Genomic DNA, 57,047 nt, shown 5'->3' on the forward strand with positions numbered 1-57,047 from the left:
CGTATTCGTTGACGATGGTGAGCGAGCTGTCGTGGTCTTCGGCGGTGATGACCGCGTACTGGGTACCGACGGCGACCACCATGGTGGCGACCATCAGCGTCCGGGCGAGGCTGAGAGCGGATTTGCGGGCGATCCAGATGTCGTTGAACATGTCCGAGGCTCCTGTGAAGCCGGCGGGGTGCATCCCCGCTCGACAGGCGCCCGACAGGACGGGGAGGGGCCGCGATCACTTTCTTGCTGGTCAAGCAAGAAAGCCGTAGCGAAGCGCCCGGACCCCTTGTGGGTTGATCGAACAAGGCCACGAGCCGGCCCAAGGATTGCGCCTCCAAGAGCGGGGTGGAGCACGCCGGCAGGGTGCCTCCTGGGCAGCGCTGGACCGCCCGTGCCGCCCTCCAGCACGGACCAGTCGGCCGCTCCCGTCGCCGTTCGCGCACTCGGCGCCCGCCATCGCACGGTTCCTCGCGCAGCGTCTCTGCGCCACGCGGTGCACGCCGCGCGGAAAGAGACTGCCGGATTTCGGAAACATGTTTCCGCGCGCCAGATCCCGTCAGTCGATCGTCACCCGCATGGGCCGAGACCTGCCAAGGGCTCGGCGGAGCGTTAAGCGGAGTAGAGCGACGGTCCCGGCCTCGGCCGGGAGACGTCCCACCCCGACCCTCCTGTCCGAACTCGATCAACGGCATCGGGGTATCGGCTGTTTGCCGCCCCATTTGGATGATGCTAGGATCTAGCCCGACGAGAGCTTCCGGGGCGAACCTCTTGCCGTACCCGCCTCATCACGCTATATGGCTTGGGTCACGGGTCGCCACACGTCCTTTCGGGGAGTGCAAAAGGGCGGCCCTTCGCGTTTTCGGATGACGCTACCTCCTTACACCAAGCCGCACGCAACGGCCGCCCAGCGCGTGGCGCACCTGCGCAGCCGGGGCCTGATCGTCGCGCGACCCAATGTCGCTGCCCGCAAGATCGACCTGGTCGGATACGAACGGCTCCGCATCTACTTCCTCAGCCGGCGCCAGTTAGGGGTGCCGAACCGACCGTTCCAACCGGGAACGACGTACCAGCAGATCCTGCGCCTCTACGAGTGCGACGGCATGCTGCGGGAGGCTTGCTTTGCCGCAGTGGGGCAGTTCGAACTGCTGCTGCGCAACGCCATGTCGGAGACGCTCAGCGACCGACACGGCAGCCACCCTTATTTCGAGCCTACCGCCTTCAAGGATGCCACCGCCAACCTTGAAGCACTGCAGAGCTTCACCGCCGCTTACACCCAGACCAAGGACCAGCGCGCGCTGCACTATCGACAAACCTACGGGACCCCGATCCTGCCGCCGATCTGGACGATGAAGGAGTTTCTCACTTTCGGCCGGGCGGTGCGCATCTTCAAGAACCTCGAGGGCTCGCTGCGCACCAGCATCTCGGCCCAGTTCGGGGTGCCGAGCGACCAGCTGTTCACGAGCTGGCTCGAGTGCCTGGTCGACGTCCGCAACATCTGCGCGCACCACGACCGGCTGTTCAACCGCAGCTTTCCGAAACAGCCACAGGGTCTCAGGCGCGCTGGCGTCCCGACCGCCCCGAGAAACAAGCTCAAGGCGATCCTCGAGTGCCTGGACTATCTGCTCGCCCAGCGCGGCGCCCCCGTCGGCATCGTCGTCGAGGTGGGCCGCATCATCGCCCGTTTTCCCGAGGTGCAGCCTGGCGAGGTCGGTTACTGACGCGAGAAGAGGCCCGGGAGCCGAAGCTCCCGGACCTGCCCGAGACGGTCAGAACGGGATGTCGTCATCCTCGTTGTCCTGGGCGCCGCCCTGCTGCTGGCGGGACTTGCCGTAGGAGAGGAACGTCACCTCATCGGCGATGATCTCGACGCCGAAGCGCTCGATATCCTGCTGGTCGGTCCAGCGGGTGTAGTGGATGCGGCCCGTGACCATCACCTTCTGGCCCTTTTCGACATTCTCAGCGACCGACTTGGCGACACCGTTGAAGCAGGTGATCCGGTGCCACTCGGTGTCCTCGACCCGGCGACCGCTCTCCTTGATGATCTTGCCCTCGCTGTCGCGCTTCGGGCGCGAGGTCGCGAGACTGAAGCTGGTGATCTTGGTGCCGCCCTGGGTGGTGCGGGTCTCGGGAGCGTTGCCGACGTTGCCGGCGAGGATGACGAGGTTCTTCATGACGAGGTTCCTTCTGTTCTGCCTGAGGGTTCGTCCCCTCGGCTGAACACCGTCAAAGACGGCCAGGACGGCGGCTCCACCGGAGCGGCGCAAGACGCGAAGGGGAACCCCGGTCGGAGGAGTGGTGCGGGCAGCCGCGAAGCGGCAACTCGGTCCGAACGACAAGCGGGTTGGGGCCGTTGGACGGCCGGCTTAGGTCGTTCATGAAAGAGAGGGGAGGGGCCCACGGGCGATCAGCGATGGACCTGAGTTGAGGATCCTCGCACTCGACGCTGCGATGCCCTGCAACCCTGACGCTCCTCCCTCCAGCGGCATCGCCGCCGAGTCAAACGCGATCGGCCAATCGGCGCCGGCGAGGTCTGTCCATGGAGGTGTCGCCGGGCCTGGACCTGTGGCTAGGTCGATCCTGTCGCGGTGTCGTGTGGTCGCGCGTCGATTGGGCGAAGCGGTCACGATCGCCCACCCCGCAGGAAAGGCCGGAAGGCCGGTGCCTGGCGCGATCAGCCGCAGGTGTTTCCGCCCCGGCTGGACCGTGGCTGGCGGGGCGGCGCTCGACATAAGACGGGGCTGTCTTCGCGACGAACGAAGGGGCGGCCGTGAGCCGGCGCCGGGCCTCACGCCGGCGCTCCTCCGCGCCCATCGATGTCGGGTGCGGAAGCATCCTCGTCGAGCGATCGTGACCCGAACGGTCCGTGCCCCGCCAGGGGCTCAGCAACGGGCAAGCAGATCGAGCGGCGGTCCCGGCTTACCGGGCAGGGCTCATTACGTCTGGACGCCTTCGTGCCACCTCTCGGTGAGATACCTCATCTCGGCGTCATAAAAGACGCTGTTGACGTGGACGGCGCAAGGTCGCTGCGCGACATACGCGAGGATGGTCAGCATGTCGGTGGAGACCGCCCGATCGACGTTCCACCGACGCTGATTGAAAGGTGGCAGAGGTCGGCCGCTCGACGAGAACAATGCGGAGGGCTGCCCGGACGGCGGGGCTGAGCTGGCGAGGCGGCCCCACTCTGGCCAGCGCCAGCATGGGGTGCGCACCGTAACGCGCCGGCAACCTCCAGAACGGGATCGTGCCGTCGGGTCGATGGATGTCCGGTCGATCGCAATGCGCGGCGCCAGTAGCGATCGCCGCCATTTGGTTCCTCGGGCAAGGAGAAGGCCGCCGGCGTGCCGGCGGCCGATGCCGGCAGCTCAGGCGACCTTGCGGTCGCGCTGAGCGTTCTGAGCGGCGGGCGGGGTGCCAAGCGGGCCGCGGCGGTCCACGACGCGGATGCCGGCCGCCTTCGCGTCGATCACGAGGCGCTCGGTCACGCCGTTGCCCTGGAAGGCGATGACGTAGCGGGGCTTCAGCGAAAGCATCTGCTCGTTGCGGCGGAAGCCGGCGCGATCGCCGAGCTTGCGGTCCAGCCCGAACCGAACCTGCTGGACGCCGTGCTGCTCCGCCCAGGAGGCGGCGATGCGCTCGATCCCCTTCATGTCGCCGCCATGCACGAGATACATGTCCCCGATGCGCTCGCGGACGGCATTGAGGGTGCGCAGGAGATTGTCCCCGAACGTCTTCATGTCGTTGTCCGACTGGAAGGTCAGCCTTCCACCGGCGAACACGATCGCGGTGCCCTGCGCGGTGTTCGCGTCCCGGACCCTCTCGCGGCGGGCGCGGAGGAACGCCTGTCCGTCGACGATCGCCGAGGTGACGCCCAGCGAGATACGGTTGCCCGTCGCAGGGATCCAGGAGCGGCCCGTCTCGCGAAGGTAGTGAGCGGCCGCGGTGTCGCGCATGTGTTCATAGCAGCCGGCGGCTTCCTCGATCTTCTTGGCGAGCTCGATCTTCTCCTCGAGGTTCGTGCTGTTGATCTCCGATCCGTCCTGCTCGGCGATCAGGAGCCTGATCTCGTCGGTCAGGCGATCGATGGTCGCGTGCTTCTTGCTCGCGGCCCGGTGGAAGAGGTTCACCAAGCCCCAGCCCAATTCCTCGATGTCGCGCTCGAGCGACGTGTTGAAGAGGGTGGCGAACAGGTCGCTCCAGATGGCGGTGGTGGTCTGGTCGAGCGCCTCGATCGGAGGAGGCGCCATGCCGCTCAGGTCTTCGTTGCGGGGTTCGAGATGGCCGAGCTCGAGGGCGGCGAGCGCCGCGGCGAGGGAAGTGGTCATGGGCGAGCCTTTCACTCAGGTGTGCCGGCGGCCTATCCGCCGGATGCGCACCTCCTGGGCCGCCGATCGAGAGGCGGCCGCACCGAGGCAAAGCCGAGGGGAACCTGCGAAAACCGGGGTGGAGCGGGCAGCCGCGCAGCGGCAACACGGCCCGGTCTTCGCAGGTTGCGGACGGCTCGCGGCGGCCCATGTGCCGCATCCCTCTGGCGGAAGGCTTAGCCGGCTACCGGTGATGCAATGGCGGTCGCTGCTCCACCCTCGCCACGGCGCGTCGCCTCGGGCGGTAGCCCGAACGCTTCGATGTCCTCCAGAATGGTGCGTCCGGTGGCGCACAGGCGGACCAGCGCCTTGGGGTCGATCCTCAACCGCCCGTCATCACCGATCGCGTCGAGCATGATGCGGAGCTGGAGAACCAGGTCCTCGCTCCGGGTCGCGGCATAACCCGCCACCCGCGCCGTGTCCGTGAACAGGCCCGGGACGGGCAGGACGGAGGCGTCTGCTCCCTCGGGAGTATCGCGCCAGGGATCGACGTCGACGCCGGGTGCGAGCGCGACGACGTAGGACGGGGTAGGCCCGCAGTGACTCCGCCAATCGCTCGAACCGTTGGCGAGCTCGATGGCGGCTCGGCACGCCGCGATCGGGTCCTCCGCCTCGACCGTGGTCTCGAAGCGATGGTGCGCAGAGTATTCGCATTGGACGGTGAAGGGCTTCATCGGATCGACTCCTGAGAGGGGTGGCAACGGGAGCGCCCACGTCCGTCACTCGTAGCGGGGGCGTTCGGCAGGGAAGGCGACCGGGGGCCAGCCATCGTTGACCTGGGCGACATAGCGGCCGGCGCTGAGGGCGCTGCTGAGCGGGCGGGCATGATCGGCGACGTTCCAGTCGCGATCGAGGTGACCCTGGATCTCCGCCGCCATCCCGACGCCACGATCCTCTTGGCCGATTGGAAACGTTGTGCCCAAGGCCGTCAGCTCCGGAGCGGTGCAGAGTTCCCCCGCGTCTTAGTACCAGCCGTCTTCTTCGCGTTCGTCATAGAGGTAGACGGCGACTCTGTGCATGGTGCGCCCCTTCGCTGAGTGAGCAGCAGACTCACCGCATCGAAAGGCCCCCGCTTCAGGGGGTGCTCATCGCGTTTGCGAGGTCATGGGCCTTCTTGTGGCGGAGCGCATCGGCGCCGCGATTGAAGTCATCGAGCCAGCGCCCCATCGGGGTGCGGGCGTCGGCGGGGAGGGCGGCTTGGGCCGCTTGGAACGCGAGCAGCTCGGTCGGCGCCCGGGCGATGATGCGGTCGATCTCCTCCGGAGGGAGGAGGCCGCGTTCGCGGATGAACTCGGTGATGCTGCCGGGGCGCGGGGTCGCGCCGCGGCGGCCGAGGACCGGACGTCGCCAGAGGCCGTCCACATTGCGCAGCCGGGGTTTCGCCCGGGCCTCCATGAGGACGATGATGCGCAGTTCGTCGGCCGATAGCTCCTCCACCTCGTCGGGCTTGATGCTCCCGCAGAAGAAGCAGCTCGACTTGGGTGGGACCGGAAGCCCGGCGGCGGCGATGCGCCGCTCGCATCGCGCGCGATCCCATCCCCATTCCCGCAAGGGGTAGCGGTACGCGTAGCGGGGATCCTCGCACCCGAGCGCGTGGTGATAACGCTGGGTATCACGCGCGGAGGCGTCGTAGCCGATCAGCTTCACGACGCGGTTCCCGGCGTCCCAGCAGCGGCGCGCCGGCTCCCAGTCTGCCGTCCAAGCGTCCTGGGCGCTGGCCTTCCATTTCTGCGAGCATGACCCCCGATTGAACACCACCGAAGGCAGGGTGGCATTGGTGAGCATGTTCTCCGCGATCGTCGCGTAAGGTGGCCAGTGCTTGAAATTGCGGGGGTGGTAGCGGCAAATCTCGGAGGGGATGCCCCGGTGGGCCATCCAGGCACGGAAGATGGGCAGGAACGCATAGGTGCCGGCCTTTTCCGAGCCGGGGTCGGCGAACAGCACCATGTCGATCGGCTCGCCGCGCTCCGCCATCTCGACGATCATGGCGGTCGAATCCACGCCGGCACCCCATGCCGCGACGACGGGCGGGCGGCTCACGGCCGCCCCCCGGTGGCGAGAGGAGCGGGCATAGCCAGCCACTCGGGCTCGTCGTCGGCGATCGGCACGTCCAGCGTGCCAGCCTCGGCCTCGCTGAAGACGGTGGCGTTGAAGAGCGGCCCGAACCCGTAGTCGTTGCTCCAGAAGCTCAAGCCGTGAGTGCGGTCGCGGGTGCCGAGAACGAAGCCGTAAGCACCCTCGGCAGCGCTGTCCGACGCCGCGGTCACGATGCCACCTGGGGGACGGTGACGGCCGGGTTGATAAGCCGGTAGGCGCGCTTCTTGACGGACGGGATCTGGCAGATCTGGCGCGAGGAGGGGTCGCGATAGCGCAGCCCCTTCCCGTTGGGACCGGCGATGACCTCGAAGCGGGTGCGCTCGATGCCGTCGTTGAAGCGGAGCGGATCGTCGAAGACGATCGTCTGTCCAGGTCGGGGGGTCGGCTTGGCGTCGAGCAGGCGGCGTTTCGCCAGGTTGGCGCGGCAGCGCGCGCGCCAGTTGTTCGGCCATTCGCCTTCGATGGGCGTGAGCAGGTCGAGGATCGACGCGGGGCACTCGCTCTCGTGAGGCCCCATGTGCTCCGTCATGTCCTTGTAGCCGAAGGTCTGGCCGTCGCGCGCGTTCGGGCGCGAGAAGGTAAGGCAGATGATGGCGAATACGGTCGGAGCCTTGTCGGCGGTCTCGACCCGCTCGGCCGCGGCGTAGTAGGTGCTGCCGACCATCGACGACTTCAGGACCGTCAGGCGGTGATCGTCGCGGGTGTAGGTGAACTGATCGTCGAGGTAGGCGCGCGCGTTCGCGAAGCGCCCGGTGTCGCGCATGGTAAGCCAGCCCATGATGGGGGTCCTTTCAGGTTGGGGTCAGGCAGCGAGGCGCAGCGCGCCGAGCGTGCCGATCGTCGCGGCGAGGCGGCGCGCGAACGCGGCCGGGTCGAGCAGCTCGGCGATCGGCGCGAGGTGAACCTTGCCGGCGGGCTCGCCACCCATGCAGCGGTTGAAGCTGATCTCGCTGTCGGGGAGGAAGCTGCGCGGAACGACGCGGATGCCGATATCGGCATGGCGGAGCTCGCTGGTGCCGTCGTTCCGGTCGGTGCCGAGCGTGCTGTTCACCCGGGCCGTGTCTGGATCGAGGCCGATGGCCTCGGCGAGCCGCGTGAGGGCGCGGCGCGCCTGATAGTGGAACGTCCGCTTGGCGGCGTGGTCGCCAGCGACGCTGTGCCCCGCGATGTCGAGCAGTGCGGGAGCGGCGATGACGGCGGCACGATCGGCGGCGCAGCGGAGGCGCAGGTCGGCGACGCTGGGAGCGGATCGCTCGGCGACGTCGGCCAGATTGCGGACGAGGAGGATGACCGCCGCATCGCGAGCGATCGACTTGCCGGCGCGCCGGCAGTCGTCGACCGCGGCGTTGAGGGCGTGAAGCGCCGCGGGGAGCGTTTCCGAACCGTCGGGCGCCAGCGCCTGGTTGTGCCGGTACAAGGTATCGTAGAACATGGAACCAACCTCCTTCATGAGCGCAGGGGCGCTCAGAAGGCCGAAGGCTCCCTCTCCTCCGTCTCGAGGCGGAACGGTCATGGCGGACCGGCAGCGTCACCGAACGCCCCGGCGGGCATGGCCCATGGCCGGGCTACGATCGGCAGGCGCCACTCGATGTCTTCGGCCTGCGCCAGTTCGTCGGGATGCTGGATTGCGGCCGGGAAGGGCCGACCTCGGTCGGCGAGCTGTGCGACATCGAGCGCGCGGTGGATCGTCTTGCCGCTCGCCGCTTCGCGGACCTGCACGCGCCGAAAGGCGGCGGGGAAGACGAACCTGACGCTCGCCCATTGGTCGGGCGAGCCGAAGATGCAGGTCCGGCACGACAGACGGCCCCAACCGAGGACGTATGCCGGGTGGGGTCGGATGCCGGCATCGGCGATTGCCTGCCATACTCGGGCCTCTGTCCAGTCGTGGACGGGCCGCCAGTGGTCGACGTCGCGGGTCGCGGTCGCGGTGCGGTGTCGCTCGAAGGAAGCATAGTGGGCGCGTGCCGGGCTTTCCTCGGCGCGCTCGCCGGTAACGACGAGCGTGGGGCCGTCGAGGAAGCGCGCCTGGTTGCGGATCGCGGCGGCGAGTACATCGATCTTCAGCGACGGGCTGCACCAGCGGACCCGGAGATCGGCGGCCGTCTGAGGAAAGATGCCCCTGGTGCCGGCGCGACCATTCCCGCCAGCGGTCCCGATACCGTCCTGCGTCTCGAACCGGACCGGCGCCGTCGGTGCGTCGGTTCGGTCGAGTTCGCGCGCGAAGCCGCCTTCGCGCCACGAGACGTAGAGCTGAAGCCCAAGGTGGGCCGCGATCGCGCGGACGTATCCGGGGGTGCAGGGCCAGTCCATGAAGCTTGGCCCATTGCCATCGACATCATGGTGGTGGAGCTCGATCGCGTGTGCCGGCACGCCGATGGCGAGGAGGTGCAGCAGGGCGGCAAGGCTGTCCTTGCCGCCGCTGAACGCGACGACGATGCGCCGATAGGCGCGGAGGTCCGGAGCGGCGCGCACGATCAGGCCGCTTCACGGATCGGCTCTTCGGTCGACTCGTCGCCGGCAAGGCCGGTGGCGCGGAGGAGGAAGCCGGCGGCGGCTTCGGCCTTGGCCGCGGCGGTCATCACCGCCCGGTTGTCGCGCTTCAGCACGCGGAGCCACGAACCGATGTAGCTGGCGTGATCGTCGAGGTGCGAGGTCGGAAGGCCGAGGTCAGCGCCGAGCAGCGCGGCCGTCATCTCGGCGCAGAGCTCCTCGAAGGCATAGGCCTCGTCACCGAACTTCTTGCCGAACTGGCGGTCGAGCCGATCCGGGTGGCCGGTCCAATGCCCCGCCTCATGGGCGAGGGTGGACGCCCAATACGCCCGGGTCGAGAATTGGTCGACGGCCGGCATGGTGATGCTGTCGTCGATGCGGTCGTAGAAGGCCTTGTCGCCGCCAGTGTGGACGGTCGCGGGGAGCGCGTCGACGAACGCCTGCGCGCGGTCGGGGAGCGTGTCGGCCGGAGGGACGACGCTGAGCGCGGACGGACGAAAGCGGTCGGGCAGACCGTCGATCTGATCCGCGTTGAACACGGCGTAGCTGCGCAGCACGCGGCGCGTCTCGTCGGTGCTGTCGCCGGTGACGGGGGATTCGACCGTCTTGCTGTAGGATTTGTAGAAGATGGCGATCTGCGACCGCTCGCCTTCCCGCACCTGCGCGCCGAGCGCCTGCGCCTGCTTGTAGGTCATCCAGGTGCGCGACAGATAGCCGGCGCTGTCGGCGACCAGCCAGAGCCAGAAGCAGTTGATGCCGCGATAGGGCTCGCCGGTCACGCGCAGCGGGCGGCCGCCCAGGCCGGGGCGCCACGGCTTGACCCATGGGCGCACCCCGGCTTCCAAGCGGTCGATGATGGTGTTGGTGATGATGTCCGCGGGCGAGGGCTTCTCGGTGGTCTTGGCCACGATCATTCTCCTGGTTTGTGTGAGGCGGACCCGTGTCGCGCCGGCTTTTCGCCGAGCGTGGGATCGGGTCACAAAAAGAGGGGCGGCACTTGCGAAGAGCACCGCCCCCAGTCGCCTCGAACTGGGCTCCAAGCGTTACGCAGCCTGGCTGTAATCCTCCTCGTCGCCGCGGGTCGGATGCTCGTCGTCGTCGCCGGCGAGGTCCGGATCGTCCGACAAGTCATCGTCATCCAGCTCGGGGTCCTCGTCCGCATCGGTGACGAAGCTGGAGCGCGCGCGGACGCGCTCGGGCTTCTCGATCCCGTCAAACCGCATCGCGTCCGGCAACCAGGCCGATGCCTTTTCGCGGATCTCGGCCTCGACGATGCCCTGGCCGTTGCAGAGCGAGCCGCAGGTGGTGGCGAGGTCGGTCTTCTTCGCGTCCTTGTAGCGGCCGCGAAGGATCGGACCGCCGATCTCCTCGAGCGCGTCGAGCATCACGTCCTTCTTCACGCGATTGAAGAAGTTCTCGAACGTGGGGCGCCACCAGTTGGCAACCTCGATGCCGAGCAGGCGACCGAGATGGTCGTGGAAGCCGTTCACCCGGCCGCCGTCGGCAATATTGAGGGTCGCCTCGAGCGTCTGCGCGATCGAGTACGCCACCCACGCTCCCCGGGCCTGATCGTCCAGCCCCCGGAAGGCGTCGAAGCGGGCGGACATGGTGTCGTGGGCCACCCAGCTCGTATCAAGCTGCTGGCGCTGATCCTCGATGGTCTGCGATGCCATCGACGCCTCGTCGCGGAACGCGAAGATCGGCATCTGAGCGGTGCTCGCCTTCAAGGTCGAGTGATCGCGGACGTAGCTGCCGGAGAACACGAGGTCCTGCGCCATCAGAAAGATGGTCAGGTCGAGCGCGATCGCTGGATCGCTGGCGAGGTGCGCGACGAGGATCTGGCGGCGCTGGGTCGCCAGCTCGTCCACCAACGCGGCGCTGTAGCGCGGGCCGTGATCCACCTCGTCCGCACCACCGGCACCACCGGCACCACCGGCACCACCGGGGTTGCCGACCGGGGCATTGGGGTCGACCACCTTCTTCTCGCTGAACATGCGCGCGTGGACGCGAACCTGCCCGTCGTTCCCGATATAGACGAAGGTGCCGAGCTGGGCCTTCACCGCGGGGTCGATGGCGCGGCGTGCGGTGTCCATCTCGTCGATCTCCCGCTCGATCGCCTCGAGGCGATCGTTCGCCGCCTCTGCTTCCGGCGTGCCTTCCTCAAGCTCGGTGTTCAGCGCCTCGACGAGTGCATCGTTCTCGGTGCCGAGCTCCTCGAGCAGGGCCTGCTCCTCATCGGTCAGCGGGCGGGCGGTGGCGTGAAATTCGTGAAGCTGCCGCTCCATGTCGTAAGGGACGTTGGTGGCGGCGATCGGGGTGACAAACGCGAGCCCCTGCTCCTGCGCCAGTTCGGCCGCGGCCGCCTCCAACTTCTTGGCGGCGAGTTCCTCGAGGAGATCGACGTCGGTCCAGTTCTCGTCGCCGGTGTCCTGCGCGAACAGGTCGCCCTCGATGCGACCGCCAGCGGCGACATAGACGTCACGACCGACGAACCGCGCCTTGGCGTCGTTCGCCTTGACGGTGCCGTTCAGGATGGCGCGACGGATGTTGTCGGGCTGGTTGCCGTAGTAGGACTGCTTCATCTGCTCGAACACGCGCGCCTGGCGGTCGGTGTCGGCGGTGACGGCGTAGGCCTGGGCGACGCCCAAGGTGATCTCGCCGGCGGAAAGCGCCTCGAAGATGGCGGGTGCCAGCTCGGCGAGGCGGACACGCTGCTCGACGAAGCGGGTAGTGACACCGAACCGCTTGGCGACGTCCTCGGCCGACGCGCCCTTGTCGATGAAGTGCTTGAAGGCGTCGCACTCGTCAGCCGGGTTCATCGGCGTGCGGTTGAAGTTTTCGGCGAGGCTGGCCTCCACGGAGCCGCCCTCGTCGGCGAGGACGAGCACGGGGACCTCGTGGTCGGCCGGGAGCGTGCCCTGCTCGATCAGGAGCTGCAACGCGCGCAGGCGCACGCCGCCCGCCTTCACCGTGTAGGTGCCCGCCTTCTTGAGCGGGGTAACGATCAGGTTCTGGAGCAGCCCCTGGGCTGCGATGCTGGCGGCCATCGCCTCAACGCTCACCGCACGCTTGCACTTGCGCACATTGTCCTTTGACAGCGAGAGGTTCTTGACCTTCACGGACTGGATCATCGGTCGTCTCCGTCTGGAATTGGCGCGCCGTGTCCGACGGTCGCGCAAGCCTGTTCCCCAGGCCCACCAAGCCGAAGGCTCCCTCCCCTCTCTTCGGTTGGCGGGGGGAGGGACCTTGATGCGTCAGGCGATGATGCGGTCGAGCACAGCCGGGGCAGAGGCCACGGGCACGAAGAGCCGCGTCTTGTGCTGGATGATCTCCGTGAAGCATCCCGCGGCCTTCAGCTCGGCGAGCCGCGTGTGCGGCCAGTCGAGCAGCTCGAGGCGTTGCTGACCCGCGACCAGACTGCGCTTCAGCCGGTACGCACCGATCGCGGTGGTCTCCCCCGTCGCCAGGACGTGCTTGGACGTCTCCTCGGCCGATACAGCGATGGCGGCGTCGATCCCGAACGCCGCGGCGAGCTTCGGCACGATCGGCGCGGGAACGAGGCGGCCAAGGAACGACTGGCCGTCATCGGTGGTCAGACGCCACACCTGCACATGTTCGTCGGGGAGGCGGTCCCAGACGGGAAGTAGCAGGCCGGCGACGAGGTAGATGGTGCTGGTGCGGGTCTTGCCCCGCATCTCCTCCACCTCGGCCGACCACAGCGCGGAGAACTCCTCCTCGCTCGCCTCCTCCCACATCGTTTCCGAGAGGAGGTCCTGGCGCATCCGCTCGGTGCGCGTCGGGCGGACGAGCTCGTAGCGGCGGATGATCTCGCCGTCGTCATCGGTCAGCGAGAAGGTGCTGCACCGGATCGCGGCACGCCCTGACTTGCGGTTGACGATCGGGCGCGCGTCCTCGCCGAGGATCCGCATCGCCCGATCCACGCCAAGCGGCTTGTAGCGTTCCTCCGTCTCGAGCCGGAGGATCTCGGTCTTGGCGCCGCTGACCGGATCGCGCCGGATGACAGTGCGATCGAGGATGGTGATCCGCTCGGCGGTGATGCTCTCCACGCCGACGTCGAGCGTGCCGGCTTCCCGGGCCGCCTCGACGCGCGCCTCGATCAGGCCGAGATACTCGTCGAAGATCGCGTTCTGAAGCGCGATGCGCAGCGCCAGGATGCGGTTGAGCCACCTCTGGATGGGCGGCAGCTCCTCTTTGAGCCCGCCACCTTCGCCCTCGAGGTCGAGGCCGGTGAGCTGCTGGAAGTCACCGAAGTTGATCGAGCGGAGCTTGCCCTCGGCGAGCAGCCGGAACCACGTCTCCAGCGCCTCCTTGGCGTAATCGCTTTCGAGGTTGTCCCGGGGATCGAACAGCCCCTGACCCCCGGTCTGGCGCTGGCCCCGGGTGAGGGCGCCCAGGCTGTCGAGCCGGCGCGCGATTGTCGAGATGAACCGGCGCTCGCCTCGGCAGTCGGTCGACACGGGGCGGAACAGCGGCGCCGAGGCCTGGTGGGTGCGGTGCGTCCGCCCGAGCCCCTGGATGGCGGCGTCGGCCCGCCAACCCGGCTCCAGCAGGTAGTGGATGCGGCGCGAACGGTTCTCGGCCGAGAGGCTGGCATGGTAGGAGCGCCCGGTGCCGCCTGCATCCGAGAAGATCAGGATCTTCTTCTCAGCCCGCATGAAGGCGTCCGTCTCGGCGAGGTTGGTGCGGGGGCTGCGGTTCTCGATCCGCTGGCGACCGGCAGTGTCGACCACGATGCGGCGGCTCCGTCCCGTCACTTCCGCCACGGCTTGGGTGCCGAAATGCCCGATGATGTGATCGAGGGCCGAGCCGACGATCGGCAGCGCGCCGATCTGCTCCACCAAGTCGTCGCGCATCTGCAGAGCCTCCTGGCTCAGCACGGGACGGCCTTCCTCGTCGCACATGGGCTCCGAGCGGGTCTTGCCCCTATCGTCGACGAAGGTCTTCATCTGGCGGATCGGGAAGGCCGCCATGAGGTAGTCCATCAGGAACTCGCGCGGGGAGAGCTCGATGTCGAGGTTGGCGCGCTCCTCGGCACACAGGCCGGCAAGGGCGCGGTTGAGCATCGCCTCCGAGGTCGAGACGAGCTGCACCACCACGCTGTCACCGCGGGCAAGGTCCTTGGCGATCGCGGGGATCAGCGATGGGAGCTTCATCCCGATCAGGAGCTGGCCGAAGAACCGCTGCTTGGTCGACTCGAAGATCGACAACGCGGCGGCCTTGGCCCCGCTGTTGTAGGTATCCTTCGAGAAGCTGTCGGTGACGCGCGTCGCATCGAGGGCGGCGCGCAGGTTGGCGTGGATGATCGCCCATGCATCGGCATAGGCGTCGTACACCGCGATCTGGTCGACCGTGAGCTGATGCTCCAGGATGTCGTACTCGACGCCGGCGAAGCTCAGCGCGCGCGCGGCGTAGAGCCCCTGCATCTTGAGATCGCGCGCGATCAGCTCCAGCGCCGCGATCCCGCCCCGGCGCAGGCTTTCCACGAACGCCTTGCGGTCGGCGAAGGCCGTGCCCGGCCCCCACAACCCGAGGCGTGTGGCGTAGGCGAGATTGTTCACGTCCGATGCGCCCGTGGCGGAGACGTAGAGGACGCGGGCGCGGGGAAGGAGGTTCTGCAGGCGGACGCCGGCGATCCCCTGGTCGGACCCGTCCTTGGTGCCGAAGCGGCCTTCGCCGCCGGCGACACCCGCCATCTCGTGCGCCTCGTCGAACACGATCATGCCGTCGAAGCCGTCCCCCAGCCAGTCGAGGATCTGGCGAAGCCGTGTGCCTTTGTCGCCGCGGTTGGAGCGCAGCGTCGCATAGGTGAGGAAGAGTACGCCCTCGCCGGCGCCGACGGGTACCCCGAGCTTCCACTGGTTGAGGTGCTGGATGTCGAGTGCGAGGCCGCCCACCGCGGTCCAGTCACGGCGCGCATCCTCCAGCAGCGTCTCGGTCTTGGAGATCCAGACGTGCTTGCGACGGCGGCGGAGCCACTGGTCGAGGATGATCGAGGCGACCTGGCGGCCTTTGCCGGCGCCGGTGCCGTCGGCGAGGAAGAAGCCGGTTCGGTAGGGCTGGCCCGCGTCGTCAGGCGTCAGGGACAAGCCCTCTTCGGCGGGCAGGAACCGGCCCGGGAGATCGCGCTCGAAAGCATCGCTGGCGTAGATCAGCGTCTCGAGCTGGGCGTCCGACAGGACCTTGCCGTCGACGACGTGGGCCGGAAGCTGAGGCCGGTAGCTCGGCCGCGGCGCGGTGATCGAGCCCATGGCAATCGATTCCACCAGCGCCGTCGGGTGCTGCGACGCGCACCCGATCGCGATCCGGCTCGGCCGATAGGGCAGGTAGACGCCCACGGCCTCCTCCACGGGCGCCGGCTCGGCCATGACGGTATAGTCGATGTTGCGGGTGGCATTGGACACGCGCTCGCGCGTGGTCGGTGCCGGGAGGCGGCGCCGTGCCGAGAGTCCGCCGAGGAGCGAGCCGGAGGAGGGGCGCATGGAGCGCGGTACCGGCGAGGGAGCGGGCGACGCGGGCGCCTGGACGGCGGCGATGTGGGCGAGGGCGGCCGCCAGCGTCTCGCAGGGCGTCAGGTCGGCCCCCCCGGGCTGGCCCTTTTCGAGGAGCATGATCTTCACGGCCTGGCCAGTGCCGTGCTTGGCATAGGCGTTAGCCGGCAGGAGGAGGTGCAGGGTAAGGCCGCACCCTTCGCTGGCCTTGATCCAGGCCCGTGAGCTGCCCCCTTCTGAGTGGTCCATCGACTATGACAGTCTGGATCAAGGAAGGGACGACGAATGCCTGCCAAGAAGCACAAGCCCGAGGAGATCATCGGGAAGCTGCGTGAAGTGGAGATCGTGCTGGGCCAGGGTGGCACGACCGCCGAGGCATGTCGGCGGATCGCGGTCAGCGAGCAGACCTACTACCGCTGGCGCAAGGAATACGGTGGGCTGAAGACGGATCAGGCTCGCCGGATGAAGGATCTGGAGAAGGAGAACCTGCGGCTGCGCCGCGCGATCTCCGACCTGACACTGGACAAGCTGATCCTGCAGGAGGCTGCACGGGGAAACTTCTGAGCCCCGCGCGACGCCGGCGCTGCATCGACCAGGTGAAAGAGGTGCTGGACGTATCCGAGCGGCGCGTGTGCCGCGTGCTTGGGCAGCACCGGTCGACACAGCGCAAGGTGCCGTGCGGGGCAGATGACGAGCAGGCACTGACCGACGACATCGTCGCGCTGGCCAAGCAGTACGGGCGCTACGGCTACCGCCGGGTGACAGCGCTGCTGCATGCGGCGGGATGGTTTGTGAACCACAAACGGGTGGAGCGGATCTGGCGACGCGAGGGGCTGAAGGTGCCCCAGCGGCAGCCGAAACGTGGTCGCCTGTGGTTGAACGATGGCTCGTGTATTCGGCTACGACCGGAGTATCCGGGGCATGTCTGGGCGTACGACTTCGTCGAAGCGCGCACGCACGACGGGCGCAAGTTCCGCATCCTCACCATCATCGACGAGGCCAGCAGGGAGTGCCTGGCGCTGATCGTCGCGCGCCAGCTCCGCCACGAAGACGTGCTGGCGGCGCTTGCCGACCTGTTCATCGCGCGGGGTCCGCCCGCGCACATCAGGTCGGATAACGGCAGCGAGTTCATCGCTACCGCGGTTCAGAAATGGCTTGGGCAGGTTGGCGTGAAGACGCTCTACATCGCGCCAGGCTCGCCGTGGGAGAACGGCTACAACGAGAGCTTCAACGGCTCGCTGCGTGACGAACTGCTCAACGGCGAGATCTTCTATAGCCTCGCCGAGGCAAGAGTGCTGATCGAGGCGTGGCGATGCCACTACAACACCGTCCGGCCGCACAGCAGCTTGGGCTACCGCCCACCCGCACCAGAAGCGGCGACACCGCCATTGCCGGCCTCCGGTTCCGCTTCGCTCCACCTCCGACCGGCAATGGCGGCGGAGACGACAATGCACTAACTAACAACCCGGACCACCCGGTGGGGGCTGCTCACCAGCATGTCGTAAGCGTCGCGTAAGCACCAGCGCCCGTCAGCCGAGGATCGGCCATAGGCCTGCTCCATTACCCACAGCAGCGTGTCGCGCTGGAGCGAGCCGTTCCTGGCGATCGCCTCCGCGACAGCCTTGGCGGCGGTGATGGGGGGTTCGGTGAAATCGAATTCGAGGGCTGCGGCTGAGGTGCGCATCGAGGGGCTCCGTTCTGTCGCCCGGTGCTCATCACCGGATCAACAGGCCGGAGGCCTCCCTCTCCTCTAGTTTAGTGGGTTGCGTGTCAGCCTGGAGCGAAGCCCAAAGAGCTAGCTCCGTCAGGCCGCCTCGGACGCCATCTCCACGTCTTCGTACACCTTGAGCTGCTCGTCGGACCTGACATCGTCCGATCCTGCCAGCGTCGCGATCTGCGGAACGATCGGCCGGGCTCGCTGTGCGTGCCGGGCCGTGAACGTCACGAACGTCTGCAGGCGAGGCCGCCCAGCGGTGGGTACCTTTTCGCTGTGCAGCGACAGCGAGAAGCCCGGCAGGCTGTCCTGCTCGGCCACCTTGGTGATCTCCGCGCGCGCATTCCGAAGCCGGGCTGCGCCGCACCCCATGCGCTGCGCCACCTCCTCGAGACCGAGCGTAAATGGCTGGTCGGGCTGGCAATGGAACATAGCGATCTCGTAAAGTCGACGCTGGATCGGAGTCAGCGTGAAATAGTCGAGATCATAGGCCGCGAGACGACGATCGCGAAGCACGGCGCGATAGAACCAATCGCAGACCGTCACCTCGATATATTTGACGCGCTTCTCGCCGCGTACATCCTCCGCGTAGACTACGCGAAAGTGATCGAGCCAGGAGAAGTTGTCTTCCTGGGTTTCACCCCCCGTCGCAATGTTCGTTTCGACAACGGTATTCCTGAGCCGCCGCAGAGCATCGATCAGGTAGGTGTAGGAACGCTTGCTCGCGTTCGAACCGGTGATCCGGAACAGATCGTGCGCGGTGAAGCGGATGGTTCGCGCAGGCGAGCCACCCCGGTCGAGGAGATCCGTCATGATGCTCGCGACGTAGAGCAGGATCTCCTTGTCGTAGATCGTCGCGATCCCGTGTTTCCCCGACGACACCTCAATGCTCACGCCTTCGGCCTGAAACGTCATGGGTTCGAGCTGTCGGGCCTTCTTCAAAGCGAAGAACGGAAACTCGGCCACGGTCCGTTCGCCCAGAATCTCTCCGAGCAGGGGGCTATCGAGCGTAAACAGGTTGCCTTGTATCTCCATGGGTCGCGCCATCGGGGGACTCCTCGAGGGAGGTGATGACAAACATTGGCGCCCCGTTGCAACGCCCGATCCGCATTCTCCCGGGCTTTCGTGCGGTAAAGCACGAGCTTTAGAGCCTTTAAGCGCCGATCTTCGACCGATCTGCCGCCTCGATCCCGTTCAAGGGACGAGTGCCGACTGGAATGCTGATCAGATCCGATTCGCTTTCGGCCCTGCCGCCTTGATTCGTGCTTTACCGCACGAAAGTGCCGGTCCGTAGCGCGTGAGCGGCCCGGATGTGGTGAGTTACCGCACGAAAGGTCATCCAAACAGGTCAATGCGGGCCAGCTTCAGGCGGGAAAGCGCACGTAAGCCAAGCCCCGCGGACGGTGATGAGGACGAAAACGCGCACGAAAGCCGGTAGAGCATCGATGTAGCGGCGCCCTACCGGATTCTGAACCGCGTCAGGATCTGGAGTGGAATAGCGCACGAAAGGGAGCGAGCCGCCCTGCGTGTCGATGGGCGAGGTTCGAGCGACGTTCGTGCTTTACCGCACGGAAGGGTCGTAGGGGCGCGGCTCGCAGCGGCGGGCAACCACCCGATCACTGGAGCGCCGGGCTGGTGCGGAAGCCCCAGAGGCTCTTCGACAGATCGAGTTCGCCGCGATGAGCGCGGGTCACCATTCCAGCGAAATAGGCGCCCGGCGTCAGGCGGATTTCATCGCGAGCGTCCCGTTCCGCTGTGATCATAACGGCGATCGACGCCCCATCGGCGCCGAGATGGTCGAGCGCATCAACCCAGGTCCCGGTTCGTATGCCTAGATCGTTCCGAAGCCGGGCAGCGGCCCGATGAAGATCGGTCCAGCCCGGCCGGTCACGATCTACGTACATCGCCGTGGTTGGAAACATCTCGACGAGCTCACGGGGCGAGGTCTTGAAGTCGCTCTTGGACGGCGATGCCGGGAGCTCGGCTTCACCGTCATGTCCGCCCTCCCGATCAAAACTACAATCTCGCAAAGCCTGTACGGATTTGAGAGAGGGGTTGGTTTGTATATGTATGAAGGGTGAGGATTTTGACCCTGAGCCGTCTGTTTCTACGACAAACATGAACTCGTCGATCGTGCGGCCGATCTCCGCTTCGACAGCCGGAAGACCCGCAATCGCGGCCTCATAGGCCGTTGCGTCGCGGCTCGTGCGCGCAGCTGCGGCTTGCTGGGCGATCTTCTCGATGGCGTCCTGAAGCGCGATCCAGTGCGAGCCGGTCAGGCGCATGTCGGCCGCCTGGGCGAGCGCCTGCGCAACCATGCGACGTACCCGCGCAATCTCCTGGCGGCCGAGTTTGTCCATCCGGGAGAAGGCGCTGTGAGCCTCTGCTGCGGCTTTCAGCTCCTGAAAGCGGACGCGTAGAGGAGAGAGATCGATCCCATAGGCGCTGATGATCTCGCCCGTGTCGCTTCTCTGTCCACGACGACGACCGTGGGCGGCGTCGCGCATCGTGACGAGAGCCAAGGCGCGGAGCTGGCGGAGCCGGGCCTTGATCGCACTCTCGGTGACACCGGCGAGCTCAGCCAGCGTGTAGTTGCTCGGCCACGCGATCGGCCGGGCATCGCCCTTGTAATCGTCGGGGCGGGTGTAGCCGATCAGATGCTTCAGCGTCTCGAGCGCTGACGCGCTCAGTCCGATGGCCGTCTTGGCGCCGTCGAGGATGCGGTAAAGATCGTTGCGATCGACATCGCCCGCGGTCTCCATCCGCGCTGCCAACTCCCGCTCGATATGTCGGGTGAGCGCGGAGATCGGGCGGGCTCCGGTCCGCCCCGTAAAGGCGGTTTGGGTATAGGACATCGTTCGACACTCCCCGTGGGAGGCCGTCACCAGACAAAGCTATAGCGTGGCGCGAGGCGCGCGATCTTGAACGGGGCGGGGGAGGGTGCTACCTACAGCTACTGTCGTAGTAGGCCTCACGCTTGCCGGCGTGTGGTAGCGGATCTCCGCAGGGTGCCCGGCCTCGTGCCGGGCATTCTTTATTTGGTCACAGCCGGCTCCCTGTCCCGCCGCGATTCCCTTTGATCCGGCGTCGAAACCAGAAGCGTGGAAAACGGCGCAGCGTTCAAGGCAGCTGACTCGTGCTTTACCGAACGAAAGGGGCACCAATTCTCGTGCTTTACCGCACGAAACCGCACGCGCCGCGCTCGCCGCAGTAAGTGACGGTCAAACGCCTAGTCGTTCTGCGCCCAATTGCAGATCAAGCCAGTGATCGAGGGCGTCGCCAAGTACAGGCTGCATCGTGACGATCAGTCGGCGGCGGTCGTTCGGGTCCGGTCCACGGCTGATATAGCCCAGCGCTTCGATGTTCTCGATGTGCCGCAGCGCTGTCGTCGTCGATCCGCCACTCAGGCTGCAGAGTTGCGAGACGGCGACAACGTGCTGTTCACGCGTCGCGACGTATAATTCTAGGATCATGTCCCAGCTCGGATCGTAGAACCGAACACCGGTGAATTGTGTAAACCTGCGGCGTCGGCCCGAGAGGATCGCCTTCGCCGCAGCGAGACGCCCCCCGTCGCTTTCTTGGCTCGACCGCTGCGCAGTAAGCAGGGTGTCCTCGATCGCCTTGCGGGGAAGGCGAACGACGACGTCTATGAGTTCGTCTCCTTGAGATGCTGTAGCCATTGTCGTCTCGACCCATCTCGGATGTGGGGCGCGGCATGAGACGCCAGGCGGAAAGTCCCGAGCGCGAGCGCGCCGAGTGCCAGATAGGCGTAGATGCCGAGGCCGGTGTGGTAGGCAAAGAGCGGCACGCGCGGCAGCAGCGCTCCGCAGATGCTCATAAAGAGATCAGCCAGAGCGAATCCTGCTGCCCAAACGGGCCAGAAGCGAGTGGTCGTCGTTCCCAGCCAGAAGAAGCCGGCGGCGACGGCGGCGTCGATGGCGAGCACCCAGCCTTCGGCGGGCACCCAAGCGCTAGAGGGGGCAAGCAGCCGAAACGCTATCGTTGCGCCGAAGCCCGCGACGTTGATCAAGACGCCCAGCCGCTCGGGTCTGCCGCCCCGCACCAAGGCGAAAAGCAGCACGACCACCATGACCACGTTGAAGACGACCGCGAGGATAACCTGGGTCGTCACAGGCTTCGCCGTCCCCCGTTTCTCAGGCCCCCTGCAGCTCCCTTTCCTCTTCCGACGCGATTGCCGGTTTCGGCAGGTTCTCGCCCCAACTCGTTTCGGAGAGGCCGAGCTGCCGGCCGGCCTTTTCGATCGAGAGGTGGGCCCGCAACGCCATCTGGTCCTGACCTTCGACGAGTGCAGCGAGCGCCGCCACAGTCGCCTTCACCGTCCGCTGGGCCATCGCAGGGGAGAGCCGATGAGCGTCCGTCGCGTCGAGCGTGGTTAGGAGAAACTGGGCGGTGTCGCGGGCTGCAAGATTGATCGATCGCTCGGCCTTCCGCAGCTCGTCGGCGATGATCCGGCTGGTGTTCGTCAGTGCGTTCATTGCGCCTCCTCGGGCGCACAGCGCCCGTCAAAGTGGTTTCAGCCCAAGCAGGAGGAGCAGCGTCACGAGGGCCATGCCGGCCGCAGTCAGCCCTAGCGGAACAACGATCGCGATGATCGTGGTCCAGGAGGCGACCTGCTTCCAGGTCATCATGTTCGCTGCCGCCCTAGCGGTCGGCCAGGCAGGAGGAAGCGGGAAAGTCGGCTCGTCGGAAGGTAGGGCGATTGCAGGGGGTAAAGGCTCTACCCCGGCGTCGTGATCAGCGAGGAGGCGTGCTGCGTCAAAGCGTGTCGGCACGCCGAGGAGATTGTTCGCCTTCAACAACTGCTTGTCGACAGCACGGTGGCTGCTGCCCGTCGTCGCCGCAATCTCCTTCGAGCTGCGATTTTGGAGCACGAGGCGGAGGTAGGATTTTTGCCTCTCGGATAACAGGCCGATCCGCTCCGGGGGCGTCAGCCTGTCGTTGGAGGTGGGGAAGGGGGCGGTAGGGTCACGACCGGGATCGGTGGTCAGCATTCTTGGTACATAGGTGCGCAACTCGGAACGGTTCGACTCCAGGTCAGGGGCAATTTCGACTCACGCGTCACCCCATGCAAGGCTTCGTTCGCAGCCGTCTCGGCCAAGTGCTTCTAATGAAGGACAGATGCGTCACGAAGCGATGCGGACGCGTCCTGGAGGTACGTTGCCCAGAGCGACAGGATCCGCGCTTCTGCCGGCCGTTCCGCAGCGGAGATAGAAGCGAACTCAGCGAGCATGCGCGCAAGATCGCCGCTCGCAACGACGCGCTCCCGCTCTAGGATCGTGGCAAGGAAAGCCAGGCACTCGCCTTGCGCGCGCACCAGGGCATCCAACTCGGCCGAGATTGGAGGTTCCGAGTCTCGCTGAAGGGTCTCGGCTTCTCGACGCCAGCGCGCGGGTAACCATTTTGACAAAGCCATTGAGCGCGTCCCACCGTCCGCCGCAGCCGGGACGGTTGAACACGCGGGAACACTGGTAACCACGCCCCACGTATTCCCCACACCGGCAAGCCGACGACAAGGTCTTTTATTCCGCGGGCCGCCCGACAAAGTCGGGGACCCAGTGTTCGGCCGCACATGCGGGCCAGGTTCGGTGTTCAAGCCGCTCCTTGGCTTGCCTGCTATGGCACAGACGCGCTTTGAACGCACCCCAATCTTGTGGCGCCGATCGACGCAGAGGGGTGCTAGGCGACGGTGAGGCTCATGGTGTTTGCCGGAACGGCTATAACGTGACAGGGTGGCTATTTCGGGCCGGCTAATCTCGCTAGGCTCGGCGACATCGGTAATTGCTGTTATGAGCCGGTATCGGCGGCAGGGGCTCACTTGAGCATAGGTAGATTGGCCATGAAGAACGACAGCACACTTCCACTAGTACGCGCTGCACGGGTGTACCTACGAGTCAGCACCGACGAGCAGGACCTGTCCCGGCAGGAAGCGATTGTCGCCGGCGCACGCGCGGCAGGCTATTACGTCGCGGCGGTGTATCGCGAGAAAGCGTCGGGCGCGCGGTCGGACCGGCCAGAGCTGCTGCGCATGGTCGCCGATCTGCAGTCAGGTGAGGTGGTGGTGGCCGAGAAGATCGACCGGATCAGCCGCCTGCCTCTGCCTGAAGCCGAACTGTTGGTGGCGACGATCCGAGCCAAAGGCGCGCGGCTCGCCGTGCCGGGCATTGTCGACTTGTCCGACCTGGTTGCCGACAGCGCCGGTGTCGCGCGCATCGTGCTCGAGGCGGTGCAGGACATGCTGCTGCGCGTTGCACTGCAGACCGCGCGTGACGATTACGAGACGCGGCGCGAGCGCCAGCGTGAGGGGATCGAGATCGCCAAACGGGCAGGTCGGTACAATGGCCGAAAGCCGGACACGGCGCTGCACAAACGTATTGTGGGGCTACGCGAAGCGGGGATGAGCATTGCGCGCACCGCCGATTTGGCGGGGTGCAGCATCGCTCAGGTGAAGCGTGTGACGGCGCTGCATCGGGCTACAACGCAGACGGATTGACGCAGTGCAGCATGACCGTCAGTCTGATAGGATTGAAAGGAACAGCATAGCTTGCGGATCGTCATCGTCGATGACAGCGGATTGCGCGCGACCGTCCTCGAGGAGGGTCTACGCGAGGCGGGCTATGACGACATCCACCTCGTCCCGCCGCGGGGAGCGTTCGTGGCGAGGATCGAGCGGATGGCGCCGGACGTGGTGCTGATCGATCTGGGCAACCCGAGCCGCGATACGCTGGAAGAGATGCTGACCGTCAGTCGGGCCCTGGCCAAGCCGATCGCGATGTTCGTCGACCAATCGGACGATACGATGATCGAGGCCGCGATCGATGCGGGCATCTCCGCCTATGTCGTCGACGGGCTGCGCAAGGAGCGGGTCAAGCCGATCATAAATCTCGCTGTACGCCGCTTCAACGCATTCGCGCGGATGCAGACCGAGCTGAACGAGGCCAGGACGGAGCTGGCGGATCGCAAGATCATCGATCGGGCCAAGGCGATCCTGATCGCGACACGCGGATTATCGGAGCCGGACGCCTATGCGGCGCTCAGGAAGGCGGCGATGAACCAGAACAAGAAGATCGTCGATGTCGCATCGGCGTTGATCACCGCAAGCGACCTGCTCGGAGGCGGCGTATGACGCCGGTTTTGATCGCCTTTCTGCAGCTCACCGACGCTGCGCCGCTGATCGTGGCACGCGAATACGGCTTCGCGGAAGCCGAGGGTATCGATCTCACGCTTGTCCGCACGACGAGCTGGGCGACGCTTCGGGATCGGCTTGTCTACGGTCAGGTCCAGGCGGCGCAGATGCTGGCGCCGCTCGCCATCGCCGTGACGCTGGGGCTCAGCCAGCAGCCTGCCGCGCTTGCAGCGCCCTGCAAGCTGAACGTCAACGGGAACATGGTGGTGATGTCGGGCGACTTCGCCGCGGCGCTCGCACCCGACCTCGGGCAGAGGCTCGACGATCCGCTTGGCACCGCGCACGATTTTGCCGCGGCAATCGGGCTGTTCCGACGCAAGCCGGTGATCGGCGTCGTCCATCGCTTCTCAAGCCATGCACTGATGCTGCGGTATTGGCTGGCGAGCGCCGGGATCGATCCCGATCGCGACGTGGTGCTGCGCGTCCTGCCGCCGTCGCTGATGGTCGAGGCGACGCGTGCCGGCGAGATCGACGGCTTCATCGCCGGCGAGCCGTGGGGCAGCGTGGCGGTGAAGGGCGGCCTTGCCGAAGCGGTGGCGATCGGTGAGCGGATCTGGCGGCGTGGAATCGAGAAGGTGCTGACGTTCCGGCAGGATTGGCTGGAGGAGAATGGCGACACGGTCGATCGGCTGGTGCGCGCCGTGGCGGCTGCGGCGGCGTGGTGTGACGCTCCCGACAACCATGCCGCTCTGGCCGCCCTCTTGGCCCGGCCGGACTATGTCGATCAGCCGAGCGACGTGGTCGAGCGCGCCATAGCTGGAACGATGATGCCCCGAGTCGGTGAAGCGTCGCTTCGATTTCCGGACTTCATGCTGTTCTCGCGGGAAGCGACCGGCTTTCCGTGGCGCAGCCAGGCGTTATGGATCTATTCGCAGCTGGTCCGCTGGGGAATGATCGAGCGAACGGACGCCGGCGAGGCCGCCGCAGGCAGGGTTTTCCGCCCCGACGTTTACCGCCGTGCCCTGGCCGGTAGTGACACGCCCATGCCGGGTGCCAGCATGAAGGTGGAAGGTGCGCTGGGCGCGCCACTGCCGGTGGGGTCCTCTCGAGGTGCGCTCACGTTAGGTCCCGACCGCTTTTTCGACGGACGGGTGTTCGATCCCGATCGGATCGAGGATTATCTGGCGGGTTTCAGCACCCCCTGATCTTTGCCGTTGCAAGATGAATCGTTTCGCGCGATGATCGATCGCCACGCGCAACGATGCGCGCGCGATTGGACGGCGTGTCCCAGGGCCGGGACGCAGGGCCGTTCTTCCTGATGAAGCAGCAGAGCCGCTGACAGGGTGCCGCCTACGCGCGTCCCCGTCATGCGGCTTTTTTCATGTCCATCCCAGATCGGGGGATCACCATCATGGCAACGGCATATCTGGACGGCGCATCGCCTGCCGTCCCCGCGAACGAGAAGAGCTTCTGGCGCGCAGGTCACAAGCCGACGTTGATCGCCGCCTTCCTCTACTTCGACCTCGCGTTCATGGTCTGGGTAGTGCTCGGACCGTTGGCGCCCGAGATCAGCAAGGCACTCGCCCTTACGCCGGCCGAGAAGGGTTTGATGGTGGCGACGCCGACGCTCGCCGGGGCCGTTCTGCGCGTCGTCAACGGTCTGCTGGTCGACCGGATCGGGCCGAAACGTTCGGGTGCGATCAGCCAACTGATCGTGATCGGCGGGCTGCTCTCGGCCTATCTGCTGGGCGTCGACAGCTTCGCCGGCACGCTGGCGCTCGGCGTCATCCTGGGCTTCGCCGGCGCCAGCTTCGCGATCGCGCTGCCGCTCGCGAGCCGCTGGTACCCACCCGAGCATCAGGGCAAGGCAATGGGGCTTGCGGGCATGGGCAATTCGGGCACGGTGTTCGCCGCGCTCTTCGCGCCTACCCTCGCCAAGCTGTTCGGCTGGAATGCCGTGCTCGGTCTCGCCTGCCTGCCGCTCGGGCTGGTGTTCGTCGCCTACATGGCGATGGCGAAGGACGCGCCCAATCCGCCCGCGCCCAAGCGGATGGTGGACTATTTCACGCCGCTCAAGACCGCCGACGCCTGGTGGCTGATGGCGTTCTACTCGGTGACCTTCGGCGGTTTCGTCGGGCTCGCCGCCAGCCTGCCGATCTACTTCACCGATCGCTTCGGCCTGACGCCGGTGATGGCCGGCTATTGCACCGCGGCCTGCGTTTTCGCCGGCTCGCTGGTTCGGCCGATGGGGGGCGCGCTTGCCGATGCGGTCGGCGGGGTCAAGGCGCTCTCGGTCGTGTTCGTGGTCGCGGCAATCGCGCTGGCGTTCGTCGGATACATGCCGAGCGTCCGCTCCGCGCTGGCGATCTTCGTCGTGGCGATGCTGGCGCTGGGCGCCGGCAACGGCGCGGTGTTCCAGCTCGTGCCGCAACGCTTCCAAGCGGAGATCGGGGTGATGACGGGGCTGGTCGGCATGGCCGGAGGCATCGGCGGCTTCTATCTCGCCTCGTCGCTCGGCTTCGCCAAGCAGCTCACCGGCAGCTTTTCCCCAGGCTTCCTGATCTTCGCCGGGCTGGCGCTGCTCGCGCTCGCCGGACTCACGGCGGTCAAACGCGGCTGGCGATCCCGCTGGGGCAAAGCTGCCCGCATCTGACGCACGCGGCCGAGGGCGGGCGCACGGACGCCTGCCCCGGCCTGGTCGGAGAGGGTCCATCCCGAGGGGGGATCACATGAGAACGCTATTTGCGACGACGGCTGCGCTGGCCGTCGCTGGGCCGGCCTGCGCCCAGGACATCAAGCTCACGCCGTTAATCGACGGCCGCGTCCGCTACGAGCATGTCGATCAGGACGGAATTGCGCGCGACGCCGACGCGCTCACCGTTCGCGTGCGAGGTGGCGTGCAGGCGACGAGCGGCCCGTGGAGCACGCTGATCGAGGCGCAGGGCACGCTGGCGGCGATCGACGACTATTATGATGGCGTCCAGGGCGCCGCCACCCGCCCGCTGGTCGCGGATCCGGAGAACGTCGCGCTCTACCGGGCGCAACTCCAGTATCGGACGAAGGCGTTGGCGGTCACCGCCGGGAGGCAGCGCATCGTGCTCGACGACGAACGTTTCGTCGGCAATGTGGCCTTCCGCGACAATGGCCAGACGTTCGACGCGGTGCGCGCCGAGGTGACGGCCATTCCCAAGCTGAAGCTCGACGTCACTTATGCGTGGGGCGTCCGGACGATCTGGGGCATCAACGGCACGGGCGCGCGGCAGCAGGCGGTGAGTGGCGACAACGTCTTCGCCAACCTCTCCTATGCGACACCGATCGGCAATCTGGTCGGTTTCGCGTATCTGGTCGACCAGGACGAGGCGGCGGTGCAGGGGTTTCGCCTGTCGAGCCAGACATACGGTGCAAGGCTTGCAGGCGCGCGCGTGCTGTCGAAAGCTATGAAGCTCGCCTACCAGCTCAGCTACGCCCGCCAGAGCGACTGGCACCGCAATCCCAATCGCTACGGCGCGGACTATTATCTCGCGGATGCGACGCTGGGGATGGGCGGCTGGTCGCTGAATGGCGGCTATGAAGTGCTCGGCGCTGACCGGGGAATGGTCTTCACAAGCTTCCAGACGCCGCTCGGCACCAATTTCAAGTTCCAGGGCTGGGCCGACAAGTTCCTGACCACGCCGCCGAACGGCGTGCGCGATCTCTATGCGGGTGGCGGCTATGGCTGGAAGAAGGCGCTCGGCGCCGATACGATCGCGCTCTCGGGCACATGGCACCGTTTCCGCAGCGGTCGGCTCGGTCAAGCGTACGGCAAGGAAATCGATCTGATCGCCGGTGCCAAGGTCGGACGCACCACCGTTTCGGCACGCTATGCGCGGTACCGCGCGGACGCCTTCGCCACCGATACGGAAAAGGCCTGGGTGCAAATCGACTGGACCTACTGACGAGACGGCTTGAGCAGGCCTGCAATTTGCGGTAATGCTGCGCTGCAGGAGGCATCGCTGCCTCAACAAGATAGCCGGGACGGTCCAAGGACGGATCGCGACGGTTAAAACAGATGGCAAGGCCGCCATCCGGGCTCCGCAACGTCGGGGTCGGGATGGCGGCCTTTTTCGTTTTGGAGCACGACGGATGGACTTTCACGACCATCGCGAACCCGAACGGGACGACGCACCCGCACCGGTCACGGCAGTGGATCGCCCGCCCCGGCATCTGGTGGTGATCGGCAACGGCATGGCGGGCTGCCGGGCCGTCGAGGAGCTGATCGCGCGCGACGCCGACCGCTACCGGGTGACGATCTTCGGCGCGGAGCCGCACGTCAATTACAACCGGATCATGCTGTCGCCGGTGCTGGCGGGCGAGAAGACCTTCGAGGAGATCGTCATCAATGGTCACGACTGGTATGCCGACAATGGCATCGAGCTGATCGCCAGCGACCCCGTCGTTGCGATCGACCGGTCGAACAGGACGGTGACCGCGCGTTCGGGCCGCCAAGTCGGCTACGACAAGCTGCTGATCGCCACCGGCTCCGATCCCTTCATCATTCCGGTGCCCGGCAAGGATCTGCCCGGCGTCATCTCCTTCCGCGACATGAAGGACGTCGACCACATGCTGGCCGCCGCCGAAGACGGCAAGGCGGCGGGCGGCGGCCAGGCGGTGGTGATCGGCGGCGGGCTGCTCGGGCTGGAGGCGGCGCACGGGCTGACGCTGCGCGGCATGAAGGTCACGGTGCTGCATATCATGCCGATCCTGATGGAACGCCAGCTCGACGAGGCGGCGGGCTGGTTGCTGAAAACCGAGCTGGAGCGCCGCGGCCAGACCGTATTGACGGGGGCCGACACCGCCGAGATCTATGGCGACGGCAAGGTGGAGGGCGTGCGGCTGAAGGACGGGCGCGAGATCCCGGCCAGCCTCGTGGTCATGGCGGTCGGCATCCGCCCGTCGATCGCGCTGGCCCGCGACGCCGGACTGGACGTCGGCCGCGGCATCAGGGTGGACGATCACATGGTGACGTCCGACCCCGACGTGCTCGCGGTCGGCGAGTGCGTGGAGCATAACGGCACGGTCTACGGTCTCGTGGCGCCGCTCTGGGACATGTGCCGCAGCCTGGCGGACGGGCTGGTCGAGCGGCACAGCGGCTATCGCGGATCGGTCACCTCGACCAAGCTCAAGGTGTCGGGGATCGACGTGTTCTCGGCGGGCGACTTCTCGGGCGGCGACGGGGCGGAGGATATCGTGCTGCGCGACGCCTCGCGCGGCATCTACAAGCGTGTCGTCGTCAAGGACGACCGGATCGCGGGCTGCGTGCTGTACGGCGACACCGCCGACGGCAACTGGTATTTCGACCTCCTGAAGAAGCGGGAGGACGTGGGCGCGATCCGCGACCTGCTGATCTTCGGCCAGGCCTTTGCCTCCGGAGGTGGGCAGGCGGACCCTAAGGCGGCCGTTGCGGCGCTCTCGGACGATGCCGAGATCTGCGGCTGCAACGGCGTTTCCAAGGCAAAGGTCTGCCAGGCCATCGTCGACGGTGCGGCCAGCCTCGACGCGATACGCGCCACCTGCAAGGCGTCAGCGAGTTGCGGGTCCTGCACCGGGCTGGTCGAGCAACTGCTGTCGATCACGCTCGGCAGCGATTACGGCGGCGAACGGTCGGTCAAGACGCTGTGCAAGTGCACCAGTTTCGGCCACGACGATGTGCGGCGCGAGATCGTCGCGCAGAACATGCGCTCGATTCCCGACGTCATGCAGAAGCTGCACTGGTCGACGCCGGACGGCTGTTCGGCCTGCCGCCCCGCGCTCAATTACTATCTGCTCTGCGCGCTGCCCGGCGAATATGTCGATGACCAGCAGAGCCGCTTCGTCAACGAGCGCATGCACGCCAACATCCAGAAGGACGGCACCTATTCCGTGGTCCCAAGGATGTGGGGAGGCCTCACCAACCCGCGCGAGCTGCGCGCCATCGCCGACGTGGTCGACAAGTTCAACGCGCCGATGGTCAAAGTGACCGGTGGCCAGCGGCTCGACATCTTCGGCATCCGCAAGGAGGACCTGCCCGCGGTCTGGGCGGACCTCAACGCCGCCGGCATGGTGTCGGGCCACGCCTACGGCAAGTCGCTGCGCACGGTGAAGACCTGCGTCGGGTCCGAATGGTGCCGGTTTGGCACGCAGGATTCGACCGGGCTGGGCGTGAAGATCGAGCGGATGACGTGGGGATCGTGGATGCCCCACAAGTTCAAGATCGCCGTGTCGGGCTGCCCGCGCAACTGCGCCGAGGCGACGATCAAGGATTTCGGCGTCGTCTGCGTCGACAGCGGTTATGAGCTCCACGTCGGCGGCAACGGCGGCATCAAGGTGCGCGCGACCGACCTTCTCTGCAAGGTCGCGACCGAGGAGGAGGCGATGGATTACTGCGCCGCCTTCATCCAGCTCTACCGCGAGGAGGCGCGCTACCTTGAGCGGACCGCGCCGTGGATCGAGCGCGTCGGCCTCGATCACATCACGTCGCGCCTGCTCGACGATCCCGACGCCGTCCCGGCCTATGCCGAGCGGTTCCGCTTCTCGCAGCGCTTCACGCAGAATGATCCCTGGGCGAAGCGGGTCGCCGGCGAGGACCGCGAGCAGCACGCGCCAATGGCGTCTTTTAAGCCGCAGGTGGAGGAACCGGCATGAGCGGCGATTGGCTCGACATCGGACGGGTCGATGAAATCCCCGTCCGCGGCGCGCGAACGGTGACGATCCCCGGCGACGAGGAGATCGCCGTGTTCCGTACCGGCGACGGCCGGGTGTTCGCGCTCCTCAACCGCTGCCCGCACAAGGGAGGGCGACTGAGCCAGGGGATCGTGCATGGGCACACGGTGGCCTGCCCGCTCCACAACTGGAACATCGCGCTGGCGACCGGCGAGGCGCAGGGGGCGGACAGCGGCTGCACGCCCGTCATTCCGGTGAAAGTTAGCGGCAACCGTGTACTGATCTGCCGCGCGTCGGCACTCAAGGCTGCGGCCTGACGTGAGCGATCCTGTCCGCACCACCTGCGCCTATTGCGGCGTCGGCTGCGGGATCGCCGCCTCCCGAACGGGCGAGCGCACGGTCACGATCGCGGGCGATCCGGCACATCCGGCCAATGCCGGTCGGCTCTGCTCCAAGGGCACGCACCTCGGCGAGACGGTCGGCCTCGAAGGTCGCCTCCTTCACCCGATGGTCGGTGAACGCCGCGCCTCCTGGGACAAGGCGCTGGACCTCGTCGCCGGTCGCTTCCGCGATGCGATCGAGCGTCACGGGCCGGACAGCGTCGCCTTCTACGTTTCGGGTCAGCTCCTCACCGAAGATTACTACGTCGCGAACAAGCTGATGAAGGGATTCATCGGCTCGGCCAACATCGACACAAACTCCCGGCTGTGCATGTCGAGCGCGGTGGCCGGGTACGTCCGTGCCTTCGGCGAGGATGTCGTGCCCGCGAGCTACGACGATCTCGATGCTGCCGACCTGATCGTGCTGGTCGGATCGAACACGGCCTGGTGCCACCCCGTCGTCTATCAGCGGATCGTGGCAGCCCGCGCCACGCGCGGCACCAGAATCGTCGTCATCGATCCGCGCAGGACCGAAACCTGCGAGGACGCCGACCTGCACCTGCCGGTCCGGCCGGGCACCGATGTCCAGCTGATGAACGGGCTGCTCGCCTGGTGCCGCGAAGCCGGCGTCGTCGACGAGGCGTATCTCTCGGCGCATGTGGCGGTCCCCGACGACTTCTGGGCTGCGCTGGGGGAGGGAAACGACCTCTGGTCGACCGCGCGCACCTGCGACGTGCCGCCGGCCGATCTCCGCCGCTTCTACGAGCTTTTCGCTGCCACGCCGCGCACCGTCACGCTGTTCAGTCAGGGGATCAACCAGTCGATCCGCGGGACAGACCAGGTCAACGCGATCGTCAACGTCCATCTGGCCACCGGCAGGATCGGCAAGCCGGGCGCGGCACCGTTCTCGATCACCGGCCAGCCCAACGCGATGGGCGGTCGCGAAGTGGGCGGGCTCGCCTCGACGCTCGCCGCTCACATGGATTTCGCACCCGAGAACGTCGCTCGCGTCGGTCGCTTCTGGGCGGCGGCGCGGATGGCGACCCGGCCCGGGCTGAAGGCGGTCGATCTGTTCCGCGCGGTCGGCGAGGGGCGGATCAAGGCGTTGTGGATCATGGCCACCAATCCGGCGGTATCGCTGCCCGACGCGGGTGCGGTGCGCGAGGCGCTGGCCGCGTGTCCCTTTGTCGTCGTCTCGGACGTGATGGAGACCACTGATACGTCAGTCCACGCCCATGTCCGCCTGCCGGCCGCGGCATGGGGCGAGAAGGACGGCACCGTCACCAACTCGGACCGTACCGTCTCACGCCAGCGCGGGCTGCTGCCGCTGCCGGGCGAAGCGAAGCCTGACTGGTGGATCGTCTCGCAGATCGCGCAGCGCATGGGCTGGGTCGGCGAGTTCGCCTACGGCCGCCCGGCCGACATCTGGCGCGAGCATGCCCGGCTCACCGCCTATCAGAACGAGGGCGCGCGCGTGCTGAACCTGAAGCCGCACACCGCCATCGGCAACGCCGCCTATGATGCGATGGAGCCGTTCCGCTGGGGAGGAAAACCGTTTGCCGACGGGCGTTTTCCGACGCCGGATGGACGGGCTAGGCTGGTCGCGGTCAAGCAAGCGCCGGTCGCGGCACCGCTCGTCTCCTGGCCGATGACGCTCAATACCGGTCGCTATCGTGACCAGTGGCACACCATGACGCGTACCGGACTCAGTCCCAAGCTCGCCCGTCATCGCGAGGAACCGCTGGTGGAGGTTCATCCCGCGGATGCGACGGCGCTCGGCCTCGCCGATCACGGTCTCGCCCGTGTTTCGACGCCGCAAGGGAACAGCCTGTTCCGGGTGGCGGCCGCCGATACCCAGCGCCAGGGCGAACTGTTCACGCCTATCCACTGGACCGACCAGCAGGCGACCGGCGGCCGCACCGGGCTGCTCCCGCGTCCGCTGACCGACCCGCATTCAGGCCAGCCCGGGTTTAAGGCGACGCCGGCGCGGATTGAGCCGGTCGCGACCGAATGGCGCGGTTTTCTGATCGTGCATGGTGACATCGAAGCGCCGAAATGCCTGTGGGCGACAAAGGTCCGCGTGCCCGGCGGTTTGTTGTGGGAGGTGGCCGGCAACGGCGATGCCGCGCGCCTCGAACGCGCGTTGCCCAAGGGCGAGCGGATCGAGGCGATCGATCACGCGCGCGGCACGCGCCGTGTCGCGATCCTGCGCAACGGCAGGCTGGCCACAATCCTATTCACGACGCGCTCGGGCGACCTTCCGCCGCGCGATTGGCTGATCGCCCAGCTGGACATGAGCCACGGCCCCGCGGTCCTCGCCGGTCGCGCGCCGGGCCTGCAGGCTGACCGTGGGGCTGTCGTTTGCGTCTGCTTCGATGTCGGCATGAAGACGATCGTCGCCGCCATCGCGGAACAGGGCCTTGTCGACGTGGCCGCCGTCGGCGCTGCGCTCGGGGCGGGAATGAATTGCGGATCCTGCCGCCCGGCGCTCGCGCGGTTGATCGCGCAATCGAGGAAAACTGCCAATGGATGATCTCTTTCCACGCGGCATGGTCTGGCTCGTCGGCGCTGGCCCCGGCGACCCGGACCTCCTCACCCGCAAGGCGGAGCGGCTGATGAGCCAGGCAGACATCGTCTTCTACGATGCGTTGGTGGGCTCCGGGATCCTAGCGATCGCGGCACAGGCGGAGCTGGTCAGCGTCGGCAAGCGGGCCGGGCGCCACTCCAGGGATCAGGCCAGCATCGACGAGCTCATTGTCCACGCCGCGCACGACGGCCGGCGCGTCGTCCGTCTCAAGGGCGGCGATCCGTCGATCTTCGGCCGGTCTACCGAGGAAATCGAAGCGTGCGCTGCCCATGGCATACCGGTAAGGATCTGCCCGGGCATCACCGCCGCAAGCGCCGCCGCGGCAAGCGGCATTGCCTCGCTCACTCTGCGTGGGCTCGCGCGCAAGCTGACCTTTCTCACCGCCCATGCCCGTGCCGGTGAACGGCTGGAGCACGATTGGGCAGCTCTCGCTACCGGCGACGCAACGATTGCCGTTTACATGGGGCGCGTCGCCGCACCGGAGATCGCGCACGCCCTTATCGCGGCCGGACGCGCGCCCGAAACTCCCGTGATGATCGCGGTCGACGTGTCGTTGCCGACCGAGCGACTGATCCACGGCACGCTCGCTGCCCTGCCGTTCCTGGTCCGCACGATCGCCGATGACGATCCGACGCTGCTGCTGATCGGTGAGGCTGCGCGACCATTGCTGGCCGCTTCGTACAGACATCATCATCCCGAAGATTTGGCAGCGGCTCACCGTTAGACGCATCAGTAGCAATGTCCCGCATCACCATAGCCTCGATCCTGTTCGCTCGACCTGCGTGCGGGTGGCGGCGCTTCATGCTGTACACGCTTGTCTGTTGCCCGCTGTGCGCGGCTGCAACCCTGCCATTTCTTGGAGCTTGAACGCGGCCCCAAGCCGATGTTCGACAAAGCGAAAGCGATGATCCTTATCCTGAACCGGCGGTCATGCCGTTCAGGCTCGAATAATCACCAGATTACACTTCGTTCTCGGCTCCGATGAGCTTGTCGGGTTCCATTTAGCCGGTCGCTTATTTGAGTATACCCAAGAACGCCGGGCAGGAGTGATGAGTAGGTGGCAGGCAGCGGAGTGAAGGTAGCGCGCGTCTACCTGCGGGTTAGCACGGACGATCAGGACCTGACGCGGCAGGAGAACATCGTGGCCGGCGCCAAGGCGGCCGGCTTCTACGTCGCGGCGGTGTACCGGGAGAAGGCGTCGGGCGCGCGGCCGGACCGACCGGAGCTCCTGCGCATGGTGGCGGACCTGCAGCCGGGCGAGGTGGTGGTGGCCGAGAAGATCGATCGGATCAGCCGCCTGCCGCTGCCGGAGGCGGAGCTGCTGGTGGAGACGATCCGAGGCAGGGGGGCGCGCCTCGCAGTGCCGGGGATCGTGGACCTGTCCGACCTGGTGGCAGACAGCGCGGGCGTGGCGCGCATCGTGCTGGAGGCGGTGCAGGACATGCTGCTGCGGGTGGCGCTGCAGACGGCGCGCGACGACTACGACACGCGGCGCGAGCGGCAGCGCGAGGGCATCGAAGTTGCGAAGAGGGCGGGGCGTTACATCGGCCGCAAGCCGGATATCGCCCACCATCGACGCATCGTAAGTTTGAGGGAGGCGGGCATGAGCATCGCGAAAACTGCGGAGCTCGCCGGATGCAGCATCGCTCATGTCAAGCGCGTGACCGCACTCCACCGCTCGAGGGCGATTAAGCCCGAGCAGGGCGGCTGAGTTTTGTACGTGTTCCACCTGCCGATCATGCTGGTTTAGATTGCATCGCTCATCGGGCATCGCGCTAGGCTGCGGAGCGTGATGCCGGCCGTCACCGCGGGACATCTCCGCATAGCCAAGCCCATCCTCCGGTTCTGACACAGAATTTCGACACCTGTACGGCGTTGAGAACGCTGCCGGAGGTGGCCGGTGTCACAACCGGACGTGGCTGTTGAAAATATCCCGTTCGAACTGATGCCACGCGATTGAGAGAGTGGATGCGCTCTCAAGTTCTATTCGGTGGGCGGGTGCTAGTATACTATCTAACGATCCCGACTTGATGCGCCGGCCCGCCGAGGGGCATGGACGGGCCGGCGACTGCAGCTGGCTCAGCGACGGGGGAGCTTTGCCAGGGCAGCCTTGTAAGCCGCGTAATGTGTGCCTTCGTCGACCGCGATCTGGCGGAACATCTGCGCCACCTTGGTGTCGCCGGCCGCCTCCGCCTCTTTGGCGAAATTCACGTACATCGTGACATTCTCGTAGTGCTCACCCTTCATGGCGTCCTCGAGATTCACATTGTTGGTGCTGCCGAGCCGCAGCGCTTGCGCTTCACGATCGAAGTGCTCGTTGGCTTCGACGTTGGCTGACGCGCGGAAGAGCTTGGCGAGTTCGGGTTTTCCCGCCGCCTGCGCCTGGTCGGCGTACCGCAGATACTTCAGGTTGGCATAGGCCTCCCCATGCATCGCGGCCTCGAGGTTCGCCCGCGTGCTGGCGGCGAGCGGGCGGGTCGGCTCCGACGGCGCGGCGGTCACGCTGACGGCGAAAATGGTCGCGGCACCGGCGGCAGCGACGATCAAGGACTTCATCATGGTCGATACTCCATTGCCGCCGGAAATGCGGCTGCCCCGCTATCGAACCCGGTCCTGACGACGACCTGACAGGCCGATGGCCAGCGCATTTTTCGAGACGTGGGAAATACTCGCCGCGCTGTCAGGATTCGGTCAGGCGCTGCTGCGATCTTCCGGTCATCGAGGCTATCCCGCCTCTGACAGGAGCTCGTTCGATGATCCGATTCGCCCCCCTGAAGGTCGCAGGCTTTCTCGCCGCCATTGCAGCCGCGCCGATGGCGATGGCGGCACCCGTCTGCACGAAGGCACCACAGGCCAAATGGATGACGCCGGCACAGATGAAAAGCCGCGTCGCGAAGATGGGCTATCGCGACGTCAAGGTCTTTCAGGTGTCGGGCAGCTGCTACGAGATCTACGCCCACACCAAGGACGGCAAGCGCGCCGAGGTCTATTTCAACCCGGTGAACGGCGCGATCGTTCAGAACAACGTCGACTGACGATGAACCACGTCGCTCCAGCGGCTCCTTCCCGAGACCCTGTTCGCAACCGCGGCAGGGTCAAGGTCTGGGACCCGATCGTCCGCATCTTTCACTGGACCGTGGCAGGAGGTGTCATCGCCAACCTGACGTTCCTTCGGCACGAGGAGACGCCGCATATCTATGTCGGCTACGTCGTCGTCACGGCGCTGGCGGTCCGGCTGATCTGGGGCATCATCGGCCGGCGTCACGCACGGTTCGCCAGCTTCGTGCCCAGCCCAGTCGGGCTGCTGCGCTATTTCCGCGCGATGGCTGCCCGGCGCGAGCCGCGCTACATCGGTCACAACCCGGCCGGGGGCGCGATGATCGTCGTCCTCCTTGTCCTGCTGGCGACGGTGGGGACCAGCGGATGGATGATGGGGCTCGACCAATTCTGGGGTGTGGGCTGGGTCGAGACGTTGCACGAAACTGCCGCCAATGTTCTGATCGGCGCGGTAGCCCTGCATGTCATCGGTGCGATCGTCGAGAGCGTACGGCACCGGGAAAACCTGCCGCTGGCGATGGTCACTGGCTACAAACGTGCACCAACGGGGACCGACATCGACCATGCGCCTGCTGCTGATTGAAGACAACGTCCGGCTCGGTAGCCTGGTTCGCGACGGTCTGATCCCGCAGGGTTTCGCGGTCGATTGGGTCGAGACCGTCGAGGACGCCGAGCTGGCGATGAAGGTGGCGACATATGACCTGCTACTGGTCGACCTTGGCCTGCCCGACGGAGACGGCCTGGACATCGTCCGCCGCTCCCGTCGGGACAAGAATGCGACGCCGATCCTTGTCCTAACGGCGCGAGGTGGCCTCGACGACCGCGTGACCGGACTGGACGCGGGCGCTGACGACTATCTGGTGAAACCGTTCCAGATTCCCGAACTCGCTGCACGGTGCCGTGCCCTGCTGCGACGGCCCGGGGCGTCGCTCGGCACTCAGCTCGCCGCGGGCAACGTCGTACTCGATTGTGCCTCACGGTCGGCCGAGGTGGGCGGCGCGGCGATCGAGGCGACGCCGCGTGAAATTAACCTGCTTGAGGTTCTGCTCCGCCGCGCCGGACACGTCGTCGCCAAGCCGGCACTCGAGAATACGCTATATGCGATGGATGCGGAGGTAACGCCCAATGCGCTGGAAGCAGCGGTATCGCGGCTGCGCAAGCGACTGACCGCCGCCGGGGCGGACGTGCAGGTCCGCACCGTGCACGGCGTCGGCTATGCACTTTTTGCGCCGAGCGTATCCGGTGAGTAGGTCGGGCACCGTCCGGCCAAGGCGACGGCCCCCGACCCTGTTCCGACAGATCGCAGCGCGTCTGGCGGCGTTCACGCTGCTATTCGCGGCGCTCGACGTCGGGATCGTCGTCTTCACCTACAGTCGGCAGCCCGAATCTCTCGCGCAGGAACTGCTGACGCTCGAAGCCGCAAAGGCTCCGGCAGGTGGGGTTCTATCGCCGGATCTGCTGGCGGGGCCGCCGGGGGCCGAATCCTGGTCCGCGCGCTATGTCGAACCGGGATCGCCCGAACTCCGGCGGGTGGGTCAGGCCGGGATCGACGGTGCGTCGACCCTGGTCGACTGGACGCGGCGCGAACAGACTCCTCACGGCTATCGGATATCGGGCGTCCGCGCGATCGATCGTGGCAACGAGCGGCGATGGCTGGCGATGCAGTTCGAGGGCGACGGCATCCGTCCCTATGTGCCGGTGATCGTGAACGAGATCATTCAGCACGTTTTGCTACCGCTGATCCCGTTGTCGCTGTTGCTGCTACTGTTCAACGTCTTCGCCGTTCGGCGAGTACTCCAGCCGCTTCGCCATGCCGAGCGTGAAGTGGATGCGCTGGAACCCGACAACACTCTGCTTCGCCTTTCAGAGCCGAGTGAGCCGCGCGAGGTCAATACGCTCGTCAGTGCCGTCAACCGGGCGCTTGGCCGGCTCGATGCAGCGATGGCGACCCTGCGGGAGTTCACTGCCAATGCCGCGCACGAGTTGCGCACGCCGCTGTCGATCATGCAGCTGTCGCTCGACCAGCTCCCCGCAGGCAAGCAGCGGGACGAACTGCACGCGGATGCTCGGCACTTGACCCGTCTTGTCGAACAGATGCTCGATCTTGCCCAGGCCGACGCGCTGGCCGTCGATGGCCACCTTGCCATCGACCTCGCCGACATCGGCCGAGACGTCGTGGCCGCGATGGCGCCAAAGGTGTTTGCCGCGCAGCGCGATCTACGTTTCGAGAGCTTAGGCGACACGCAGGCGATCGGACATCCCGAAGCGATTTTCCGCATCTATCGCAACCTGATCGACAACGCGCTGTCACACGCGCCTGGCGTGACGCCCATCGACGTAACCGCGGGACCGGGTCCACAGCTGGCGGTCCGTGATTACGGGCCGGGGATTGCGGAGGTCGACCTTCTTCACGTTTTCGACCGCTTCTGGCGCAAGGATCGCCGCAGCTCTAACGGAGCGGGCCTCGGCCTTGGCATTGTGCAGCGGTTGACCGAAGCGCATAATGGAACGGTCAGCGTTGAAAACGCAGCAGGTGGTGGCGCTCTGTTTCGAGTTCAGCTCAAGGCCTGATTCCTAAATCATATGCGGCATTGCCTTGTCAGGTGTTCGTCAGGTTCGTGTCGCAACGCATCCAGCGTAGCGATACCACCCATGAACCGCCGGGCGGAGCCATATACAAACTAATTCCCGCCCAACCGGCAGCCTACTTGGTCCAGGATACTTTAGGAAAGCCAATGACGACCGACGCCATCGACCATGCTCCGGGTGAACATCATCTGGTCCACCGCACCGGCTGGCTTCGCGCCGCGGTACTTGGCGCTAATGACGGCATCATATCGGTATCCAGTCTCATTGTCGGTGTCGCAGCAGCCCCCGGTGCTTCTGCGAGCACTGTTCTTATCGCCGGTGTGGCGGCCCTGGTCGGAGGTGCTCTAGCAATGGCCGCCGGCGAATATGTTTCGGTGAGCTCACAGGCGGATACAGAAAAGGCCGATCTGGCACGGGAAGCCGCTGAGCTGAAGCGGTCACCTGCGGCTGAAACACGGGAATTGGCGGCGATCTATGAGAGCCGGGGGGTCGAACCACTCCTCGCTCATCGGGTTGCGGAGCAGATGATGGCGCATGATGCGCTTGGAGCACATCGCCGTGACGAGCTTGGCCTGGCCGATGACGGCGAATCACTGCCCCTGCAGGCAGCGGTGTCGTCTGCACTGGCGTTCGCCGCAGGGGCCATCCTGCCGGTGCTTGCAGCCCTAGCACCGCATGGCGCCGTCCTTTATGTAGTGCCGGTAACAGCGCTCGTATTGCTCGCCCTGCTGGGCGCGCTCGGTGCCAGGGCAGGAGGCGCCCCTGCTGGCCGAGCCATGCTCCGGGTGGTCTTGCTCGGTGCCCTCGCCATGGGGATGACAGCGCTGATCGGCGCTCTTACCGGCACCGTGGTCTAAAACTGGCCAGTATTTGAATTCATCGCCACCTACGTCATTCGCCGTGACCGAGCGCCTCCACAGGGTGTAAGGTGGAAGCGCCCGGAACCGACCACAGATCGATCACTCAGATGCTGGGGTAGCCGCCTTCGTCGAGTGATGCTCGATCCAGGCGTACAGGCTCGGGAGCAGCAGCAGCGTCAGGATCGTCGAAGTGATGATGCCGCCGATGACTACGGTAGCGAGCGGACGCTGCACTTCTGCACCTGCCCCTGTCGCTATTGCCATCGGAATGAAGCCGACAGAGGCAACGAGTGCTGTCGACAGCACGGGACGCAAGCGGTCGTGCGCACCCTGCCGAACAGCGTCCTCGACAGGTAGCGGATCGCCCTCCCGGCCATCACGCAAGCTGTTGATATGGTCAATCAGGACGAGGCCGTTAAGCATTGCGATACCCGACAGCGCAATGAAACCGATCGCAGCGGTAATCGAGAACGGCATGCCACGAAGCCATAAGGCCAGCACGCCGCCCGTCACCGCAAACGGTATTCCTGTATAGACAATTGCCGCCTCCCGGACGCTGCCAAGCGCTGCGTAGACCAACGCGAAGATCAGGATCAGTGCGGCGGGGACGACAATCGACAGACGCTTCTGCGCTGCTTCCAACTGATGATACTGGCCGCCGAACTCAATCCGGTAACCGGGAGGCAGCTTCACCTGCCCGTCAATCGCAGCCTTTGCCTTCTGGACATAGCCTTCGAGATCGCTGGTCGACAGGTTGACCATCAACGCGGCACGACGATTGGCGTCGTCGTGGAGGATGGGCTCGACGATCCTTGTTTCCTGAAGGCGCGCAACGCGAGACAGGGGGACCATCCCATAATCGCCGACGCGCAAGGGCAAGGCCAGGATCGCCGAGGGATCAGCGCGCAGGCTCTCGGGCATACGGATGACGATCATGTGGCGGGCAGGACCATGAGGGATGAAGCCGACTTCCGCTCCGGCCAGCGCGTCCCGTATCGCCTCGTTTACGGCCTGGGTGCCAAGGCCGAGGCGCAACAGTGCTGCGTGATCGAGTTGAACGACGATGCTCTTCGGGCGGCCAGCCGTTTCGAATGCGACGCCTGCCGTGCCAGGCAGCTTCTCAAGAATCGCCTTGGCCTTTGTCGCTGCCTTTTCCAACGTGTCGTAATCGTCGCCAAAGACCTTGACCGACACATCGGCTCGAACGCCCTCCAGCATCTCGTTGAAGCGCATCTCGATCGGTTGGGCGAACTCGAAGTGTTGGCCTTTGTAGACTTGCTGAGCCACCTTCTGGATGCCGGCGACAAGCTCCTGCTTCGTTGTGGGCATGCCGTCGCCGGTCGGCCAGTCCTTCATCGGGCCGTAGAAGATGTAGAGGTCGTTCTGGTCGGGCGGCATCGGATCGGTCGCGACCTCACTGGTGCCGATCCGCGAGAAGGTACGCGTGACCTGGGGATATGCGCGACGGATAGCGATCTCGGTCTGCTTCTCGATCGCCAGGCTCTGTTCGAGCGACATGCCGACCGGTCGGTACACCATCGCCGTGATCGCGCCCTCGTCGAGCCTGGGAGTGAATTGGGAGCCCAATGTCTTGAAGACGAGAAAGGTCGCCGCGAGCAGCGCAAGCGCGCCGATGGCGAGCAGGGCGGGATGGCCGAGCGCGCGTTCCAAAACCGGCGTGTAGGCACGTTCGGCGACGCCAACGAAGCCCTTGTGATGCTCCGTATCATCGCTGCCTGCCGGCGCGCGCAGGAGCCAGGCCGATAGCGCCGGGACAATCGTGAAGGTCCAGGCGAGCCCCGCAACGATCGCCAGCATCACCGCTTGAGCCATCGGCTGGAACAGCTTGCCCTCGACGCCACCGAGGCTGAGCACCGGGACGTAAACCAGCGCGATGATGGCGATGCCGAAGAACGTCGGGCGGGCAACCATGCGCGCAGCATGTGCGACCGTCTCCCGACGCTCTTCGCTGGTAAGGTCCTCACCCTTTTCACGCCGGCGAACGGCGAGAAGGCGCAAGCTGTTCTCGACCACCACGATCGCCCCGTCGACGATCAGGCCGAAGTCGAGCGCACCGAGGCTCATCAGATTTCCTGAGACGCCGATCGTCCGCATACCCGTTACGGTGACGAGGAAGGCGAGCGGAATGACGAGTGCCACGATCAATGCCGCGCGCCAATTGCCCAACACCAGGAGCAGGACAACGGCAACGAGAAGGGCACCTTCACCCAGATTGTGCTCGACAGTAGAAATCGTGCGTTCGACCAGGTCGGCACGGCTGTATTGACGATCGATCACCATACCCTTGGGAATCGCGGCCTGGATGCCGGGCAGTGCCTGTTCGACGGCGACAGCAGTTTCGCGACTGTTCTGCCCGACCAGCATCATGATTGTGCCAAGGACGGTTTCGCGGCCGTTTTGCGTCGCCGCGCCCTGACGTGGGGCCGATGAAATCACGACATCGGCAAGGTCGCGTACCTGTATTGGAAGTACGCCGGCTGCAAACTTCACGGGGATGGCGCCAATCTGCGTCGCGTTCATCACCCGCGCATCGGTCCGAACCGTGAAACGTTCCGCACCGCGGCGAATGATCCCGCCGCCAGCGTTCTCGACGTTCTTTGAAACAGCGGCCGCGAGCTCCCCCGCCGTAACACCGTGCATCGTCAACCGCACCGGATCCGGCTGGACGACGAACTGTTCCTCCAACCCGCCATTCGTGTTGACGTCAGCGACGCCGGGGACGGCACGCATCATGGGGCGGACGGTATATTCCTGAGCCTCGTACAGCTCCATAAGCTGGCGCTGCTGGTCCATCCCTGGTGGGGGACGGCGCCATTCAAGCGTGTAATAATAGATTTCCCCGAGACCGGTCGTGATGGGCGCCAGCTGCGGTGTACTGCCAGGCGGCAGCTGATTTTGGACGGCGGTCAGGCGTTCCGTAACGAGCTGGCGCGCTTTCAGCTGGTCGGTCCCGTCCTTGTAGAGAAGCGTGACCTGACTGAGGCCCGTCTTCGTCAGTGATCGCGTCTGGTCAAGACCGGGCTGCCCCCCCATCGCACGCTCGATCGGCTGCGTGACCAGCCGCTCGATCTCCTCCGGGGCCAGTGCCGGCACCTGCGTATTGATCTGGACCTGGACCCCCGTGATGTCGGGAATGGCATCGATCTGCAGGTTCGCAAACGACCATAGACCGATCGTCGCGACCAACGCGGTGACCAGGGCGACCGCGAGCCGGTGGTGGGTGACGTAGCGGAGCCAACTGTTCATCGCGCGAGCTGCGTCCCGCCATTGAGGGCGCGCAACTGCAGAAGCGCTTCCAACGCTTCACGTCGGGTGTCGAGCACTGCGTTTACGGCGTCCATGTAGCTTTGCTGCATCTGGGTGTACGTCGTCAGTGGGATCGCGCCGAGCCGATAATTCCGGTCAGCGTCGGCAGCGGCTTCCGCGAAGCGCTTGGGGCTCTCGCCGTCCCATTTCGTCAGCGCCTCACGTTTCGCTTCATATTGAGCAGCTTGATCAAATACGTCGCGCTGAATTCGCCGCTCGGCGTTGATCAGCGTTGCATTAGCCTGCGCTTGTCTACCCTGCTCGATTGCGACGTCGCCCGCCTGCCGATTCCACAAGGGGAGTGTGGTCGACAAGCGGACGCCATAATTCGTTTCGCGAATGTCCGATCGCGCACGGTCGAAGTAGGGGCCAACGCTGATGATCGGGATACGCGCTTTCTTCGCCAGATCGACACGCAGTCCCTGCTGCTCGAACTGGGCGCGCAGCGACTTCAGTTCGAAGTTATTCTGCGCGGCGTTCGCGGCCAGAAGCGGGCCCGCGGGAAGTGCCGGGAGCGACATATCCGGACGAACGATGCGAATACGCGCAGCGAAGGGCGCTCCGCGTAGCTGATTCAGTTCGTAAAGGAATGAGTTCGCTTCGGCATCGGCCATCGCCGCTGACCGCTCTGCGCTGATCGCGCTGGCAACCAACGATGCCGCCTCGAGCTGCGGCGAGGGACCGGCGGGATCACGTGAAACGATGACACGGGCGAGCGTGCGCATCCGCCCCGCCACCTCACGCGCGGCGGCAGCCTTCTCGTCTGCCGCAAACAATCCATAGCCGATCGATCGGGCGCGTGCGGCGAGTGTTGCGTCGAATTGCTGCAAACCGATACGGGCGAGTGAAACCTGACGATCGGCAATCGCACGCCGCAATGCGATCCGGCCGCCGAACTCGATCGGCTGGACCACCGACACGGCATATGTCCGTCCCTCACCGGTTACCGCATTGTTGGCGAGGTTCTGCGCACGCCGCTGGCCGAACTCGACCACAGCCTCCGGATCGGCCCAGCGTCCGGCCGCGTTCCGCTCGACGCCGGCGGTTTCGATCTGCCGCTGATAGAATTGCCGCTCGGGATTGTTCGCGATGACATCCTGGACCAAGGCATCGAGCGTAATCGAATTCGTCGTCTGGGCAGCCGCGGGGGTGGCTGCGATCAAAACCGAGCCGGCCAGAGCCAAGGCGCGCATAGTGGTCTCCCATGCCTACACCGAGGCAACGTCAATCGGGTTGGGTTCGACAGACGACTAATTTTGGGTCGATGGAATTACAATGCTGCTCCGCGTGCGAAGGCGTACCGTCATCCAGGCTCTTGCAAGCGCTGTAGGGGGCACTCCCTGACAGACTCTCGACGTCCACCCAGCCGCCCACAGAGGTCTAATCGCGAAAACGTAGATCTTCCAGTTACCTAACGTTGGCTGTAGCCGCTTTGGATAGTAGGAAACAGCTATTTGCACTAGTGACGATTAGGTCAGCCATTCATCCTCATAAGCATTCAAAACTAAACCCGATTTTAGAATCTCGGTGCCCCCAAACTCTTTCACCTCAATATCCTCCGGGTTAGGCCGGGAAAAAATCCGAAGCGAAAGGGTATGGCGATGCCGAAATTTTTCAAAACAATGACATCCATTGGTTTGCCGCTGCTGGCCATCGGAACCCCGGCGCTCGCCCAGTTGCCGTTGACGAAGCCGACGCCGATGGCCAAGCCTCTAGCGCCTACGCCAAAGACCGCTGAAGATCGGGTCACGGGAAAGACCAACCAGGAGTGGTGGCCGGATCGGCTCGACCTCACGGCTCTCCGTCGTAACGAACAGCGCAGCAACCCCTATCAAAATTTTGATTACGCCGCTGAATTCTCGAAACTCGATCTGACGGCCGTCAAGGCCGACATTGCCAAGCTGCTGACGACGTCGCAACCATGGTGGCCGGCCGACTACGGCACCTACGCGCCCTTCTTCATTCGCATGACGTGGCATAATGCCGGCACCTATCGTGCGGCTGATGGACGTGGTGGCGAGGATGGTGCGCAGCAGCGGTTCGAACCGCTATCGAGCTGGCCCGATAACGCCAATCTCGACAAAGCGCGACGGCTGCTCTGGCCGATCAAGCAGAAGTACGGCCGGGCGCTGTCCTGGGGCGATCTCATCGTTCTGACCGGAAATGTCGCTCTTGAGCAGATGGGCTTCAAGGTCATCGGATTCGGTGGCGGGCGACGCGACGACTGGGCCGCGGAAGAGATGTTCTGGGGTCCGGAACGCGAGATGCTCACGGTCGCGCGATACGACAAGGACGGCAAGCTCATCGAGCCGCTTGCAAACAGCACGCAGGGGCTGATCTACGTCAATCCCGAGGGTCACATGAAGGATCACGATCCGGTTCATGCGATCGACGATATTCGCCAGACGTTCTCGAACATGGGAATGGACGACCGCGAGACGGCACTGCTGATCGCGGGCGGACATACCATCGGAAAGGCGCACAGCGCGCACGATCAGAAAACGTGCCAAGGCAAGGAACCTGCTGCGGCCGATATGGCATCACAGGGCCTTGGCTGGCACAGCACCTGCGCGACCGGGGTGGGCAAGGACGCTATTACTTCGCCGTTGGAGGGCGCGTGGTCGCAGGACCCGACGCATTTCACTAACAATTACAACGAGAACCTGCTGAAATATAACTGGGTGAAGACCAAGAGCCCCGGCGGCGGCACGCAGTGGGAACCCGACGACAAGCGCGCACAGAATCTGGTGCCCGACGCGTTCGACAAGACGAAGCGCCATGCGCCGATGATGATGACGACGGACGTGTCGCTGAAGCTCGACCCGGCGTGGCTCGCGACGATCGAGCGCTATCGCGCGCATCCCGATCAGTTCAAAAGCGAGTTTGGCGACGTGTGGTTCAAGCTGACCCACCGCGACCTTGGCCCGAAATCTCGCTATCTGGGCAACGAGGTGCCGGCGCAGGATTTTATCTGGCAGGATCCCGTCCCCGCAGCCCCGACCAAGACGCTATCTACCAGCGACGTGGCAGACCTTGGTCGACAGATCATGGCATCAGGACTGACTGTCCCTCAGCTGGTACGTACCGCATGGGCCGCCGCGGCGAGTTTCCGCAATACAGATTGGCGCGGGGGTGCGAACGGCGGACGGTTGGCGCTCGCGCCGGAACGGACGTGGGCAGTCAACGATCCGCAGGAGCTAGCCGTCGTGCTGCCGAAACTCGAGGCGATCCGGGATCAGTATAACGGGCGCCACCGCGACCGGCCGGTCTCGCTGGCCGATCTGATCGTGCTGGGCGGCTCCGTCGCGGTGGAGAAGGCGGCAGCGGACGCTGGCACACCCGTAAAGATCCCCTTTATGGCCGGACGCACTGACGCGAGCCAGGAACAGACCGACGTCAAAAGTTTCAACTATCTGGAGCCGAAGGCTGATGGCTTCCGCAACTACTACCTGCCCGGCCAGCGTCTGACCGCACCCGAAGCGATGGTAGACAAAGCGAGCACCCTGGGTCTGACCACGAGTGAAATGACGGTGCTGATCGGTGGTATGCGCGCGCTCAACGCCAATGCCGGCGGGTCGAGTGCCGGTGTCCTGACCACGCGACCCGGCCTGCTTACCAACGACTTCTTTGTCAACCTGCTCGACATGAACACGGCGTGGGCCCCGATGGACGCCACCAACACCCGGTTTGTCGGCAAGGATCGCAACGGCGGCCAGATCCGCTGGTATGCGACTCCGGTCGATCTGTCGTTCGGTTACACCAGCGAGCTTCGAGCGGTTAGCGAAGTCTACGCAACCCGTGGGTCGCAACAGCAGTTTGTCAACGACTTCGCCGCGGCTTGGACAAAGGTGATGAACGCTGACCGATTTTGACATTGTGAGAAATAATTTGGCAGAGAATCATGCCGATAATCACTGACCAGAAAAAACATGTCTACTCGGTTCAACCGGCGAGATTCTTACTCGTAAGAGAGTTTACTCACGATTTCTACATAAATTATGTTGAATCATTTGATATAATATTTTAAAGTCTGATTGTTGAAATAAGCCAAGACCCAGTATCGAGCTGGCCACGCCTCCATACTGGGTCCAATTAAAGAATAAGTGAATCAACAAGCATTGATTTTTCAGCCGGTGTAAAGTACTGGTCAATATCGCCGCTGAGTGTCAGCCAGCGCACAGCTTTTTATCTCCGCCGAAGATTAGGCCCTTATGGTAAGGCGGCTTGCAAGAACACCACGGCCAGCCTACCGGTATAACCACCTGCTGGCCACCTCTCGTCTACCTCACCGAATGGGACGCGGAAGACGTCGGACGAGCAACCCGCTAGACAAACGAAGAAGCGACGCGCACCCGACGCTATTTGAACGCCGGGTGCGAACGATCGTCTGGCCTCAATAGTCGTCGTCGTAGCGCCACTGTTCCCGCTCGCGACGAACGCGCTCCCAGTAGAGCCGCCGCTGCTGCTCGGCACGCCAGCGCTGCAACTGCTGGCGCCGCTGCCATTCCTGCCAGCGATAGTCCCGCTGCTGGTATTGGTAATAGGGCTGATACTGGGGCGAGCGGTAGGCGTAGTATCCGTTGGACGAGTAATCGTCGTCGTAATCGTAGTCTTGGCCGCCATACCCGCCCGAGCCGAAGCTGAGGCTGAAGCCGCCGAAGGTCTGTGCCGACGCCGGCGCGGCGAGTGCGATCGTCGAAGCGGTAGCGATGCTCGCTGCCATCGCGAGCTTGCGAATGCTGAACATGATGCCTTCCTCTCTAACGACTGTCAGCGGCAGTCATTGCCACTGCGTTCGATGGCCCGGCCGGCCAGCGCACCGCCGCCAGCGCCGAGGATCAAGCCGGTCGTGCTCGGTTGGTCATAGGGGCCACCACGTCCGATCTCGCGACCAAGCAATGCACCCGCAATCGCTCCGACGATCGTACCAGTGGTGCCCGAACGGCAGCGCTGACCCTGATAGTAGGTGCGGCGCTCGGCATAGGCACCGCGATCGGCGTAATACGGGCCCTGATCGTACTGATAGCTCTCGTAGCCATTGCGTGCGTAACGCTGGTCATACTGATACTGTGCGCGGCGCTGCCGCTCGGAGCGTTGGATTTGGCGTTGCCGCAGTTGGTTCTGATAGCGCGCGTCCTGGTCATAGTCGTACCCATCGCCCTGATATTGCTGGCGATAGCCGTCACGGCCATAATAGTCCTGCGCCGAGGCTGGAGCCGCTGCAAAGCCCGCAACAGCAACGCTGGAAATGATAACGGCAGAAATTAACCTTTTGTCCATCGGAGTTGTCCTCGCGGGCGATCCGCTGTTATTCTAATGTCTGATCCGTGTTTTAGTGTTGCTGAATACAATCGTTATCGATCATTCATCTTCGTTCCTGCTGCATGGGTGAGCTACGATGCCTGTATGCGGCAGCTTCGAAAGGCTGCCTCTTGCGGAAACAGCTTCCCGAAACGAGCGAGTAATAGGACAGCGATCTATGCCAGATCGCCAGAAAAACGACCGGTTTTCTGGCGGTAGCGGTTTTTGCCTCATCGAAGCTTCCTAGCGGTCGGAATACCCGTTGCGGAAACCACCGGCACATTGCAGGGTGTTAGATATCTTTTCTGGCGGGGTGATGATGCTCATCGGATATGTGAGGGTATCCAAGGCTGACGGATCGCAGACGCTGTCACCGCAGCGCGACGCGCTGCTATCCGCCGGCGTCGATGCCTCACGCATTTATGAGGATCTCGCGTCGGGTCGTCATGATGCGCGTCCTGGCCTGACTGCCTGTCTCAAGGCGTTGCAGCCCGGCAATACACTGGTGCTCTGGAAACTGGATCGCCTCGGACGTGACCTGAGGCATTTGGTCATCACCGCCGAGGCGCTGCGTGAGCGCGGCATCGGGTTGAAGGTACTGACTGGCGCCGGCGCGCAGATTGACACCACCACCGCCAACGGCCGCCTGGCTTTCGGCATCTTTGCCGCCTTCGCCGAGTTCGAGCGCGAGCTTATCGCCGAGCGCACACAGGCCGGCCTTGCTGCGGCACGCGCGCGGGGGCGCATGGGAGGGCGGCCCCGCAAGATGGACAAGGCAACGCTGGCGATGGCGATGGCCGCCATGTCCGATCGTAACGCGATCGCAGCTGATGTCGCGCGCCGTCTCGGGATGACGACGACGACACTCTATATGTACGTGAACGGTGACGGCACGCCCAAGGCGCCGGGCCAGGCACTGCTTGACGGTGTGCCGTACCGCAAAGAACGACTGCGCGCCGCGTGATGAAGCACGCCGCGCTTCAGCGATCAGGCATATTGCCGAGCGGGCGAGACGATCACGTCATGTTCGATCGACCGGGCCGAGATGGCGGCCGGGGTGAGGGCTGCGGGAACGCAGACACCTCTGCGCGGCTTGCCGATCAGCCGACGTGGTCGCGCCAGTATCATCAGGTTCATTACCGCCGCGCCGATCAGGAACTCTTCTTCCGCTCCGCGGATGCCGCGCAGGTGAAGCCGCCTCATGCCATGCTTGCCCTTGGCGTCGGCGAAGAACCGTTCGACCCCGCGCCGCAACCGCATAGACCGCTTGTAGAGCCCGGTTTCCACTTCGGCTCTGGCAAGATCGCGAACGTCTTCATCGTCCAGTCGAACCAGGGTACGACGCCGCGACGTCGTGCATTTCTTCCGAAGCACGCACGCCTCGCAATCCCGAACATCCGCCGCGTAACGGTGTACGCCGGTGGGAGGATGGAAGGCATGGTGCCGGAGCGTCTTGCCGGTCGGGCAGGTAAAGCTGTCGGTGCCACGATCATAGCTGAAGGCCGTTCGCGGCAGCTTGCCCTTGGTCTGCTGCGTCCGGTCGATCACGGGGATGTGTGGGGTTGCGCCGTGATCCCGCACGAAGCCGAGGAAGTTCGCGCTGCCATAGGCTTTATCGGCCGCGACCCGCTTGGGGCGATAATCAAACCGATCGGCCGACCGCTCGAGCATGACGCGCCCCGCATCAACTTCCTCCGCGAAGCGAGCTGGTGTCGCCTCGACATCGAGCGCGACGCCACTCGGGGTGTCGACCAGCGCATTCAAGGCGTAGCCGAACCGGCCACGCACCGTTCGCGCCGACCAGGCCGCGGCAGGGTCCGTTCGAGAGATGCCTTGGCAGCTTTTCGACCGCGCCATTTCAAAGACGGCATCTCCTGTGTCGTGCACCCACTCCCTAACCGCGCGCGACGCGTTGGCGACATACGGCAGGTAGCCGGGAACGGTCTTGCGCTGCCAGCTCGCATCAGCCGCTATGAACGACGCATCGATCGCGGCGTCTTTTCCGCCAATCAGTCCTTCTCTGATGCAGCGTCTCACCGTGCTCTCGAACAGGATCCGGAACACGTTGGCATCGCGGAAGCGACCATGGCGGTTCTTGCTGAACGTGGAGTGGTGCGGAACCTTGTCTCCCGGCGCGAGACGGCAGAACCAGCGATAGGCCAGATTGTAGCGCAGCTCCTCACACAGCCGCCGTTCGGACGCGATCGCGAAGATGCGGCCGATCAGCGTCATGCGGATGAGGAGTTCGGGATCGATCGATGGTCTTCCCCGTGCGCTGTAATGACCGGCCAGTGCCTGTCTCAACTCGCCGATGTCGAGCCATCGATCGACGCGACGCAGCAGGTGGTCTGTGGGCAACATGGCTTCTACGGTGCGGAAGGACGCCCCTTCCCGCTTACTGCGACAGGCTGGTCCCATCATAGCGACGCTCCTTTCGATAGGGGTGAAACGAAGGAGCAACCCGGCATGTCCGGCATTTTTCAACAGGCCCAGACGGTTGTGACACCGGCCGCGTTACGGACTGGAATGATAAAACAGGAAGTTCGGTACGATCAGTCAGGGATCAGCGCCCAACCACGTATCTGCAATGTCGCCATTGTGGTGAGAGCCGAGACATCGACTTCGATAGCCTTATCGACCGTGACCGGAGCGATCCCATTCCCGACTAAAGCCTGGCTGCACACTCGAACGGACACGCCTGCCCGCCTTAGCGCCGCTATCAAGGCAAGATTGGGGTTCGTCGTGGCACCGGTTTTCGTCGCATATGCCTCATCATCGGCAATAATCGGTGTCGCCGGCCCGTGGACGATCACGATCACATCTCCCTGTGCCGGCCGCACGCCGTCCGCCCCGAGCAGGTTCAGGAAGCGTGCGACCTTCTCCAGCGAGGGATTGACCTTGTCGGGAGATGACGCCGCCTTCGTCACACTGAACAGCACACGATATCGCAGCGAGTGGTCCGGCCGCTCAACCGCGCCTTCTACCGGCGTGATCCTGCCATAGCCGGCAATCACGGGTTGTTGCGCGGTGACGCCTGCTGACCCGGCACTGCTCATGACGGCCAAGCATCCTGCAACTGCGATAGCGGGAAGCCGCATCTGGTTTGTCCTTTCGAAACCGGAATGATTATCCGACCCTCGCAAATACGGCTGCGCCTATATTTTGCGGCCGCGTGGCAGCCGACGCCCCGCGCGCTCGCGACGGTCGGGAAGCGGGCGCTGCCTCATGCACGGCTAGATCATCGGCGCCGAATATCGCCTCGAGCGTGCGCACGCACATTGCGGCTGCGTCATCGGCGAGCCGGTAATGGACCTGCTTTGCCTCGCGTCTCGTCTTCACCAGCTCGGCGCGGCGCAGCTCGGCAAGCTGCTGGCTGAGGGCCGGCTGGGTCACGCCGGTCGCAGCCTCTATGTCCGCAACCTGCCGCTCACCGCCCAGCAGATAGGACAGGATCATGAGGCGCTGGGGTTGAGCGAACACGCGCAGCTTTTCGACCGCCGCATCGGCGATCGCGCGGGATTGATGGATCGCCGTCATCGATCGGCCTTCAACTGATGAAACCAGTCGGCACCGGCGCTGCACGGCAAGGCGGGCGGGAGCAGGACGTCGTCACCCGGCTGCCAGTCGGCCGGCGTATAGGCCTGCCCATCGGCCGATCGCTGCAATGCCCTCACCGTGCGGAGCATCTCGTCGACCGATCGCCCGACGTTCATCGGATACCAGTTGAGCGCACGGATGATGCCCTCAGGATCGATGAAATAGGTCGCGCGCACGGCCGAGGCGTCGCCGGCCTGTTCGTCAAGCATGCCATAGGCGTAACCCACCGCCATCGACGGGTCTTCCACGACCGGGAACGGCACCTCTACACCGAAGACATCCTTGATCGCGCGCAACCAGGCGACATGCGAATACAGGCTGTCAACCGACAGCCCGAGCAAGGCGCAGTCGAGCTCCTCGAATTGCGGTGCGGCCTTCGCCAGGGCCACGAACTCGCTGGTGCAGACCGGCGTGAAATCAGCCGGGTGCGAAAAGAACACGACCCAACGACCACGATACTGATCGAGCGACATCGCGCCCTGCGTCGTGCGGGCGGTGAAATTCGGGGCCGCGTCCCCGATGCGCAACGAGCGCGGTACGTCTGCATCCATCGTTTCCATGCTTTTCAGATGGCACGGGCAGCCCGTTGACGCAAGCGGATTACACAACTACATAAACCATGAAATCAATAATTGGAGGCGATCGTGGAATCGGCGTTGAATGAGGCAGTTGCGCAGATTGAACGTGCGAAGGCGGCGGTAGCGCCGGTCGTTCACTCGTTCTTCGACGAGCCGACCAACACCGCGACCTACGTCGTCTGGGACCCCGCCACGCGAAAGGCGGCGATCGTTGACAGTGTCCTGAACTTCGACGCTGCGGCCGGTCGCACCAATACGGCGTCGGCGGATGCGGTAATCGCTTATGTGCGGGAGCACGGCCTTTCGGTCGACTGGCTGCTCGAAACCCATGCTCATGCCGACCACCTGTCTGCGGCGCCCTATCTGCAAAAGGCGCTGGGCGGTCAGCTCGCGATCGGCCGCGACATCATTCGCGTGCAGAACGTCTTCGGCAAGATTTTCAACGCCGGCACCGACTTCGAACGGGACGGCTCCGAGTTCGACCACCTGTTCGACGATGGCGACCGTTTTACGATCGGCGACATCGAGGCCATCGCGCTGCATGTGCCGGGGCACACCCCCGCCGATATGGCCTATGTCATCGGCGACGCAGTCTTCACCGGCGATACCCTGTTCATGCCGGACTACGGCACCGCACGCGCAGACTTCCCCGGTGGTGATGCGCGCCAGCTATTCCGCTCGATCCGTCGACTGATGCAGTTGCCCGACGAGACGCGGCTGTTCCTGTGCCACGACTACAAGGCTGCGGGGCGCGACCGGTATGTCTGGGAGACGACCGTGGGCGCGCAGCGCGTCGGCAACGTCCACGTTCATGAGGGGGTGGACGAAGACAACTTCGTCGCGATGCGCACCAGTCGGGACGCCACCTTGTCGATGCCCAAGCTCATCCTGCCATCGGTGCAGGTCAATATGCGCGGCGGCCATCTGCCGGAGCCGGAAGTCAACGGCACCCGCTACCTCAAGATTCCACTGGATACGCTGTGATGCCCGGATTTCCCCATGCCATGCCGCTTGCCGGCTTCATCGGCGGCCTGATGATCGGGTTCGCTGCGGCGATCATGTTGCTGGGCAACGGCCGCATCGCCGGGGTCAGCGGCATGTTCGCGCGTGTCCTCGCTCTCTCTGAAGGGGGAGCGCCTTGGATGATGGCCTTGCTTTTCACGGCGGGGCTGCCCCTGGGCGCGGCGCTGACCGCAGCCAATGTGAATGTGGAAGCTCGCTTCCCGACGTCGCTCGGGCTGATCGCCGTCGCCGGGCTGATCGTCGGGATCGGGACGCGGCTCGGCGCGGGGTGCACCAGCGGTCACGGCGTCTGCGGCCTGTCGCGCCTGTCGCCGCGGTCCATCGTCGCGACCGGCACGTTCATGGCGACCGGCATCGCCACCGTGACCCTCATGCGTCTCGCGGGAGTGGTATCGTGATGCGCCAGAGCCTTCTTTCGCTCGTCAGCGGCACGCTGTTCGGCGCCGGCCTCGCCGTGTCCGGCATGATCGATCCTGCGCGGGTACGGGCGTTTCTCGACGTCGCCGGTGCCTGGGACCCGACCCTGGCATTCGTCATGGCGGGAGCGATCCTGCCGATGGCGATAGCCTGGCTCATCGTGCGTGGACGCTCTACGCCGATCGTCGCGGAGCAATTCCATACGCCGGCCACGTCGCCGATCGACGCGCGCCTCCTCGGCGGTGCCGCCCTGTTCGGCATAGGCTGGGGCCTTGTCGGCCTGTGCCCCGGCCCCGCCATCGCCGCGCTCGCGATCCAGCCTGCCCCCGCGCTGCTCTTCACCGCTGCAATGGCGCTCGGCGCAGCCATCCACCGCTTCGCACTCATCCCACGCCGTTCGGCGTGACCGGACAGGAGACATTACATGGCCTTCAAGAAGATCACACCGTCCTTCTCGGCTGCTCCCCAGCTCACCCGGGATGATGTCGCTGCCGCCGCACAGGCGGGGTTTCGCTCGATCGTTTCGAGCCGGCCAAATGGCGAGGAGCAGGGACAGCCGAGCGCACACGAGATGGCCCGGATCGCCGAAGAACACGGCCTTGCGTTCGCCCATGTCCCGATCGTGCCGGGCAAGGCGACCGATGCCGATGCGGACCGGATGAAGGAAGCGCTGACTGCGCTGCCGGGACCGACGCTCGGCTTCTGCCGAAGCGGCACGCGGGCGGCTACCCTATGGGCGCTGGCGGAGGCGAGTCATGCCGATCCCGAAACGATCGTCGGTCAGGCCAAGGCAGCCGGGTACGACCTGGCCGATCTGAAGCCGGCGCTCGCTCGCCGGTCCGAAAGAACCGGCAAATGACCTACGACATCGTCATCATCGGAGGCGGAGCTGCGGGCATCGCAACCGCCGCCAGCATCCTGAAACGTAACGCCAAGGTGTCGATCGCGGTCGTCGATGCGGCCCGGGACCATTATTACCAGCCCGGTTGGACGTTAGTCGGGGCAGGCGTTTTCACCCCCGAACAGACCCGCAAGGCCGAAGCCGATGTCATGCCCAAGGGCGTCGAATGGATCCGGCTGCCGGCGATCACCATCGACCCCGAGCGTCAGGCGATCACCCTGGGCGACGGGGATACGATCGCCTATCGTGTCCTGATCGTCGCCCCCGGCCTGCGTTTGGCGTGGGAGAAGATCGCGGGGCTTACCGAAGCGTTGGGCCGCAACGGGGTCACGTCCAACTACCGCTACGATCTGGCGCCCTACACCTACCAGCTTGTCCAGGAATTGCAGCGGGGACGCGCGCTGTTCTCGCAACCGCCGATGCCGATCAAGTGCGCCGGCGCGCCTCAAAAGGCGATGTACCTGTCCTGCGACATCTGGCGCGAACGCGGTGTTCTCCCCGCGATCGACGTCGAATTTCACAACGCCGGTGCGGCGCTGTTCGGCGTCGCGACCTATGTCCCTGCGCTGATGGAATATGTCGAGAAGTATAGGATCAACCTCAAGCTCGAATCCAACCTCGTCGCGGTCGACGCCGATCGGCGTATTGCCACCTTCGAGCGCAAGCAGAACGGTGTCAGCGAGCGGATCGAGCGCGGGTTCGACATGCTCCACGTCGTGCCGCCGCAGGTGTCGCATGACGTCGTTGCCAAAAGTTCGCTCGCGGCGGCAAACGGCTTCGTCGAGGTCGATGAGGCGACGCTGCGCCACAAGCGATACGACAACGTCTTTGCCTTGGGCGATGCTGCGGGGACGAGCAATGCGAAGACGGCTGCGGCAGCCCGCAAGCAGGCACCCGTGGTGGCGGTCAACGCGCTCGCCGCACTCGAAGGCAAGCCTCCTGTTGTCGACTATGACGGCTATGGGTCGTGCCCGCTCACCGTCGAGCGCGGCAAGATCGTCCTCGCCGAGTTCGGCTATGGTGGAAAACTGCTCCCCAGCTTTCCGTCGTGGCTGCTGAACGGCACGCGCCCGACGCGCGCTGCCTGGTTCCTGAAGGAGCGGATGCTGCCCCCGATTTACTGGCAAGGCATGCTGAAAGGCCATGAATGGATGGCGGCTCCGCATAAGATCGGCAAAGCGGCATGACCCTCGAACCGATCCAGTATCTGCTGGGTGCGTTATCCGGCAGCCTGGTGGGCTTTACCCTCGGGCTTGTCGGCGGGGGCGGCTCGATCCTCGCCGTCCCACTCATGGTCTATCTGGTGCGCGTGCCCGACGCCCATCTCGCCATCGGCACGAGCGCGTTCGCCGTCGCGGCTAACGCCGCCACGGGGCTGATCGGCCATGCAAGGGCGCATAACGTCAAATGGCGCTGTGGCGGCATGTATGCGACCGCCGGCGTCAT

The 57,047-nt window shown here is 65.3% G+C and carries 53 protein-coding genes (1 of these 53 running past the window's edge); 25 read left to right on the forward strand and 28 right to left on the reverse strand.

All coding sequences use genetic code 11. The features are described 5' to 3' along the window. The first annotated feature begins 902 nt into the window (after positions 1–902). Positions 903–1,709, forward strand: a complete 807-nt coding sequence (locus SPHME3_RS0118460) for an Abi family protein (protein WP_018251147.1) — start codon at positions 903–905, stop codon at positions 1,707–1,709. Between the two features lie 48 nt (positions 1,710–1,757). Here SPHME3_RS0118460 and SPHME3_RS0118465 read toward each other — a convergent pair whose 3' ends face one another. The 12 genes from SPHME3_RS0118465 to SPHME3_RS0118525 form a co-directional block, all read right to left on the reverse strand. Beyond that, positions 1,758–2,162, reverse strand: coding sequence for a single-stranded DNA-binding protein (locus SPHME3_RS0118465; protein WP_018251148.1), 405 nt, complete (start codon positions 2,160–2,162; stop codon positions 1,758–1,760). A gap of 1,191 nt (positions 2,163–3,353) precedes the next feature. After that, positions 3,354–4,313 (reverse strand): DUF2493 domain-containing protein, encoded by a 960-nt coding sequence (locus SPHME3_RS0118475; protein ID WP_018251150.1) that lies wholly within the window; start codon positions 4,311–4,313, stop codon positions 3,354–3,356. Between the two features lie 215 nt (positions 4,314–4,528). Further along, positions 4,529–5,026, reverse strand: coding sequence for a hypothetical protein (locus SPHME3_RS0118480; protein ID WP_018251151.1), 498 nt, complete (start codon positions 5,024–5,026; stop codon positions 4,529–4,531). A 45-nt stretch (positions 5,027–5,071) separates the two neighbouring features. Next, positions 5,072–5,230 carry a hypothetical protein gene (locus SPHME3_RS21170; protein WP_018251152.1) on the reverse strand — a complete coding sequence of 53 codons (159 nt, stop codon included), beginning with the start codon at positions 5,228–5,230 and terminating at the stop codon, positions 5,072–5,074. Positions 5,231–5,426: 196 nt separating this feature from the next. Further along, positions 5,427–6,392 carry a hypothetical protein gene (locus tag SPHME3_RS0118490; protein ID WP_018251153.1) on the reverse strand — a complete coding sequence of 322 codons (966 nt, stop codon included), beginning with the start codon at positions 6,390–6,392 and terminating at the stop codon, positions 5,427–5,429. Beyond that, positions 6,389–6,619, reverse strand: a complete 231-nt coding sequence (locus SPHME3_RS0118495; protein ID WP_018251154.1) for a hypothetical protein — start codon at positions 6,617–6,619, stop codon at positions 6,389–6,391. Before SPHME3_RS0118495 ends, SPHME3_RS0118490 begins: the two co-directional genes overlap by 4 nt. Then, the gene (locus SPHME3_RS0118500; RefSeq protein ID WP_018251155.1) at positions 6,616–7,227 is read right to left on the reverse strand and encodes a DUF6927 domain-containing protein; all 612 of its coding nucleotides are present in this window, start codon (positions 7,225–7,227) and stop codon (positions 6,616–6,618) included. The genes SPHME3_RS0118495 and SPHME3_RS0118500 overlap by 4 nt, the downstream gene beginning before the upstream one ends. A 24-nt stretch (positions 7,228–7,251) precedes the next feature. After that, the gene (locus tag SPHME3_RS0118505; protein WP_018251156.1) at positions 7,252–7,881 is read right to left on the reverse strand and encodes a hypothetical protein; all 630 of its coding nucleotides are present in this window, start codon (positions 7,879–7,881) and stop codon (positions 7,252–7,254) included. A gap of 77 nt (positions 7,882–7,958) precedes the next feature. Next, on the reverse strand, positions 7,959–8,921 hold the full coding sequence (locus tag SPHME3_RS0118510) for a phosphoadenosine phosphosulfate reductase domain-containing protein (RefSeq protein ID WP_018251157.1): 963 nt from the start codon (positions 8,919–8,921) through the stop codon (positions 7,959–7,961). A 2-nt stretch (positions 8,922–8,923) separates the two neighbouring features. Beyond that, positions 8,924–9,853: an ArdC family protein gene (locus SPHME3_RS0118515; protein ID WP_018251158.1), complete on the reverse strand. Its 930-nt coding sequence runs from the start codon at positions 9,851–9,853 to the stop codon at positions 8,924–8,926. A 129-nt stretch (positions 9,854–9,982) separates the two neighbouring features. Beyond that, positions 9,983–12,070: a ParB/RepB/Spo0J family partition protein gene (locus SPHME3_RS0118520; protein ID WP_018251159.1), complete on the reverse strand. Its 2,088-nt coding sequence runs from the start codon at positions 12,068–12,070 to the stop codon at positions 9,983–9,985. Positions 12,071–12,193: 123 nt separating this feature from the next. Continuing rightward, complete coding sequence (locus SPHME3_RS0118525; protein WP_231376787.1) at positions 12,194–15,568, reverse strand: strawberry notch family protein; 3,375 nt, start codon at positions 15,566–15,568, stop codon at positions 12,194–12,196. 165 nt (positions 15,569–15,733) lie between these two features. Here SPHME3_RS0118525 and SPHME3_RS0118535 point away from each other — a divergent pair. Continuing rightward, positions 15,734–16,905 (forward strand): IS3 family transposase gene (locus SPHME3_RS0118535; protein ID WP_156002604.1). Its coding sequence is split into 2 segments (ribosomal slippage): positions 15,734–15,998 and positions 15,998–16,905, totalling 1,173 coding nucleotides; the frame shifts between segments, so codons are not numbered across the junction. On the opposite strand, the gene SPHME3_RS0118540 is transcribed toward SPHME3_RS0118535, so the two are convergent. The 7 genes from SPHME3_RS0118540 to SPHME3_RS0118570 all read right to left on the reverse strand — a co-directional run bounded on the left by SPHME3_RS0118540 (position 16,902) and on the right by SPHME3_RS0118570 (position 22,174). Next, positions 16,902–17,132: a hypothetical protein gene (locus SPHME3_RS0118540; RefSeq protein WP_018251161.1), complete on the reverse strand. Its 231-nt coding sequence runs from the start codon at positions 17,130–17,132 to the stop codon at positions 16,902–16,904. The two genes, SPHME3_RS0118535 and SPHME3_RS0118540, sit on opposite strands and share 4 nt — an antisense overlap. 120 nt (positions 17,133–17,252) lie before the next feature. Continuing rightward, on the reverse strand, positions 17,253–18,209 hold the full coding sequence (locus SPHME3_RS20320; RefSeq protein WP_081614885.1) for a replication initiator protein A: 957 nt from the start codon (positions 18,207–18,209) through the stop codon (positions 17,253–17,255). 569 nt (positions 18,210–18,778) lie between these two features. Beyond that, on the reverse strand, positions 18,779–20,017 hold the full coding sequence (gene repC / locus SPHME3_RS0118550) for a plasmid replication protein RepC (RefSeq protein ID WP_018251163.1): 1,239 nt from the start codon (positions 20,015–20,017) through the stop codon (positions 18,779–18,781). Between the two features lie 366 nt (positions 20,018–20,383). Further along, positions 20,384–20,842 carry a MarR family transcriptional regulator gene (locus SPHME3_RS21175; RefSeq protein ID WP_132884430.1) on the reverse strand — a complete coding sequence of 153 codons (459 nt, stop codon included), beginning with the start codon at positions 20,840–20,842 and terminating at the stop codon, positions 20,384–20,386. Then, positions 20,809–21,294 (reverse strand): hypothetical protein, encoded by a 486-nt coding sequence (locus SPHME3_RS0118560; protein WP_018251165.1) that lies wholly within the window; start codon positions 21,292–21,294, stop codon positions 20,809–20,811. Before SPHME3_RS0118560 ends, SPHME3_RS21175 begins: the two co-directional genes overlap by 34 nt. Before the next feature lie 22 nt (positions 21,295–21,316). After that, the gene (locus tag SPHME3_RS0118565) at positions 21,317–21,658 is read right to left on the reverse strand and encodes a hypothetical protein (RefSeq protein ID WP_018251166.1); all 342 of its coding nucleotides are present in this window, start codon (positions 21,656–21,658) and stop codon (positions 21,317–21,319) included. Positions 21,659–21,685: 27 nt separating this feature from the next. Next, complete coding sequence (locus SPHME3_RS0118570) at positions 21,686–22,174, reverse strand: helix-turn-helix domain-containing protein (protein ID WP_017980767.1); 489 nt, start codon at positions 22,172–22,174, stop codon at positions 21,686–21,688. A gap of 845 nt (positions 22,175–23,019) precedes the next feature. Between SPHME3_RS0118570 and SPHME3_RS0118580 the strand changes: the two genes are divergently transcribed. The 10 genes from SPHME3_RS0118580 to SPHME3_RS0118625 all read left to right on the forward strand — a co-directional run bounded on the left by SPHME3_RS0118580 (position 23,020) and on the right by SPHME3_RS0118625 (position 35,662). After that, complete coding sequence (locus SPHME3_RS0118580; protein ID WP_037477043.1) at positions 23,020–23,673, forward strand: recombinase family protein; 654 nt, start codon at positions 23,020–23,022, stop codon at positions 23,671–23,673. A gap of 51 nt (positions 23,674–23,724) precedes the next feature. Next, complete coding sequence (locus tag SPHME3_RS0118585; protein WP_018251168.1) at positions 23,725–24,306, forward strand: ANTAR domain-containing response regulator; 582 nt, start codon at positions 23,725–23,727, stop codon at positions 24,304–24,306. Continuing rightward, complete coding sequence (locus tag SPHME3_RS0118590; RefSeq protein WP_018251169.1) at positions 24,303–25,511, forward strand: CmpA/NrtA family ABC transporter substrate-binding protein; 1,209 nt, start codon at positions 24,303–24,305, stop codon at positions 25,509–25,511. Before SPHME3_RS0118585 ends, SPHME3_RS0118590 begins: the two co-directional genes overlap by 4 nt. A gap of 206 nt (positions 25,512–25,717) precedes the next feature. Continuing rightward, positions 25,718–26,959, forward strand: coding sequence for a nitrate/nitrite transporter (locus SPHME3_RS0118595; RefSeq protein WP_018251170.1), 1,242 nt, complete (start codon positions 25,718–25,720; stop codon positions 26,957–26,959). Between the two features lie 76 nt (positions 26,960–27,035). Continuing rightward, complete coding sequence (locus tag SPHME3_RS0118600) at positions 27,036–28,241, forward strand: hypothetical protein (protein WP_018251171.1); 1,206 nt, start codon at positions 27,036–27,038, stop codon at positions 28,239–28,241. Between the two features lie 187 nt (positions 28,242–28,428). Further along, a complete protein-coding gene (nirB, locus tag SPHME3_RS0118605; protein WP_018251172.1) occupies positions 28,429–30,966 on the forward strand; it encodes a nitrite reductase large subunit NirB in 2,538 nt (845 codons plus the stop codon). Next, positions 30,963–31,301: a nitrite reductase small subunit NirD gene (nirD, locus tag SPHME3_RS0118610; RefSeq protein WP_018251173.1), complete on the forward strand. Its 339-nt coding sequence runs from the start codon at positions 30,963–30,965 to the stop codon at positions 31,299–31,301. The genes nirB and nirD overlap by 4 nt, the downstream gene beginning before the upstream one ends. Position 31,302: 1 nt before the next feature. After that, the gene (locus SPHME3_RS0118615) at positions 31,303–33,897 is read left to right on the forward strand and encodes a nitrate reductase (protein ID WP_018251174.1); all 2,595 of its coding nucleotides are present in this window, start codon (positions 31,303–31,305) and stop codon (positions 33,895–33,897) included. Then, positions 33,890–34,675 (forward strand): uroporphyrinogen-III C-methyltransferase, encoded by a 786-nt coding sequence (cobA, locus tag SPHME3_RS20330; RefSeq protein ID WP_018251175.1) that lies wholly within the window; start codon positions 33,890–33,892, stop codon positions 34,673–34,675. Before SPHME3_RS0118615 ends, cobA begins: the two co-directional genes overlap by 8 nt. Before the next feature lie 348 nt (positions 34,676–35,023). After that, positions 35,024–35,662, forward strand: a complete 639-nt coding sequence (locus SPHME3_RS0118625) for a recombinase family protein (protein ID WP_018251176.1) — start codon at positions 35,024–35,026, stop codon at positions 35,660–35,662. 368 nt (positions 35,663–36,030) lie between these two features. Here the strand turns inward: SPHME3_RS0118625 and SPHME3_RS0118630 are convergent, their stop codons facing one another. After that, on the reverse strand, positions 36,031–36,510 hold the full coding sequence (locus SPHME3_RS0118630) for an acyl-ACP desaturase (protein ID WP_043060760.1): 480 nt from the start codon (positions 36,508–36,510) through the stop codon (positions 36,031–36,033). A gap of 194 nt (positions 36,511–36,704) precedes the next feature. Here SPHME3_RS0118630 and SPHME3_RS0118635 point away from each other — a divergent pair, with 194 nt between their 5' ends. The 5 genes from SPHME3_RS0118635 (at position 36,705) to SPHME3_RS0118655 (ending at position 40,454) form a co-directional block, all read left to right on the forward strand. Beyond that, the gene (locus tag SPHME3_RS0118635) at positions 36,705–36,986 is read left to right on the forward strand and encodes a PepSY domain-containing protein (protein ID WP_018251178.1); all 282 of its coding nucleotides are present in this window, start codon (positions 36,705–36,707) and stop codon (positions 36,984–36,986) included. 2 nt (positions 36,987–36,988) lie between these two features. Continuing rightward, positions 36,989–37,591 (forward strand): cytochrome b/b6 domain-containing protein, encoded by a 603-nt coding sequence (locus SPHME3_RS0118640; protein ID WP_043060773.1) that lies wholly within the window; start codon positions 36,989–36,991, stop codon positions 37,589–37,591. Continuing rightward, on the forward strand, positions 37,572–38,258 hold the full coding sequence (locus SPHME3_RS0118645; RefSeq protein WP_026189132.1) for a response regulator: 687 nt from the start codon (positions 37,572–37,574) through the stop codon (positions 38,256–38,258). The genes SPHME3_RS0118640 and SPHME3_RS0118645 overlap by 20 nt, the downstream gene beginning before the upstream one ends. Further along, positions 38,224–39,579 carry a sensor histidine kinase gene (locus SPHME3_RS0118650; RefSeq protein WP_043060762.1) on the forward strand — a complete coding sequence of 452 codons (1,356 nt, stop codon included), beginning with the start codon at positions 38,224–38,226 and terminating at the stop codon, positions 39,577–39,579. The genes SPHME3_RS0118645 and SPHME3_RS0118650 overlap by 35 nt, the downstream gene beginning before the upstream one ends. 164 nt (positions 39,580–39,743) lie before the next feature. Beyond that, on the forward strand, positions 39,744–40,454 hold the full coding sequence (locus tag SPHME3_RS0118655; RefSeq protein WP_018251182.1) for a VIT1/CCC1 transporter family protein: 711 nt from the start codon (positions 39,744–39,746) through the stop codon (positions 40,452–40,454). 102 nt (positions 40,455–40,556) lie between these two features. Here SPHME3_RS0118655 and SPHME3_RS0118660 read toward each other — a convergent pair whose 3' ends face one another. Together SPHME3_RS0118660 and SPHME3_RS0118665 are read right to left on the reverse strand one after the other, a co-directional pair. Beyond that, entirely contained in the window at positions 40,557–43,724 is a 3,168-nt protein-coding gene (locus SPHME3_RS0118660) for an efflux RND transporter permease subunit (RefSeq protein WP_018251183.1), read from the reverse strand. Continuing rightward, positions 43,721–44,977 carry a TolC family protein gene (locus tag SPHME3_RS0118665; protein ID WP_018251184.1) on the reverse strand — a complete coding sequence of 419 codons (1,257 nt, stop codon included), beginning with the start codon at positions 44,975–44,977 and terminating at the stop codon, positions 43,721–43,723. The genes SPHME3_RS0118660 and SPHME3_RS0118665 overlap by 4 nt, the downstream gene beginning before the upstream one ends. 408 nt (positions 44,978–45,385) lie before the next feature. On the opposite strand from SPHME3_RS0118665, the gene katG reads away from it, so the two are divergent. After that, entirely contained in the window at positions 45,386–47,656 is a 2,271-nt protein-coding gene (gene katG, locus SPHME3_RS0118670) for a catalase/peroxidase HPI (RefSeq protein ID WP_231376779.1), read from the forward strand. A gap of 521 nt (positions 47,657–48,177) precedes the next feature. On the opposite strand, the gene SPHME3_RS0118675 is transcribed toward katG, so the two are convergent. Both SPHME3_RS0118675 and SPHME3_RS0118680 read right to left on the reverse strand, forming a co-directional pair. After that, positions 48,178–48,531 carry a hypothetical protein gene (locus SPHME3_RS0118675; protein ID WP_018251186.1) on the reverse strand — a complete coding sequence of 118 codons (354 nt, stop codon included), beginning with the start codon at positions 48,529–48,531 and terminating at the stop codon, positions 48,178–48,180. Between the two features lie 23 nt (positions 48,532–48,554). After that, complete coding sequence (locus SPHME3_RS0118680; protein WP_018251187.1) at positions 48,555–49,064, reverse strand: hypothetical protein; 510 nt, start codon at positions 49,062–49,064, stop codon at positions 48,555–48,557. Between the two features lie 340 nt (positions 49,065–49,404). On the opposite strand from SPHME3_RS0118680, the gene SPHME3_RS0118685 reads away from it, so the two are divergent. Next, positions 49,405–50,049: a recombinase family protein gene (locus tag SPHME3_RS0118685; RefSeq protein WP_037477107.1), complete on the forward strand. Its 645-nt coding sequence runs from the start codon at positions 49,405–49,407 to the stop codon at positions 50,047–50,049. Positions 50,050–50,072: 23 nt separating this feature from the next. Here the strand turns inward: SPHME3_RS0118685 and SPHME3_RS0118690 are convergent, their stop codons facing one another. From SPHME3_RS0118690 to SPHME3_RS0118705, 4 genes are all read right to left on the reverse strand, one after another. Then, entirely contained in the window at positions 50,073–51,506 is a 1,434-nt protein-coding gene (locus tag SPHME3_RS0118690; RefSeq protein ID WP_231376780.1) for a transposase, read from the reverse strand. A 131-nt stretch (positions 51,507–51,637) separates the two neighbouring features. Then, positions 51,638–52,183 carry a DsrE family protein gene (locus tag SPHME3_RS0118695; protein WP_101750168.1) on the reverse strand — a complete coding sequence of 182 codons (546 nt, stop codon included), beginning with the start codon at positions 52,181–52,183 and terminating at the stop codon, positions 51,638–51,640. A 28-nt stretch (positions 52,184–52,211) separates the two neighbouring features. After that, positions 52,212–52,622: an ArsR/SmtB family transcription factor gene (locus SPHME3_RS0118700; RefSeq protein WP_018251191.1), complete on the reverse strand. Its 411-nt coding sequence runs from the start codon at positions 52,620–52,622 to the stop codon at positions 52,212–52,214. Beyond that, positions 52,619–53,242: a peroxiredoxin gene (locus tag SPHME3_RS0118705; protein WP_018251192.1), complete on the reverse strand. Its 624-nt coding sequence runs from the start codon at positions 53,240–53,242 to the stop codon at positions 52,619–52,621. Before SPHME3_RS0118705 ends, SPHME3_RS0118700 begins: the two co-directional genes overlap by 4 nt. Before the next feature lie 96 nt (positions 53,243–53,338). Here SPHME3_RS0118705 and SPHME3_RS0118710 point away from each other — a divergent pair, with 96 nt between their 5' ends. The 6 genes in view from SPHME3_RS0118710 to SPHME3_RS0118735 are tightly spaced (at most 18 nt apart) and all read left to right on the forward strand, a layout consistent with a single transcriptional unit that may run on beyond the window. Next, on the forward strand, positions 53,339–54,244 hold the full coding sequence (locus SPHME3_RS0118710) for an MBL fold metallo-hydrolase (protein ID WP_193568886.1): 906 nt from the start codon (positions 53,339–53,341) through the stop codon (positions 54,242–54,244). After that, positions 54,244–54,681: a YeeE/YedE family protein gene (locus SPHME3_RS0118715; protein ID WP_170172224.1), complete on the forward strand. Its 438-nt coding sequence runs from the start codon at positions 54,244–54,246 to the stop codon at positions 54,679–54,681. The genes SPHME3_RS0118710 and SPHME3_RS0118715 overlap by 1 nt, the downstream gene beginning before the upstream one ends. Continuing rightward, positions 54,681–55,106, forward strand: a complete 426-nt coding sequence (locus tag SPHME3_RS0118720; RefSeq protein ID WP_018251195.1) for a DUF6691 family protein — start codon at positions 54,681–54,683, stop codon at positions 55,104–55,106. Before SPHME3_RS0118715 ends, SPHME3_RS0118720 begins: the two co-directional genes overlap by 1 nt. 18 nt (positions 55,107–55,124) lie before the next feature. Then, positions 55,125–55,559 carry a TIGR01244 family sulfur transferase gene (locus SPHME3_RS0118725; protein ID WP_018251196.1) on the forward strand — a complete coding sequence of 145 codons (435 nt, stop codon included), beginning with the start codon at positions 55,125–55,127 and terminating at the stop codon, positions 55,557–55,559. Continuing rightward, positions 55,556–56,788 (forward strand): NAD(P)/FAD-dependent oxidoreductase, encoded by a 1,233-nt coding sequence (locus SPHME3_RS0118730; protein WP_018251197.1) that lies wholly within the window; start codon positions 55,556–55,558, stop codon positions 56,786–56,788. Before SPHME3_RS0118725 ends, SPHME3_RS0118730 begins: the two co-directional genes overlap by 4 nt. After that, positions 56,785–57,047: the 5' portion of a sulfite exporter TauE/SafE family protein gene (locus tag SPHME3_RS0118735; RefSeq protein ID WP_018251198.1), read on the forward strand. Its footprint extends 520 nt past the window's final position; the window shows 263 of its 783 coding nt (coding positions 1–263); it begins with the start codon at positions 56,785–56,787; its stop codon lies off the right edge, out of view. The genes SPHME3_RS0118730 and SPHME3_RS0118735 overlap by 4 nt, the downstream gene beginning before the upstream one ends.

It is taken from the genome of Sphingomonas melonis DAPP-PG 224, from assembly GCF_000379045.1.
Lineage (GTDB): Bacteria > Pseudomonadota > Alphaproteobacteria > Sphingomonadales > Sphingomonadaceae > Sphingomonas > Sphingomonas aquatilis.

Coding starts and splice junctions, on each gene's coding strand:
- SPHME3_RS0118465 (WP_018251148.1), bottom strand. CDS start 2,162: ATGAAGAACCTCGTCATCCTCGCCGGCAACGTCGGCAACGCTCCCGAG.
- SPHME3_RS0118475 (WP_018251150.1), bottom strand. CDS start 4,313: ATGACCACTTCCCTCGCCGCGGCGCTCGCCGCCCTCGAGCTCGGCCAT.
- SPHME3_RS0118480 (WP_018251151.1), bottom strand. CDS start 5,026: ATGAAGCCCTTCACCGTCCAATGCGAATACTCTGCGCACCATCGCTTC.
- SPHME3_RS21170 (WP_018251152.1), bottom strand. CDS start 5,230: ATGGCGGCGGAGATCCAGGGTCACCTCGATCGCGACTGGAACGTCGCC.
- SPHME3_RS0118500 (WP_018251155.1), bottom strand. CDS start 7,227: ATGGGCTGGCTTACCATGCGCGACACCGGGCGCTTCGCGAACGCGCGC.
- SPHME3_RS0118505 (WP_018251156.1), bottom strand. CDS start 7,881: ATGTTCTACGATACCTTGTACCGGCACAACCAGGCGCTGGCGCCCGAC.
- SPHME3_RS0118515 (WP_018251158.1), bottom strand. CDS start 9,853: ATGATCGTGGCCAAGACCACCGAGAAGCCCTCGCCCGCGGACATCATC.
- SPHME3_RS0118520 (WP_018251159.1), bottom strand. CDS start 12,070: ATGATCCAGTCCGTGAAGGTCAAGAACCTCTCGCTGTCAAAGGACAAT.
- SPHME3_RS0118525 (WP_231376787.1), bottom strand. CDS start 15,568: ATGCTCCTCGAAAAGGGCCAGCCCGGGGGGGCCGACCTGACGCCCTGC.
- SPHME3_RS0118540 (WP_018251161.1), bottom strand. CDS start 17,132: ATGCGCACCTCAGCCGCAGCCCTCGAATTCGATTTCACCGAACCCCCC.
- SPHME3_RS20320 (WP_081614885.1), bottom strand. CDS start 18,209: ATGGCGCGACCCATGGAGATACAAGGCAACCTGTTTACGCTCGATAGC.
- repC (WP_018251163.1), bottom strand. CDS start 20,017: ATGTCCTATACCCAAACCGCCTTTACGGGGCGGACCGGAGCCCGCCCG.
- SPHME3_RS21175 (WP_132884430.1), bottom strand. CDS start 20,842: ATGGCTACAGCATCTCAAGGAGACGAACTCATAGACGTCGTCGTTCGC.
- SPHME3_RS0118565 (WP_018251166.1), bottom strand. CDS start 21,658: ATGAACGCACTGACGAACACCAGCCGGATCATCGCCGACGAGCTGCGG.
- SPHME3_RS0118570 (WP_017980767.1), bottom strand. CDS start 22,174: ATGCTGACCACCGATCCCGGTCGTGACCCTACCGCCCCCTTCCCCACC.
- SPHME3_RS0118580 (WP_037477043.1), top strand. CDS start 23,020: ATGAAGAACGACAGCACACTTCCACTAGTACGCGCTGCACGGGTGTAC.
- SPHME3_RS0118590 (WP_018251169.1), top strand. CDS start 24,303: ATGACGCCGGTTTTGATCGCCTTTCTGCAGCTCACCGACGCTGCGCCG.
- SPHME3_RS0118595 (WP_018251170.1), top strand. CDS start 25,718: ATGGCAACGGCATATCTGGACGGCGCATCGCCTGCCGTCCCCGCGAAC.
- SPHME3_RS0118600 (WP_018251171.1), top strand. CDS start 27,036: ATGAGAACGCTATTTGCGACGACGGCTGCGCTGGCCGTCGCTGGGCCG.
- nirB (WP_018251172.1), top strand. CDS start 28,429: ATGGACTTTCACGACCATCGCGAACCCGAACGGGACGACGCACCCGCA.
- nirD (WP_018251173.1), top strand. CDS start 30,963: ATGAGCGGCGATTGGCTCGACATCGGACGGGTCGATGAAATCCCCGTC.
- cobA (WP_018251175.1), top strand. CDS start 33,890: ATGGATGATCTCTTTCCACGCGGCATGGTCTGGCTCGTCGGCGCTGGC.
- SPHME3_RS0118630 (WP_043060760.1), bottom strand. CDS start 36,510: ATGATGAAGTCCTTGATCGTCGCTGCCGCCGGTGCCGCGACCATTTTC.
- SPHME3_RS0118635 (WP_018251178.1), top strand. CDS start 36,705: ATGATCCGATTCGCCCCCCTGAAGGTCGCAGGCTTTCTCGCCGCCATT.
- SPHME3_RS0118640 (WP_043060773.1), top strand. CDS start 36,989: ATGAACCACGTCGCTCCAGCGGCTCCTTCCCGAGACCCTGTTCGCAAC.
- SPHME3_RS0118645 (WP_026189132.1), top strand. CDS start 37,572: ATGCGCCTGCTGCTGATTGAAGACAACGTCCGGCTCGGTAGCCTGGTT.
- SPHME3_RS0118650 (WP_043060762.1), top strand. CDS start 38,224: ATGCACTTTTTGCGCCGAGCGTATCCGGTGAGTAGGTCGGGCACCGTC.
- SPHME3_RS0118655 (WP_018251182.1), top strand. CDS start 39,744: ATGACGACCGACGCCATCGACCATGCTCCGGGTGAACATCATCTGGTC.
- SPHME3_RS0118660 (WP_018251183.1), bottom strand. CDS start 43,724: ATGAACAGTTGGCTCCGCTACGTCACCCACCACCGGCTCGCGGTCGCC.
- SPHME3_RS0118665 (WP_018251184.1), bottom strand. CDS start 44,977: ATGCGCGCCTTGGCTCTGGCCGGCTCGGTTTTGATCGCAGCCACCCCC.
- katG (WP_231376779.1), top strand. CDS start 45,386: ATGCCGAAATTTTTCAAAACAATGACATCCATTGGTTTGCCGCTGCTG.
- SPHME3_RS0118675 (WP_018251186.1), bottom strand. CDS start 48,531: ATGTTCAGCATTCGCAAGCTCGCGATGGCAGCGAGCATCGCTACCGCT.
- SPHME3_RS0118680 (WP_018251187.1), bottom strand. CDS start 49,064: ATGGACAAAAGGTTAATTTCTGCCGTTATCATTTCCAGCGTTGCTGTT.
- SPHME3_RS0118685 (WP_037477107.1), top strand. CDS start 49,405: ATGCTCATCGGATATGTGAGGGTATCCAAGGCTGACGGATCGCAGACG.
- SPHME3_RS0118690 (WP_231376780.1), bottom strand. CDS start 51,506: ATGATGGGACCAGCCTGTCGCAGTAAGCGGGAAGGGGCGTCCTTCCGC.
- SPHME3_RS0118695 (WP_101750168.1), bottom strand. CDS start 52,183: ATGCGGCTTCCCGCTATCGCAGTTGCAGGATGCTTGGCCGTCATGAGC.
- SPHME3_RS0118700 (WP_018251191.1), bottom strand. CDS start 52,622: ATGACGGCGATCCATCAATCCCGCGCGATCGCCGATGCGGCGGTCGAA.
- SPHME3_RS0118705 (WP_018251192.1), bottom strand. CDS start 53,242: ATGGAAACGATGGATGCAGACGTACCGCGCTCGTTGCGCATCGGGGAC.
- SPHME3_RS0118715 (WP_170172224.1), top strand. CDS start 54,244: ATGCCCGGATTTCCCCATGCCATGCCGCTTGCCGGCTTCATCGGCGGC.
- SPHME3_RS0118720 (WP_018251195.1), top strand. CDS start 54,681: ATGCGCCAGAGCCTTCTTTCGCTCGTCAGCGGCACGCTGTTCGGCGCC.
- SPHME3_RS0118725 (WP_018251196.1), top strand. CDS start 55,125: ATGGCCTTCAAGAAGATCACACCGTCCTTCTCGGCTGCTCCCCAGCTC.
- SPHME3_RS0118730 (WP_018251197.1), top strand. CDS start 55,556: ATGACCTACGACATCGTCATCATCGGAGGCGGAGCTGCGGGCATCGCA.